Origin of the sequence: Mycobacterium interjectum, from assembly GCF_900078675.2 — a bacterium.
In the GTDB taxonomy this organism is placed as follows: domain Bacteria; phylum Actinomycetota; class Actinomycetes; order Mycobacteriales; family Mycobacteriaceae; genus Mycobacterium; species Mycobacterium interjectum.
On record NZ_LT546237.1, the window covers coordinates 630,675 to 688,345 of the forward strand.

44 protein-coding genes and 7 pseudogenes (1 of these 51 only partly in view) are annotated in these 57,671 nt (G+C 66.2%); 25 read left to right on the plus strand and 26 right to left on the minus strand.

All coding sequences use genetic code 11. The annotated features are described in order from the left end of the window. On the plus strand, nucleotides 1-715 hold a 715-nt coding region (locus tag BN4348_RS37575), incomplete at its 5' end, for an RluA family pseudouridine synthase (RefSeq protein ID WP_066910858.1). Here the strand turns inward: BN4348_RS37575 and BN4348_RS37580 are convergent. Beyond that, complete coding sequence (locus BN4348_RS37580; protein ID WP_066910861.1) at nucleotides 716-1,474, minus strand: class I SAM-dependent methyltransferase; 759 nt, start codon at nucleotides 1,472-1,474, stop codon at nucleotides 716-718. A 54-nt stretch (nucleotides 1,475-1,528) separates the two neighbouring features. Then, complete coding sequence (locus BN4348_RS37585) at nucleotides 1,529-1,933, minus strand: group I truncated hemoglobin (protein ID WP_066910864.1); 405 nt, start codon at nucleotides 1,931-1,933, stop codon at nucleotides 1,529-1,531. Between the two features lie 223 nt (nucleotides 1,934-2,156). Here BN4348_RS37585 and BN4348_RS37590 point away from each other — a divergent pair, with 223 nt between their 5' ends. From BN4348_RS37590 to BN4348_RS37600, 3 genes are all read left to right on the plus strand, one after another. After that, entirely contained in the window at nucleotides 2,157-3,176 is a 1,020-nt protein-coding gene (locus BN4348_RS37590) for an SDR family NAD(P)-dependent oxidoreductase (RefSeq protein WP_066911046.1), read from the plus strand. 22 nt (nucleotides 3,177-3,198) lie between these two features. Next, entirely contained in the window at nucleotides 3,199-4,002 is an 804-nt protein-coding gene (locus BN4348_RS37595) for an SDR family NAD(P)-dependent oxidoreductase (protein WP_066910867.1), read from the plus strand. 132 nt (nucleotides 4,003-4,134) lie between these two features. Further along, nucleotides 4,135-4,566, plus strand: coding sequence for a type II toxin-antitoxin system Rv0910 family toxin (locus tag BN4348_RS37600; protein WP_066910870.1), 432 nt, complete (start codon nucleotides 4,135-4,137; stop codon nucleotides 4,564-4,566). Here BN4348_RS37600 and BN4348_RS37605 read toward each other — a convergent pair. The 3 genes from BN4348_RS37605 to BN4348_RS37615 form a co-directional block, all read right to left on the minus strand. Further along, the gene (locus BN4348_RS37605; protein WP_066910873.1) at nucleotides 4,538-7,450 is read right to left on the minus strand and encodes an MMPL/RND family transporter; all 2,913 of its coding nucleotides are present in this window, start codon (nucleotides 7,448-7,450) and stop codon (nucleotides 4,538-4,540) included. The two genes, BN4348_RS37600 and BN4348_RS37605, sit on opposite strands and share 29 nt — an antisense overlap. Continuing rightward, the gene (locus BN4348_RS37610; RefSeq protein WP_211145694.1) at nucleotides 7,447-7,893 is read right to left on the minus strand and encodes an MmpS family transport accessory protein; all 447 of its coding nucleotides are present in this window, start codon (nucleotides 7,891-7,893) and stop codon (nucleotides 7,447-7,449) included. Before BN4348_RS37610 ends, BN4348_RS37605 begins: the two co-directional genes overlap by 4 nt. 127 nt (nucleotides 7,894-8,020) lie before the next feature. Continuing rightward, nucleotides 8,021-8,629 carry a TetR/AcrR family transcriptional regulator gene (locus BN4348_RS37615; RefSeq protein ID WP_066910876.1) on the minus strand — a complete coding sequence of 203 codons (609 nt, stop codon included), beginning with the start codon at nucleotides 8,627-8,629 and terminating at the stop codon, nucleotides 8,021-8,023. Between the two features lie 100 nt (nucleotides 8,630-8,729). Between BN4348_RS37615 and dnaE the strand changes: the two genes are divergently transcribed. Then, a complete protein-coding gene (dnaE, locus tag BN4348_RS37620) occupies nucleotides 8,730-12,305 on the plus strand; it encodes a DNA polymerase III subunit alpha (RefSeq protein WP_066910879.1) in 3,576 nt (1,191 codons plus the stop codon). Nucleotides 12,306-12,388: 83 nt separating this feature from the next. On the opposite strand, the gene BN4348_RS37625 is transcribed toward dnaE, so the two are convergent. After that, entirely contained in the window at nucleotides 12,389-13,162 is a 774-nt protein-coding gene (locus BN4348_RS37625; RefSeq protein WP_235852674.1) for an MBL fold metallo-hydrolase, read from the minus strand. A gap of 179 nt (nucleotides 13,163-13,341) precedes the next feature. Then, a pseudogene (locus BN4348_RS37630) lies at nucleotides 13,342-13,779 on the minus strand (PPOX class F420-dependent oxidoreductase); the annotation flags it as partial. 59 nt (nucleotides 13,780-13,838) lie between these two features. Here BN4348_RS37630 and BN4348_RS37635 point away from each other — a divergent pair. From BN4348_RS37635 to BN4348_RS37650, 4 genes and pseudogenes are all read left to right on the plus strand, one after another. Then, on the plus strand, nucleotides 13,839-14,228 hold the full coding sequence (locus BN4348_RS37635) for a MerR family transcriptional regulator (RefSeq protein ID WP_066910885.1): 390 nt from the start codon (nucleotides 13,839-13,841) through the stop codon (nucleotides 14,226-14,228). A 14-nt stretch (nucleotides 14,229-14,242) separates the two neighbouring features. Beyond that, nucleotides 14,243-14,719 carry a VOC family protein gene (locus tag BN4348_RS37640; RefSeq protein ID WP_084454041.1) on the plus strand — a complete coding sequence of 159 codons (477 nt, stop codon included), beginning with the start codon at nucleotides 14,243-14,245 and terminating at the stop codon, nucleotides 14,717-14,719. A gap of 85 nt (nucleotides 14,720-14,804) precedes the next feature. Continuing rightward, nucleotides 14,805-16,719 (plus strand): annotated as a pseudogene (gene fadD11, locus BN4348_RS37645) (fatty acid--CoA ligase FadD11). After that, nucleotides 16,716-18,611 (plus strand): lysophospholipid acyltransferase, encoded by a 1,896-nt coding sequence (locus tag BN4348_RS37650; RefSeq protein ID WP_066910888.1) that lies wholly within the window; start codon nucleotides 16,716-16,718, stop codon nucleotides 18,609-18,611. Before fadD11 ends, BN4348_RS37650 begins: the two are co-directional and overlap by 4 nt. Here the strand turns inward: BN4348_RS37650 and BN4348_RS37655 are convergent, their stop codons facing one another. Beyond that, on the minus strand, nucleotides 18,612-19,184 hold the full coding sequence (locus BN4348_RS37655; protein WP_066910891.1) for a TetR/AcrR family transcriptional regulator: 573 nt from the start codon (nucleotides 19,182-19,184) through the stop codon (nucleotides 18,612-18,614). Between the two features lie 88 nt (nucleotides 19,185-19,272). On the opposite strand from BN4348_RS37655, the gene BN4348_RS37660 reads away from it, so the two are divergent. The 3 genes from BN4348_RS37660 (at nucleotide 19,273) to ilvA (ending at nucleotide 22,031) form a co-directional block, all read left to right on the plus strand. Beyond that, a complete protein-coding gene (locus tag BN4348_RS37660) occupies nucleotides 19,273-20,154 on the plus strand; it encodes an SDR family oxidoreductase (protein ID WP_066910894.1) in 882 nt (293 codons plus the stop codon). A 30-nt stretch (nucleotides 20,155-20,184) separates the two neighbouring features. Next, nucleotides 20,185-20,622 carry a nitroreductase family deazaflavin-dependent oxidoreductase gene (locus BN4348_RS37665; protein ID WP_066910897.1) on the plus strand — a complete coding sequence of 146 codons (438 nt, stop codon included), beginning with the start codon at nucleotides 20,185-20,187 and terminating at the stop codon, nucleotides 20,620-20,622. A gap of 110 nt (nucleotides 20,623-20,732) precedes the next feature. Then, entirely contained in the window at nucleotides 20,733-22,031 is a 1,299-nt protein-coding gene (gene ilvA, locus BN4348_RS37670; RefSeq protein WP_066910900.1) for a threonine ammonia-lyase, read from the plus strand. 81 nt (nucleotides 22,032-22,112) lie between these two features. Here ilvA and BN4348_RS37675 read toward each other — a convergent pair. Next, nucleotides 22,113-22,403: pseudogene (locus BN4348_RS37675) on the minus strand (pyridoxamine 5'-phosphate oxidase family protein); the annotation flags it as partial. Between the two features lie 2 nt (nucleotides 22,404-22,405). On the opposite strand from BN4348_RS37675, the pseudogene BN4348_RS37680 reads away from it, so the two are divergent. Beyond that, a pseudogene (locus BN4348_RS37680) lies at nucleotides 22,406-22,950 on the plus strand (aminotransferase class I/II-fold pyridoxal phosphate-dependent enzyme); the annotation flags it as partial. Here BN4348_RS37680 and BN4348_RS37685 read toward each other — a convergent pair. From BN4348_RS37685 to BN4348_RS37700, 4 genes and pseudogenes are all read right to left on the minus strand, one after another. Continuing rightward, on the minus strand, nucleotides 22,928-23,509 hold the full coding sequence (locus BN4348_RS37685; RefSeq protein ID WP_066910903.1) for a mismatch-specific DNA-glycosylase: 582 nt from the start codon (nucleotides 23,507-23,509) through the stop codon (nucleotides 22,928-22,930). The pseudogene BN4348_RS37680 and the gene BN4348_RS37685 overlap by 23 nt on opposite strands. 16 nt (nucleotides 23,510-23,525) lie before the next feature. Continuing rightward, a complete protein-coding gene (locus tag BN4348_RS37690) occupies nucleotides 23,526-24,428 on the minus strand; it encodes a class I SAM-dependent methyltransferase (RefSeq protein WP_066910906.1) in 903 nt (300 codons plus the stop codon). A 57-nt stretch (nucleotides 24,429-24,485) separates the two neighbouring features. Beyond that, complete coding sequence (treZ, locus tag BN4348_RS37695; RefSeq protein ID WP_084454043.1) at nucleotides 24,486-26,183, minus strand: malto-oligosyltrehalose trehalohydrolase; 1,698 nt, start codon at nucleotides 26,181-26,183, stop codon at nucleotides 24,486-24,488. Continuing rightward, a pseudogene (locus BN4348_RS37700) lies at nucleotides 26,098-26,337 on the minus strand (pyridoxamine 5'-phosphate oxidase family protein); the annotation flags it as partial. The pseudogene BN4348_RS37700 and the gene treZ, both read right to left, overlap by 86 nt. Before the next feature lie 40 nt (nucleotides 26,338-26,377). Between BN4348_RS37700 and BN4348_RS37705 the strand changes: the two are divergent. Beyond that, nucleotides 26,378-26,581, plus strand: a pseudogene (locus BN4348_RS37705) (GntR family transcriptional regulator); the annotation flags it as partial. Here BN4348_RS37705 and BN4348_RS62745 read toward each other — a convergent pair. From BN4348_RS62745 to BN4348_RS37730, 6 genes and pseudogenes are all read right to left on the minus strand, one after another. Beyond that, nucleotides 26,577-26,663, minus strand: a pseudogene (locus BN4348_RS62745) (hypothetical protein); the annotation flags it as partial. The pseudogenes BN4348_RS37705 and BN4348_RS62745 sit on opposite strands and share 5 nt — an antisense overlap. Beyond that, complete coding sequence (gene treY, locus BN4348_RS37710) at nucleotides 26,656-28,956, minus strand: malto-oligosyltrehalose synthase (RefSeq protein WP_066910909.1); 2,301 nt, start codon at nucleotides 28,954-28,956, stop codon at nucleotides 26,656-26,658. The gene treY and the pseudogene BN4348_RS62745, both read right to left, overlap by 8 nt. Nucleotides 28,957-28,959: 3 nt before the next feature. Further along, nucleotides 28,960-31,155 (minus strand): glycogen debranching protein GlgX, encoded by a 2,196-nt coding sequence (gene glgX, locus BN4348_RS37715; RefSeq protein ID WP_066910912.1) that lies wholly within the window; start codon nucleotides 31,153-31,155, stop codon nucleotides 28,960-28,962. Between the two features lie 37 nt (nucleotides 31,156-31,192). Next, nucleotides 31,193-33,349 carry an acyltransferase family protein gene (locus tag BN4348_RS37720; protein ID WP_066910915.1) on the minus strand — a complete coding sequence of 719 codons (2,157 nt, stop codon included), beginning with the start codon at nucleotides 33,347-33,349 and terminating at the stop codon, nucleotides 31,193-31,195. Nucleotides 33,350-33,441: 92 nt separating this feature from the next. Continuing rightward, the gene (gene ripD, locus BN4348_RS37725; protein ID WP_066910918.1) at nucleotides 33,442-34,251 is read right to left on the minus strand and encodes an NlpC/P60 family peptidoglycan-binding protein RipD; all 810 of its coding nucleotides are present in this window, start codon (nucleotides 34,249-34,251) and stop codon (nucleotides 33,442-33,444) included. Between the two features lie 297 nt (nucleotides 34,252-34,548). Then, nucleotides 34,549-34,971: a hypothetical protein gene (locus BN4348_RS37730; protein WP_066910921.1), complete on the minus strand. Its 423-nt coding sequence runs from the start codon at nucleotides 34,969-34,971 to the stop codon at nucleotides 34,549-34,551. A 62-nt stretch (nucleotides 34,972-35,033) separates the two neighbouring features. On the opposite strand from BN4348_RS37730, the gene BN4348_RS37735 reads away from it, so the two are divergent. From BN4348_RS37735 to BN4348_RS62395, 3 genes are all read left to right on the plus strand, one after another. Next, nucleotides 35,034-36,200: an adenosylmethionine--8-amino-7-oxononanoate transaminase gene (locus BN4348_RS37735; RefSeq protein WP_066910924.1), complete on the plus strand. Its 1,167-nt coding sequence runs from the start codon at nucleotides 35,034-35,036 to the stop codon at nucleotides 36,198-36,200. Between the two features lie 97 nt (nucleotides 36,201-36,297). Next, on the plus strand, nucleotides 36,298-36,768 hold the full coding sequence (locus BN4348_RS37740) for a hypothetical protein (protein WP_066910927.1): 471 nt from the start codon (nucleotides 36,298-36,300) through the stop codon (nucleotides 36,766-36,768). Nucleotides 36,769-37,113: 345 nt separating this feature from the next. Further along, nucleotides 37,114-37,647 (plus strand): PE family protein, encoded by a 534-nt coding sequence (locus BN4348_RS62395; RefSeq protein ID WP_066910930.1) that lies wholly within the window; start codon nucleotides 37,114-37,116, stop codon nucleotides 37,645-37,647. A 97-nt stretch (nucleotides 37,648-37,744) separates the two neighbouring features. Here the strand turns inward: BN4348_RS62395 and BN4348_RS37750 are convergent, their stop codons facing one another. The 4 genes from BN4348_RS37750 to BN4348_RS61230 all read right to left on the minus strand — a co-directional run bounded on the left by BN4348_RS37750 (nucleotide 37,745) and on the right by BN4348_RS61230 (nucleotide 44,260). Further along, nucleotides 37,745-40,663, minus strand: a complete 2,919-nt coding sequence (locus tag BN4348_RS37750; RefSeq protein ID WP_066910933.1) for an MMPL/RND family transporter — start codon at nucleotides 40,661-40,663, stop codon at nucleotides 37,745-37,747. Between the two features lie 143 nt (nucleotides 40,664-40,806). Beyond that, nucleotides 40,807-43,695 carry an MMPL/RND family transporter gene (locus tag BN4348_RS37755; RefSeq protein WP_066910936.1) on the minus strand — a complete coding sequence of 963 codons (2,889 nt, stop codon included), beginning with the start codon at nucleotides 43,693-43,695 and terminating at the stop codon, nucleotides 40,807-40,809. Then, nucleotides 43,692-44,108 carry an MmpS family transport accessory protein gene (locus BN4348_RS37760; protein WP_066911055.1) on the minus strand — a complete coding sequence of 139 codons (417 nt, stop codon included), beginning with the start codon at nucleotides 44,106-44,108 and terminating at the stop codon, nucleotides 43,692-43,694. Before BN4348_RS37760 ends, BN4348_RS37755 begins: the two co-directional genes overlap by 4 nt. Continuing rightward, a complete protein-coding gene (locus BN4348_RS61230; RefSeq protein ID WP_160040346.1) occupies nucleotides 44,105-44,260 on the minus strand; it encodes a hypothetical protein in 156 nt (51 codons plus the stop codon). Before BN4348_RS61230 ends, BN4348_RS37760 begins: the two co-directional genes overlap by 4 nt. A 323-nt stretch (nucleotides 44,261-44,583) precedes the next feature. Between BN4348_RS61230 and BN4348_RS37765 the strand changes: the two genes are divergently transcribed. Further along, nucleotides 44,584-45,864: a glycosyltransferase gene (locus tag BN4348_RS37765; protein WP_066911058.1), complete on the plus strand. Its 1,281-nt coding sequence runs from the start codon at nucleotides 44,584-44,586 to the stop codon at nucleotides 45,862-45,864. A gap of 32 nt (nucleotides 45,865-45,896) precedes the next feature. On the opposite strand, the gene BN4348_RS37770 is transcribed toward BN4348_RS37765, so the two are convergent. After that, the gene (locus BN4348_RS37770; RefSeq protein ID WP_066910939.1) at nucleotides 45,897-47,546 is read right to left on the minus strand and encodes a GMC oxidoreductase; all 1,650 of its coding nucleotides are present in this window, start codon (nucleotides 47,544-47,546) and stop codon (nucleotides 45,897-45,899) included. Between the two features lie 753 nt (nucleotides 47,547-48,299). Between BN4348_RS37770 and BN4348_RS37780 the strand changes: the two genes are divergently transcribed. From BN4348_RS37780 to BN4348_RS37790, 4 genes are read left to right on the plus strand one after another with little or no spacing between them, the layout of a single operon-like run. After that, on the plus strand, nucleotides 48,300-49,229 hold the full coding sequence (locus BN4348_RS37780; RefSeq protein ID WP_066910945.1) for a daunorubicin/doxorubicin resistance ABC transporter ATP-binding protein DrrA: 930 nt from the start codon (nucleotides 48,300-48,302) through the stop codon (nucleotides 49,227-49,229). Further along, complete coding sequence (locus tag BN4348_RS61235; protein WP_066910948.1) at nucleotides 49,226-49,987, plus strand: ABC-2 transporter permease; 762 nt, start codon at nucleotides 49,226-49,228, stop codon at nucleotides 49,985-49,987. Before BN4348_RS37780 ends, BN4348_RS61235 begins: the two co-directional genes overlap by 4 nt. Beyond that, nucleotides 49,984-50,775 carry an ABC transporter permease gene (locus BN4348_RS61240; protein ID WP_066910951.1) on the plus strand — a complete coding sequence of 264 codons (792 nt, stop codon included), beginning with the start codon at nucleotides 49,984-49,986 and terminating at the stop codon, nucleotides 50,773-50,775. The genes BN4348_RS61235 and BN4348_RS61240 overlap by 4 nt, the downstream gene beginning before the upstream one ends. Nucleotides 50,776-50,833: 58 nt before the next feature. After that, nucleotides 50,834-52,081 (plus strand): glycosyltransferase, encoded by a 1,248-nt coding sequence (locus BN4348_RS37790; protein WP_066910954.1) that lies wholly within the window; start codon nucleotides 50,834-50,836, stop codon nucleotides 52,079-52,081. A gap of 236 nt (nucleotides 52,082-52,317) precedes the next feature. On the opposite strand, the gene BN4348_RS59405 is transcribed toward BN4348_RS37790, so the two are convergent. Further along, nucleotides 52,318-52,506, minus strand: coding sequence for a hypothetical protein (locus BN4348_RS59405; protein ID WP_142308656.1), 189 nt, complete (start codon nucleotides 52,504-52,506; stop codon nucleotides 52,318-52,320). A gap of 161 nt (nucleotides 52,507-52,667) precedes the next feature. Between BN4348_RS59405 and BN4348_RS37795 the strand changes: the two genes are divergently transcribed. Further along, on the plus strand, nucleotides 52,668-53,630 hold the full coding sequence (locus BN4348_RS37795) for a sulfotransferase family protein (protein ID WP_142308790.1): 963 nt from the start codon (nucleotides 52,668-52,670) through the stop codon (nucleotides 53,628-53,630). Nucleotides 53,631-53,950: 320 nt separating this feature from the next. Further along, nucleotides 53,951-55,240, plus strand: a complete 1,290-nt coding sequence (locus tag BN4348_RS37800; protein ID WP_066910960.1) for a glycosyltransferase — start codon at nucleotides 53,951-53,953, stop codon at nucleotides 55,238-55,240. A gap of 93 nt (nucleotides 55,241-55,333) precedes the next feature. Here the strand turns inward: BN4348_RS37800 and BN4348_RS37805 are convergent, their stop codons facing one another. Continuing rightward, entirely contained in the window at nucleotides 55,334-56,491 is a 1,158-nt protein-coding gene (locus tag BN4348_RS37805) for a glycosyltransferase family 4 protein (RefSeq protein WP_160040349.1), read from the minus strand. Nucleotides 56,492-56,838: 347 nt separating this feature from the next. Between BN4348_RS37805 and BN4348_RS37810 the strand changes: the two genes are divergently transcribed. Continuing rightward, nucleotides 56,839-57,671, plus strand: the 5' portion of a protein-coding gene (locus BN4348_RS37810) for a Gfo/Idh/MocA family protein (RefSeq protein WP_066910966.1). Its footprint extends 166 nt past the window's final position; 833 of the gene's 999 nt are visible here — the first part of the coding sequence; its start codon is at nucleotides 56,839-56,841; the stop codon falls past the right edge of the window.

Consider the following 57,671-nt stretch of genomic DNA (forward strand, 5'->3'; position numbering starts at 1 on the left):
GGAGAACACGCCCGTCGACATCGAGGGCATGACGATCCTGTATTCCGACGACGACATCGTCGCCGTCGACAAGCCCGCCGCGGTGGCCGCCCACGCGTCGGTGGGCTGGACCGGTCCCACGGTGCTCGGCGGGTTGGCCGCCGCCGGTTACCGGATCACCACCTCCGGCGTGCCCGAGCGGCAGGGCATCGTCCATCGCCTCGACGTCGGCACCTCGGGGGTGATGGTGGTGGCGCTGTCCGAGCGCGCCTACACGGTGCTCAAGCGGGCGTTCAAGCAGCGCACCGTCGACAAGCGTTACCACGCGCTGGTGCAGGGACATCCGGATCCGTCCAGCGGGACGATCGACGCGCCGATCGGACGCCACCGCGGCGGCGAGTGGAAGTTCGCCGTCACCAAGGACGGCCGGCACAGCCTCACCCACTACGACACCGTTGAGGCCTTCGTCGCGGCGAGCCTGCTCGACGTGCACCTGGAAACCGGTCGCACCCACCAGATCCGGGTGCACTTCTCCGCGCTGCACCATCCGTGTTGCGGTGACCTTGTCTATGGAGCCGACCCGGTGCTAGCGAAAAGGCTTGGGCTGGAACGGCAATGGCTGCACGCGCGTTCGCTGTCCTTCGCCCATCCGGCCGACGGCCGGCGGATGGAGATCGTCAGCCCCTACCCGCCCGATCTGCAGCACGCGCTGGACGTGTTGGGCGCGGAGGGCTGATCACCCCGCCTTGCGGGCCTCGACCAGGACGCGCGTCGGGTGCGCGACGAACGGTCCGTCGGCCTCGATCTGTTGGTGAAGTTGGCGCAGCCGGTCCCGGTAGCGCTCCACGGTGAAGTCCGGCACCGTCCACACCACCTTGCGCAGGAAGTAGACGACGGCGCCGATGTCGAAGAATTCGGCCCGGAGCCGCTCCGCGCGCAAATCCACCACCTGCAGGCCCGCGGCCTCCACCTGGGCGCGCACGGCGTCCGGGTGAAACTCGGCCCATTTCTCCGGCTGCGGCCCGATGAAGTACTCGACCAGCTCGCCCATGGTGGCGGGCCCGATGTGCTGTGCAAAGTAGGTGCCCCCCGACCGCAGCACGCGACGGATCTCGGCCCACCACACGGAGATCGGATGACGGGTCGTCACCAGGTCGAACGCCTCGTCGGCGAACGGCAGCGGCGGCTCGTCCGGGGTGGCCACGAGCACCACGCCGAGCGGATGCAGGCGTTTGGTCGCCAGCGCCGCGTTCGGGGGCCACGTCTCGATGGCCGCCATAGTGGGCGGGAAGGGCCCCGCGCCCGCCAGCACCTCGCCGCCCCCGGTGTGAATGTCCAGCGCGGCTGACACCGTCGCCAGGCGACCGCTCAACTGCCGCTGGAAGCCCCAGGACGGCCGCTCCTCGGTCGCGCGGCCGTCGAGCCAGGAGAAGTCCCAGCCGTCGACGGATACGGAATCGGCTTCGGCGACCAGGTCTTCGAATGTGCGGGACATGCATTGCATTGTCTCCGAAGCAGCGAGATCGCCGCCACGGTCGCGGCCGGCGGGTCAGACCGTGCTGGGTTCGGGCGACGCGATCTCGGGGGCCAGCGGCGCGATGGCGCTGAGTATGTCGGTGACGGTCGCGGAGGACACCCCGGCGGCGGCGAGCGCGTTGGCCAGGTGCCCGGCAACCAGGCTGAAGTGGTGCATGGTGATGCCGCGCCCCTGGTGCACCTGTTTCAGCGGCGCGCCCGTGTACGGCTCGGGCGCGCCGAGCGCGGCCGCGAAGAACTCGACCTGCCTGCCCTTGAGGCGGTTCATGTTCGTGCCGGTGAAAAAGCCGGACAGGTGATTATCGGCAAGCACGCGAACGTAGAAGTCCTCGACGACGACCTCGAGGGCCTCGTGCCCGCCGATCCGCTCGTAGATCGTGGCCGGCTCGGGGTTGCGGAAGCGCGCCAGAATTTTCATAAAACCGATTGGAACATCGCGGCGTTGCCCGCCAGTTAGTGCGCGATCACACCCGGATTACCCTCTGTAACAGCGGGATTGCCCCCAAATGGCCCTGACTTGGGCCGCGGTGTGACCCGCGGAGTCGCCGTTCACATGGCGGCAATCTTGCCTCCGACCGCCAAGGGATGCCCTAGGTTGGTCCTATGACCCACGTCACATTGCCCGTCAGGAGCAAATGCCGATGAATCTCCTTGGAGACTTGACCAACCTGATGGAAAAGCCTTTCGCGGCGATGTCGAACATCGTCAACACCCCCAACTCGGCCGGGCGATATCGACCGTTCTATCTGCGAAATGTGCTGGACGCGGTGCAGGGCCGCACGCTCGAGGATGCCGTGCAGGGCAGGATCGTCCTCATCACCGGGGGCTCGTCGGGCATCGGCGAGGCCGCCGCCAAGAAGATCGCGGAGGCGGGCGGGGTGGTGGTGCTGGTCGCCCGCACCCGGGAGAACCTCGAGAAGGTCGCCTCTGAAATCGAAAGCAACGGCGGAACCGCACACGTCTACCCGTGCGATCTGTCCGACGTGGACGCCATCGCCGCGATGGCCGACCAGGTGATCGACGACCTCGGCGGCGTGGACATCCTGATCAACAACGCCGGGCGGTCTATTCGGCGCTCGCTGAAGCTGTCCTACGACCGCATCCACGACTACCAGCGGACCATGCAACTGAACTACCTCGGCGCCGTCCAGCTCATCCTCAAGTTCATCCCCGGGATGCGGGAACGCGGCTTCGGGCAGATCATCAACGTCTCCTCGGTCGGCGTGCAGACCCGCGCGCCGCGCTTCGGCGCCTACATCGCCAGCAAGGCCGCCCTCGACAGCCTGTGCGACGCCCTGCAGGCCGAGGTGGTGAACGACGACGTCAAGTTCACCACCGTCCACATGGCGCTGGTGCGCACGCCGATGATCAGCCCGACCACGATGTACGACAAGTTCCCCGCGCTGACACCGGACCAGGCGGCCGGCGTGATCACGGACGCGATCGTGCACCGGCCCAGGCGGGCGAGCTCGCCGTTCGGGCAGTTCGCCGCCGTCGCCGACGCCGTCAACCCGGCGGTGATGGACCGGGTGCGCAACCGCGCATTCGCCATGTTCAGAGACTCCGACGCGGCCAAGGGCGGCGAATCGTCCAGTGATGCAGAGCCTTTCGACAAGCGGAGCGAGACATTTGTCCGGGCGACCCGAGGGATACATTGGTGACACGGGGAAGATTGGTAATACGATGAGCCTTCCGAAACCTGACACCGACACCACCGTCGTCATCACCGGTGCCTCCTCTGGCATCGGCGCCGAACTGGCTCGCGGCCTGGCCCGCCGTGGGTTCCCCCTGCTGCTGGTCGCGCGGCGCCGGGAGCGCCTCGACGAACTCGCCAACGAGGTGGGCCAGGAATACTCGGTGGCGGTCGAGGTGCTGCCGCTGGACCTCAGCGATGCCAAGAGCCGCGTGAAGTTGGCGGACCGGCTGCGCACCGAACCGATCGCCGGGCTGTGCAACAGCGCCGGCTTCGGCACCAGCGGGGTCTTCTACGAGCTGCCGCTCGAACGCGAAAGCGAAGAGGTCACGCTCAACGCGCTGGCATTGATGGAACTGACCCACGCGGTCTTGCCCGGCATGGTCGAGCGCGGCGCCGGCGCGGTGATGAACATCGCCTCGATCGCCGGGTTCCAGCCGTTGCCCTACATGGCGGTGTATTCGGCCACCAAGGCGTTCGTGCAGACGTTCTCCGAAGCCATCCACGAGGAGCTGCACGGGACCGGGGTGTCGGTGACGGTCCTGTGCCCGGGCCCGGTCCCCACGGAATGGGCCGAGATCGCCAACGCCGAACGGTTTTCCATCCCGGTGGCGCAGGTTTCGCCGCACGACGTGGCCGAGGCGGCCATCGGCGGGATGCTGGCCGGCAAGCGCAGCGTGGTTCCGGGCATCGTGCCCAAGGTCGTCAGCACCGGCGGCAGGTTCGTGCCGCGCACCCTGCTGCTGCCCGGGCTGCGGATCGGCAACCGATTCCGCGGCGGGCCTAATCGCTAGCGCCGCCGCATCGTCCCAGTGGTCACTCCCGACTCTGCGCCGGGGGATCGACGTGGGCAAGAAGAAGCACCCTCCCGCGACGTAGGCCATTGTGGCGGAAGTGACGGAGCGGCGGCGGTTTAGGCTCGAGCAATGGCCGCCGTGGAGATGACCGCCGACATGCCGATGACCCCGCAGGACATGTGGGACCACGTGTCGGACCTGTCGGATTTGGGCGAATGGCTGGTGATGCACGAGGGCTGGCGCAGCGAGCTGCCCGACGAGATCACCGAGGGCACCGAGATCGTCGGCGTGGCGCGGTCCAAGGGGCTGCGCAACCGGGTCACGTGGACGGTGACGAGGTGGGAGCCGCCGCACGAGGTCGCGATGAAGGGGTCCGGCAAGGGCGGGGCGAAGTACGCCGTCACGCTCACCGTACGGGCCACCGGGGACGGGTCCACCCTCGGCCTGCGCCTGGAGCTGGGCGGGCGTCCGTTGTTCGGTCCGGTGGGTTCGGCCGCGGCCCGCGCGGTCAAAGGGGACGTGGAGAAGTCGCTCAGGCAGTTTGTGGAGCTTTACGGCTAGGCAGCACGGCCGGGTCATCGTCCTCCCACAGCAGCAACTGCCGCACCGACGCGCGCGAGCCGTAGGGCTGCAGCATCTGGCTGGCCGGCCGCGGGCGCACCCGCTGCGGCCACCAGAACCAGCGCCCGAGAAGCGTTGCGACGGAAGGCGTCATGAAGGACCGCACGATCAGCGTGTCGAACAACAGCCCCAAGCCGATGGTGGTCCCGATCTGGCCCAGCACTTGGAAACCACTGAACACGAACGCGCACATGGTGACCGCGAAGACCAGGCCGGCGGAGGTCACCACGGAGCCGGAGCCGGCCATCGAGCGGATGATGCCGGTCTTCAGGCCGGCATGGATTTCCTCTTTGAATCGCGAGATCAATAACAGGTTGTAATCGGACCCCACCGCCAACAGCAGGATCACCGCCAGCGCCAGCACGACCCAATACAGTTTGATGCCGAACATGTACTGCCACACCAGCACCGACAGCCCGAAGGAGGCGCCGAGCGAAAGGGCCACCGTGCCCACGATGACCAGCGCCGCGACCAGGCTTCGCGTGATGATCATCATGATGAGCAGGATCAGGGCCAGCGCGGCGAGCCCGACGATCAGCAGGTCGTACTTCGCGCCGTCCTGGATGTCCTTGTAGGTCGCCGCGGTGCCGCCGATGTAGATCTGGGCGTCGGCCATCGGCGTGCCCTTCAGCGCCTCGTGCGCGGCGGTGACGATCGGGTCGATATGCGAAATGCCTTGCGGTGTTGCGGGATCGCCGTCATGGGTGACGATCATCCGGGCGGCCTTCCCGTCGGGCGACAGGAAGAGTTTCAGCCCGCGCTTGAAGTCGGGGTTGTTGAACACCTCCGGCGGCAGGTAGAAGCTGTCGTCGTTCTTCGCGGTGTCGAAGGCCCGCCCCAGCGCCGTCGCATTGTCGATCGCGGCCTGCGTCTGGGCGTTGATGCCGGCCTGGGTGGCGTGGCTTGCCAGCGCCAGTTGGCGGTTGGTCTCCTGGCTGTCGATCTGGGGTGGGATCAGCGCGACGAGTTTCGGCTGCAGCGCGTCGAGCTTGTCCAGGGTGGCCGTGAGGTTTTCGAATTTTTCGGTGAGCTGATCGACGCCGTCGAGGGCGTCGAGAACGGACCGGATCGCCCAGCAGGCGGGGATGTCAAAGCAGTGTCGCTCCCAATAGAAATAGCTGCGGATGGGCCGGAAGAAGTCATCGAAATTCGCGATCTTGTCCCGCAGGTCCCTGATCGTGTCGACCGTGTCGTGAAAGCTCTGAGTTTCGGCGTGGGTGGCCGCGGCGAGTTGCTGCTGCAGGGCGTACTGCTGCTTGAGGATGTTGATGGTCTTCGCCAATTCACCGGCCTGCGTGAGCAGGTCATCCGCCCGATCCCGTTGGTACGTCAGGTTTTCCTGCTGGGCGGCGCTCTGGTTGCTGATCACAAAGGCGAGCGAGCTGTGGTCGAGCGGGGTTCCCAGCGGCCGGGTGATGGTCTGCACCTGCGCGACGCCGTGCACATGAAACACCGCCTTGGCCACCCGGTCCAGGATGAGCATGTCGGCCGGGTTGCGCATGTCGTGATCCGTTTCGACCATGAGCAATTCGGGCTCCAGCCGGGCGCGCGAGAAGTGCTTCTCGGCGGCGGTGTATCCGATGTTGGCCGGGGCGCTGGCGGGCATGTAGGGGCGGGTGTCATAGCTGGTCTTGTATCCGGGCAACGCGAGCAGGCCGACCAGGGCCAGGGCGCACGCCGCCGTCAGGATGGGGGCCGGCCAGCGGACGATCGCCGTGCCGATTCGTCGCCAACCGCGGGTTCGCATCGCGCGTTTCGGGTCGAACACGCCCAGGGCGGCGCCCAGGGTGAGCACCGCCGGGCCCAGCGTGAGCGAGGCGAAAAGCGCCACGAGGATGCCGAGAGCGGCGGGGATGCCCAGGCTTTGGAAATAGGGCAGCCGGGTGAAGGTCAGACAGAAGACGGCGCCGGCCACGGTCAGGCCCGAGCCCAGGACGATGTGGGCCGTACCGTGATACATGGTGTAGTAAGCGGTTTCCTTGTCCTCGCCGGCCCCGCGCGCCTCCTGGTAGCGGCCGACGAAAAAGATCGCATAGTCCGTTCCGGCGGCGATCACCAGCAACGTGAGGAGGTTGGTCGCGTACGTCGACAAGCCGATGATCCCGGCGTTGCCCAGAAAGGCGACGATCCCCCGGGCGGCGGACATTTCGATGAGGACCGTGACGAGCACGAGCAGCATCGTGAAGAGGGAACGGTAGACGAACAGCAACATGAGTGCGATCACCCCGACGGTGATCGCGGTGACCTTCGCGGTGCCCTTGCTGCCGACGTCGAACTGGTCGGAGATGAGCGGCGCAGCCCCGGTGACATACACCTTCACGCCGGGCGGGGGTTGCATGTGCTCCACGATGTCGCGGACGGCGCCGACGCCCTCGTTGGCCAGCGCCGAGCCCTGATTGCCCGCGAGGAACAGCTGGACGTAAGCCGCCTTGCCGTCGCTGCTCTGCGACCCCGCCGCGGTGAGGGTGTCTCCCCAGAAGTCCTGGACGTGCTCGACGTGCTTGCGGTCCTGCTCGAGCTTGCGGACCATCGCGTCGTAAAACCGGTGCGCGTCCGCGCCCAGCGGCTTGTCGCCTTCCAGCACGATCATGGCCGAGCTGTCGGTGTCGAACTCTCCGAACGCCTGACCGATGCGCTTGATCGCCTTCAGCGACGGCGCGTCGGGGGAGTTCAGCGCCACGTTGTGGGTTTTTCCCACCTCTTCCAGCTGCGGCACCGCGATGTTCGTGATGGCGGCCAGCGCCACCCAGAACAGCAGGATCGGCAGCGAGAGCCGGCGGATGGTGTGCGGCAGGCGGGGCCGCGTCTGTTGATCGTTGCTCATCCCGACTTATCCAGACAGAAGGTGTAGGCGTCGACTTCGTTCACGGTGCGTTCGTCCTTGACCTCGCCGTTGACGGTGATCCGGCAGCCGAGGGTGCCGCCGGTGCCCTGCGCCACCACGTTGCCGACGACCGCGGGCTGCGTGGTGGTGATGGTGTATGACCAGGGCAGGGGTGCGTTTTTGACTTGCTGTGGCTGGGCGTTGACGTCCAGGTAGTTGATGGTCGCCACGGCGCCCGGCGCGCCGAAGACCTCGAGAACCACCTGTTTGGGGTTGAACGGCACGATCTCGTTGGACAGGCTGCCGTTGGCCGAGACGTTGGAATGGGAGCCGAAGATCCCGTGCAGGCGATAGATGGCGAATCCCGTGAGCGCGACGACGAGCACCGCGACCAGCGGTATCCACCCTCGCCTGATGACAGACGCTATCGAAATCCCCTTCACCCGTTGGCCTTTCGATGCTCGGGCGACGCCATCACGCTGCCGTGGTGAGCGCGATCGCTGGGTATGACCCTACGGTACTGATCAGTACTGCACAAGAGACGGGACCGTACACTTTGCGGATCATCTATCAACTGGCCTGATATCCGCTGGAACGGGTGAGTCCGGGCATGATGAAGCCGTCGACCAGGGCTTGCACCGTGCGCGGCGTGGGCGGCTCGCCGGGGATGATCGAGCGGAAGATCAGGTAGCCGGGCAGCAGGTCCCAGAGTTCTTCGGCGATGGCGGCCTCGTCGATCTCGCCGCGGTCGGCGGCCTGCCGCAGGATGTGCTGGATCGTGGCCCTGCGCTGGTCGAGGAATTGGTGCTGCAGTGCGTCCCGGAGGGCGGGGTCGCGCGACACCTCGACGAGCACCGCGCGGATGGTGCCGGCGTTGAGCCGGCCCTGCTGGCAGATAGTCTCGCCGATCTGGAGCAGATCGCCGCGCAACGTGCCGGTTTCCGGCGGGATCGCGACCTGGCAGATGCCCTCGATGAAGGCGGCCAGCACCAGTTCGGCTTTCGAGGGCCAGCTCCGGTACACCGTGGCCTTGCTGGCCCGGGCTTCGCTGGCCACCGCGTCCACCGTCAACCCGTCGTAGCCGTGCTCCTGCAGCAGCCGCAACGTCACCGCGAGCAACTCGGCCTCGCGCGGCGACCACGGCGATGGCCCCGCGCACCGATCGGCTGTCTGGGGCATAGCGCCCACCTTAGATCCGCGGGGCCCGAGCGCGTGAGTTAAAGACACACTCGCGACACGCCGGGGATGCGTCGGTGGTCGGTCATAGACTGGCGTGCCTATGACCGGTTCGTTGCCTCCTCACGCGAGCGTTCGTCGCGAGTCGTCGTTCGTGCACCTGCATAACCACACCGAGTACTCGATGCTGGACGGGGCCGCGAAGATCACGCCGATGCTCGACGAGGTGCAGCGGCTGGGGATGCCCGCGGTGGGGATGACCGATCACGGGAACATGTTCGGGGCCAGCGAGTTTTACAACGCGGCCGCGAAGGCGGGGATCAAGCCGATCATCGGGGTGGAGGCGTACATCGCCCCGGGCTCGCGCTTCGACACCCGGCGCGTCACCTGGGGAGATCCCAGCCAGAAGGCCGACGACGTCTCCGGCAGCGGTTCCTACACGCACCTGACGATGGTGGCCGAGAACGCCACCGGCCTGCGCAACCTGTTCAAGCTGTCCTCGCTGGCCTCCTTCGAGGGCCAGCTGAGTAAGTGGTCGCGGATGGACGCCGAGCTCATCGCCGAACACGCCGAGGGCATCATCATCACCACCGGCTGCCCGTCCGGGGAGGTGCAGACCCGGCTGCGCCTGGGCCACGACCGGGAGGCGCTGGAGTCGGCCGCCAAGTGGCGCGAGATCGTCGGGCCGGACAACTACTTCCTCGAGCTGATGGATCACGGCCTGTCCATCGAACGGCGGGTCCGTGAGGGATTGCTCGAGATCGGCCGCAAGCTCGGGATCCCGCCGCTGGCCACCAACGACTGCCACTACGTCACCCGCGACGCCGCCCACAACCACGAGGCGCTGCTGTGCGTGCAGACCGGCAAGACGCTGTCGGACCCCAACCGGTTCAAGTTCGACGGCGACGGCTACTACCTGAAGTCGGCCGCCGAGATGCGCCAGATCTGGGACGACGAGGTGCCCGGCGCCTGCGACTCGACACTGCTGATCGCCGAGCGCGTCCAGCCCTACGACGAGGTGTGGGCGCCCCGCGACCGGATGCCGGTCTTCCCGGTGCCCGAGGGGCACGACCAGGCGTCGTGGCTGCGGCACGAGGTGGACGCCGGGCTGCGCCGGCGGTTTCCCGACGGCGCGCCGGACGGTTACGCCGCGCGCGCGGAGTACGAGATCGACGTCATCTGCGGCAAGGGCTTCCCGTCCTACTTCCTGATCGTCGCGGACCTGATCAATTACGCCCGCTCGGTGGGCATCCGCGTCGGGCCGGGCCGGGGCTCGGCCGCCGGGTCGCTGGTCGCCTACGCCCTGGGCATCACCGACATCGACCCGATTCCGCACGGGCTGCTGTTCGAGCGGTTCCTCAACCCCGAGCGCACGTCGATGCCCGACATCGACATCGACTTCGACGACCGTCGCCGCGGCGAGATGGTGCGCTACGCCGCCGACAAGTGGGGCTCCGACCGGGTGGCCCAGGTCATCACCTTCGGCACCATCAAAACCAAAGCGGCGCTCAAGGACTCGGCGCGCATCCACTACGGCCAGCCCGGTTTCGCGATCGCCGACCGGATCACCAAGGCGTTGCCGCCGCCGATCATGGCCAAGGACATCCCGCTGTCGGGCATCACCGACCCGAACCACGAGCGCTACAAGGAGGCCGCCGAGGTCCGCGGCCTGATCGAGACCGACCCGGACGTGCGCACCATCTACCAAACCGCGCGCGGCCTGGAGGGCCTGATCCGCAACGCCGGCGTGCACGCCTGCGCGGTGATCATGAGCAGCGAGCCGCTCACCGAGGCGATCCCGCTGTGGAAGCGCCCGCAGGACGGGGCCATCATCACCGGCTGGGATTACCCGTCGTGCGAGGCCATCGGCCTGTTGAAGATGGACTTCCTGGGTCTGCGCAACCTCACGATCATCGGTGACGCGATCGAGAACATCAAGGCCAACAAGGGAATTGACCTCGATCTGGAGGCCGTGCCGCTGGACGACAAGGCCACCTACGAACTGCTCGGGCGCGGCGACACGCTGGGGGTGTTCCAGCTCGACGGCGGGCCCATGCGCGACCTGCTGCGCCGCATGCAGCCGACCGGGTTCGAGGACATCGTCGCGGTGCTCGCGCTGTACCGGCCCGGCCCGATGGGCATGAACGCCCACAACGACTACGCCGACCGCAAGAACGGGCGCCAGGCGATCAAGCCGATCCATCCCGAGCTCGAGGAACCGCTGCGCGAGATCCTGGCCGAGACCTACGGATTGATCGTCTACCAAGAGCAGATCATGCGCATCGCGCAGAAGGTGGCCAGCTACTCGCTGGCCCGAGCAGACATTCTGCGCAAGGCGATGGGCAAGAAGAAACGGGAAGTGCTGGAAAAGGAGTTCGAGGGCTTCTCCGACGGCATGAAGGCCAACGGCTTTTCGGCCGGCGCCATCAAGGCGTTGTGGGACACCATCCTTCCGTTCGCCGACTACGCGTTCAACAAGTCGCACGCCGCGGGCTACGGCCTGGTCTCCTACTGGACCGCCTACCTCAAGGCCAACTACGCGGCCGAATACATGGCCGGGTTGCTGACCTCCGTCGGCGACGACAAGGACAAGGCCGCGGTCTACCTCGCAGACTGCCGCAAGCTGGGCATCACGGTGCTGCCGCCGGACGTCAACGAGTCCGGACTGAACTTCGCCTCGGTCGGGGCCGACATCCGCTACGGCCTGGGCGCGGTGCGCAACGTCGGCGCCAACGTGGTGAGCTCGTTGATCGGCACCCGCGGCGAGAAGGGCAAGTTCACCGACTTCTCGGACTACCTGAACAAGATCGACATCTCGGCCTGCAACAAGAAGGTCACCGAGTCGCTGATCAAGGCGGGGGCTTTTGATTCGCTCGGGCACGCGCGCAAGGGCCTGTTCCTGGTGCACACCGACGCCGTCGACTCGGTGCTGGGCACCAAGAAGGCCGAGGCGATGGGGCAATTCGACCTCTTCGGCGGCTCCGGGGAGGCCGGCGACGCTGGAGACCCTGTGTTCACCATCAAGGTGCCCGAGGACGAGTGGGAGGACAAGCACAAGCTGGCCCTGGAGCGAGAGATGCTGGGGCTGTACGTGTCGGGGCATCCGCTCAACCGGGTGGCGCACCTGCTCACCGCCCAGGTCGACACCGCGATCCCGGCGATCCTGGACGGCGACGTCCCCAACGACACGCAGGTGCGGGTGGGCGGCATCCTGGCCTCGGTGAACCGACGGGTCAACAAGAACGGGATGCCTTGGGCGTCGGCGCAATTGGAAGACCTCACCGGTGGCATCGAGGTGATGTTCTTCCCGCACGCATACTCGACTTTCGGCGCCGACATCGTCGACGACGCGGTGGTGCTGATCAACGCCAAGGTGGCGATCCGCGACGACCGGATCACGCTGATCGCCAACGACCTTGTGGTGCCGGACTTTTCCAGCGCCCAGGCGGACCGGCCGCTGGCGGTGAGCCTGCCGACGCGGCAGTGCACCTTCGACAAGGTCAGCGCGCTCAAGCAGGTGCTGGCCCGCCATCCCGGCACCTCCCAGGTGCACCTGCGCCTGGTCAGCGGGGACCGCATCACCACCCTCGAGCTGGACGCCTCGCTGCGGGTCACGCCGTCGCCGGCACTGATGGGCGACCTCAAGGAGTTACTCGGCCCGGGCTGCCTGGGCGGTTGACGCCTGTCCGCGAGGGTGCGCAGATGTACGCGATTCTCGGAGTGTCGCCGTACAAACACGCACCCTCGCCGGGGGGAATGGGCCTAGGCGGGTAACTGCAGGGCCGCGTGGTGGTCGTGGGTGGGGATGATCCGCACCGCACGCCGTGCCGCGTGCAGGCGGTGCAGCGTCCGGAAGGTTTCGTCGCGATCCTCGTCCACCAAAGCGCCTGGGTAGCTTGACTTTTGCCGGACCTTCTCGATCTGCAGCGCGTGCCACGCCGCGTCGCCGGCGATCAGGATCCAGCCCCGCGACGTGTGCAGCAGCACCCCGACACTGCCGGGCGTGTGCCCGGCCAGGTCCACCAGGACGACGGTGCCGTCACCGAAGAGATCGTGGCTCCTGGCGAAGGTCAGCACCGGCGGTCCGTCCAGGTCGTATTCGACGACGGGCCGGCCGCGCAGCGAATCGCGGACGCCGCCGACGGGTGCCACGCCTGCGGCGCCGATCCACTCGTTTTCGGTGCGGTGCAGGTGCACCGCAAGACCGGGCAAGTCCAGCAGGCCCGACACGTGATCCCAGTGCGCGTGGGTGGGCAGTGCGAAGTCCAACCGCGGCGATTCGGGCAGCCCGTTCAGCGCCGTGATCGTCGGGATGGTCGCGGCGGGCGGCCGGACCGCGAAGCGCAACACCGCGGGCAACTGGGCGATCACCCGCTGCTCGACGTCCGTGCACACCGCGGGGTCGACGATGAACGTGGCCGCCGGATGCCGGACGACGAACGACGTCAGCGAATTCTGCACGCGCGCAGGGGCGAATGTGCCCTCGACGATCGCGGCGGTCGGCACCGGGCGCGGCACCTGGGGCAGCGCGGTCACCGCGACCGTGTGGCCGGGATCCGGCAGCCCTGCGTCGGCGATGCTGCGCAGGAACCGCCGGTCGGGCCGCCTCGGCCGCAGCAGGCCGTGGGCGAGTCCGGCTGCGGCGGTGCAGCATTGGAGGACGGTGGGGGAGCGGACGAGATCGGGCACGGGAGTGGCGGGCCGGGGCATGGCAGCTCCACCCGCACGATCGCGCTGTCGGGCCAGACGCGACGGTCACGCGCGCGCTGCAGCTTCTCGCGGACGCACAGGTCCCGGTGGACGTTGGTCACGCCCGGGACCTTGATCAGCGGCACGACGTTCCACTGCCAGCCGTAGCGCCGGCGCAGCACGCGGTTGGCCCGCTCGGCGTCGGCGCCCGACAGGATGGTGGCGCGGCCGGCCACCGTCGCGGCCCCGGCCGGGACCTGGCCCCGATAGTCGCAGGCGGCGAGTTCGAGGTCGCGCCGCGCCGCCAGCCGCCTGGTCTTGGGGCCCACCTTGGTCCGGAACAGCAACGCGTCGCCGTCCAGCCCGAACCAGATGGGGGTGTCGACGGGGGTGCCGTCGCGGCGGAAGGAGCGCAGCAGCGCGTATCGGGCGCGGCCCAGCTCATCGAGTGCTTGTTTGTGCATGGACACAGTCAACGACTTAGAGTTAGCTCTAAGTCAAGCATCGAATTCTGGGAGGCCCGATGGCCGCACGCCTGACGATCGGGGAGGTGGCGCGCCAAGCCGGGGTCGCGGCCACGACGCTGCGCTACTACGAGCAGATCGGGCTGGTTTCGGCGCCGGCGCGGCTGGGCGGCCAGCGCCGCTACGACGATTCGGTGCTCACCCGACTCGAGGTGATCCGGCTCTGCAAATCCGCCGGCTTCGCGCTGGAGGAGATTCAGTTGCTGTTCGCCGACGACGCCCCGGGGCGGCCCGCCAGCCGGGCGCTGGCGGAGGCCAAACTCGCCGAGATCGATGCCCAGATGGAGTCGCTGGCCCGGGCGCGTGCCGTCATCGAGTGGGGCATGCGCTGCACGTGCCCCTCGATTGACGCGTGTACCTGTGGGATTCATACCGCGTTACCCGCCTGAACAAAGGAGCAGCAGTGAGCCAGCCGCATTCCCTTGCCGTGCAGAACTTCTCCCACGTCTGCGTCGGTGTCTCGGACATCGAGGCGTCGTGCAAGTTCTACACGGCGGTGCTGGGCATGGACGTCGTGTTCGACGTCGAGCTGGCGGGGGCCGGGTTGAACTCGGTGACCGGCGGGGCCGCGCAGCGGGGCCGCATGATCGGAGGATTGATCGGCGGCGTCATGGTCGAGCTGCTGTCGCTGGGCGCGGTCCCGGAAACCCCGAGCGGGCCGCACCTGGGCTACACCAACATGTCGTTCCGCGTCGACGATCTCGACGCCACCTACGACACCGTTCGTCGGCACCATCCCAGCGTTCGGGCCGAGCCGCCGGTCGACATCGGCGGAGTCCGGATGTTCTTCATCTACGACCCCGACGGCACCCCCATCGAACTCCTGGAGTTGCCCGGCGGCGCGTCGACCACCGTGCAGCTCTGGCGCCCCCAGGGCTGAACAAGCCGGGTGATGTGTTCCGCGCCACCGATCCCGGACGTACGCTCACGAAGGGCAACCTGACCCCGCGCCAAGGAGGACGGCAATGACATCACCCGAACGCCCGGCCACCTTGTGCGAGGCGTTTCAGCGCACCGCGGCGATCGCTCCGCACGCCGTCGCGCTCCGGACGCCCGGAGACGCCCAGACGGTGACGTGGCGGGAGCTTGCGGAGCGGGTGCGGAAGGCCGCCGCGGGCCTGGCGGGCCTGGGAGTGGGGCGGGGCGACACCGGGTCGCTGATGATGGCCAACCGGATCGAGTTCTACCCGGTGGAGATCCGCGCCCAACACCTGGGCGCCACTTCGTTTTCGGTCTACAACACGCTTCCCGCCGAGCAGCTGACTTACCTNCTACCCGGTGGAGATCGGCGCCCAACACCTGGGCGCCACTTCGTTTTCGGTCTACAACACGCTGCCCGCCGAGCAGCTGACTTACCTGTTCGACAACGCCGGCCCCAAGGTCGCGATCTGCGAGGGGCAGTACGTGGACCGGATTCGCGCCAGCGGCGCGCCCATCGAGCACATCGTCTGCATCGACGGTTCGCCGCCCGGCGCCATCTCGATGGACGACCTGTATGCCGCCGCCCGCCAGGATTTCGATTTCGAATCGACCTGGCGCGCGGTGCAACCCGACGACATCGTCACGCTCATCTACACCTCCGGGACCACCGGAAACCCCAAGGGCGTGGAGATGACGCACGCCAATCTGCTGTTCGAAGGGTTCGCCCTCGACGCCGTCCTGCCGATGAAGTTCGGCGACCGCGTGACGTCTTTTTTGCCCACGGCGCACATCGCCGACCGGGTGATGGGGTTGTACGGGCTGGAGGTGTTCGGCAGCCAGGTCACCGTCGTCTCCGACGCGCGCGCCATCGCGGCGGCCCTGCCCGACGTTCGGCCCACGGTGTGGGGCGCGGTGCCGCGGGTGTGGGAAAAGCTTAAGGCCGGAATCGAATTCGCCGTCGGCCACGAGGCGGACGAGACCACGCGACAGGCGTTGCAGTGGGCGATGTCGGTGGCCGCCCGGCGCGCCGACGCCCTGGTGGCCGGCGAACCGATGCCGGAGCAACTGGCCGCCGAGTGGGCCCAGGCCGACGAATTGGTGTTGTCCACGTTGCGGGAGCGGCTCGGGTTCGGCGAGCTCCGCTGGGCGGTGTCCGGGGCGGCGCCGATCCCGAAGGAGACGCTGGCATTCTTCCTCGGCATCGGCGTCCCCATTGCCGAGGTGTGGGGCATGTCGGAGCTGAGTTGCGTTGCCAGCGTGAGCCATCCGCGCGAAGCCCGCCTGGGCACCGTCGGCAAGCTGCTGCCCGGGCTGGAGGGCAGGATCGCTGAGGACGGCGAGTTTTTGGTGCGCGGTCCGCTGGTGATGAAGGGCTACCGCAGGGAACCGGCCAAGACCGCGGAGGCGATCGATGCCGAGGGCTGGTTGCACACGGGCGACATCTTCGAGGTCGACGACGACGGCTATCTCAAGGTGGTCGATCGCAAGAAGGAGCTGATCATCAACGCGGCCGGAAAGAACATGTCGCCGGCCAACATCGAGAACACCATCCTGGCCGCGTGCCCGATGGTGGGCGTGATGATGACGATCGGCGACGGACGGCCGTACAACGCGGCGCTGATGGTCTTCGACGCCGAATCGGTCGGCCCGTACGCCGCCCAGCACGGCCTCGCCGACGGGTCGCCCGCGGCGCTGGCGGCCCACCCGGAGGTCATCGCGCGGATTGCCGCCGGCGTGGCCGAGGGGAACTCGAAACTGTCACGGGTGGAACAGATCAAGCGCTTCCGGATACTGCCGACGGTGTGGGAGCCCGGCGGGGACGAGATCACGCTGACCATGAAGCTCAAGCGCAAGCCGATCATGACGAAGTACGCGAGCGAGATCGAGGATCTCTACGCCGCCGAGCGGCACCCCGAGGTCCACGAGCCCGCCGAAGCCGCCACGGTACAGCCGGCATGAGCGGGGGGCCGGGGGCGACGGCGCGCGACATCGGGCGCGCCGGAGTACGAAAGCTGCTGCAGCGCACCGGGATCGTCGACGAATCCACGGCGCCGTTGCCGACCGATCCCGACGAAGTCGTCCAGCTCCTGGCGGCGCTGTGGTATGACGAGCGGCTGGGCAAACTGGCCGAGGAGCTCGGGCGCGATCACGACGGCGTGCGCGCCGAGGCCGCGGGCTACCTGCGGGAGATGGCGCCGTCGCTGGACGAGCGGGCGGTGCAGGCCTGGCGCAGCTTCAGCAACTGGCTGATGCGGGCCTACGACATCCTGGTCGACGAGGATCAGATCGCCGCGTTGCGCAAGCTGGACCGCAAAGCGACACTGGCGTTTGCGTTTTCGCACCGGTCCTACCTGGACGGCCTGCTGCTGCCCGAGTCGATCCAGGCGAACCGGCTCTCACCCGCGCTCACCTTCGGCGGCGCCAACCTGAACTTCTTCCCGATGGGCGCCTGGGCCAAGCGCACCGGCACGATCTTCATCCGGCGCCAGACCAAGGACATTCCCGTCTACCGCTTCGTGCTGCGCGCGTACGCCGCCCAGCTGGTGCAAAACCACGCCAACCTCACCTGGTCGATCGAGGGCGGCCGGACCCGCACCGGCAAGCTGCGACCCCCGGTGTACGGGATCCTGCGCTACATCAGCGACGCGGTCGACGAAATCGACGGCCCCGAGGTCTATTTGGTGCCGACCTCCATCGTGTACGACCAGCTGCACGAGGTGGAGGCCATGACGACCGAGGCCTACGGCGCGGCCAAGCGGCCGGAGGACTTCCGCTTTTTGATCCGGCTGGCGCGACAGCAGGGGGAGCGACTGGGCCGCGCCTACCTGGATTTCGGCGAGCCGCTGCCGCTGCGCAAGCGCCTCGAGGAGCTGCGGGCCGACGAGCCCGGGACGGGCACCGAGATCGAACGCATCGCGCTGGACGTCGAGCACCGGATCAATCGCGCCACGCCCGTCACCCCGACGGCGGTGGTGAGCCTCGCCCTGCTGGGCGCCGACCGCTCGCTGTCCATCAGCGAGGTGCTGGCCACCGTGCGCCCCCTGGCGAGCTACATCGCGGCGCGCAACTGGACGGTGGCCGGTGCGGCGGACCTGACCAACCGCTCCACGATCCGCTGGACGCTGCATCAACTGGTCGCCTCCGGCGTGGTCAGCGTGTACGACGCCGGCACCGAACCGGTCTGGGGGATCGGCGCCGACCAGCATCTGGTTGCGGCGTTCTACCGCAACACCGCGATCCACATCCTGGTCGATCGCGCCATCGCCGAGACGGCGTTGCTGGCGGCCGTCGAGGACGCCGAGAATTCCGTGGACCGCCAGGTGTTGCCCACCGCCGTGCGCGACGAGGCGCTGAGCTTGCGCGAGTTGCTGAAGTTCGAGTTCTTGTTCTCGGCGCGCGCGCAGTTCGAAAAGGAGCTCGCCGACGAGGTGCGCCTGATCGGGCGGGTCGAGGACACCAGCAAGGCCGCACCCGCGGCCGACGTGCGTGGGCTACTGGAAAAGGCCGACCTGCTGCTGGCGCACCTGGTGTTGCGCCCGTTCCTGGACGCCTACCACATCGTCGCCGACCGGCTGGCCGCCCTCGAGGACGAATCGTTCGACGAGGACGAATTTCTGGGCGAGTGCCTCGAGGTGGGCAAGCAGTGGGAGCTGCAGCGCAGGATCGCCAGCGCCGAGTCGAGGTCGATGGAACTGTTCAAGACCGCGTTGCGGCTGGCGCGGCACCGCGAGCTGGTGGACGCGTTCGAGAGCCCGGAGATCGCCCAGCGACGACGCGACTTCGCCGACGAGATCGCCACGGCGATCAGGCGCGTGAACGCTATCGCGGAAATGGCCCGGGCTCGGTCCTGATCAGCCGAGATCGACGGCGGCCGCGTGCAACTCGCGCAACGCCGCGCACGCGATGGTGCCCAGGTCTTGTTCCTCGCCCGGCTCGGCCCACTGGGCATAGGCGGTTTTGAACGCCACGGCACCGAGTTCCGCGGCCAGCACGGCCGTCGGTGGGGGAATGCCGCGCGCTTGCAGCGCCTCGGCCATTGCCGCCGACAACCCAATCTGCTTGAGCGCGTTGCGTTCTTGGAGCTCGGTGCTGGCGGCGATCGCGGCCTTGAGCCGGGGGGCGAGCTCGCGGTTGAAAGAGGTGAACGCCGCCGCGGCGGACTTCAGGCCGGAGCAGACCACAGCCAGCGGTGTCGCGTCCGCGGGCGCTGCGGCGACGCCCTCTCGAAGTAGTTGCGCGATGGTGTCCTGGCCCGCGGCCAGCAGATCGCGCTTGTCCGGGAAATGACGAAAGAAGGTGCTCTTCGTCAGCCCGGCCCGCGCGGCGATCTGCGCGACCGTCGTCTCGTCGTAGCCGCGCTCGTTGAACAGCTCCAGCGCCGCGGCGACCAGGCGTTCGCGTGCGTCAGGTTGCCAGCGGCCCATGACGCCATCCTAACGTGATGGGACTATTGTCCCATCAGTGCTGTAGGGTGATGGGATCATGGTCGCATCACCCGAAGGGAAGTCTCTCATGCGCGTGTTCGTCACCGGGGCCAGCGGAGGAATCGGCTCGGCCGTCGTCTCGGAGCTCATCGCCGCCGGCCATCGGGTCGTGGGCCTGGCGCGATCCGAGGCCGCGGCCGCGACCGTCAGCCGGCTCGGCGGTGAGCCGCTACGCGGTGACATCGCCGACGTCGAGGTCCTGAAAAAGGCGGCCGGTGACACCGACGGCGTCGTCTACCTGGCGTTCAACCACGACTTCACCGGCGTGGGGGACGCCATCGGCGCCGAAGCCCGCGCGGTCGCCGCGCTGGGCGAAGCGCTCGTCGACACCGGCAAACCGCTGGTGCTGGCCAGCGGCACCCCGCCGGTACCGGGGCGTGCGAGCACCGAAGGCGATCCCTTCGCCAGCGGCGGTCCGATGGCGGGACGCGGCCGCACCGGCCAGGCCGTCGTCGATCTGGCCGAGCGCGGTGTCCGATCATCGGTGGTGCGGCTGCCGCGGTCGGTGCACGACGCCGGCGGGCGGTACGGTTTCGCCGGCATCCTGATCCAGGCCGCACAACGCCGCGGCGTGTCCGCGTACGTCGGGGACGGTGCGCAGCGCTGGCCCGCCGTACATCGAGACGATGCGGCGCGGTTGTTCCGCCTCGCGCTCGAACAGGCGCCGCCCGGCTCGGTGCTGCACGCTGTGGGCGACGAAGGCGATCCGATGCGTGCGATCGCCGAGGTGATCGGTCGGCGGCTCGGTGTTGGTGTCGAGTCGGCCCCGGCCGACAGCTTTGGTCCGCTCGGCGCCATCTTCGCCGTCGACCAGCCCTCCTCGAGCGCGCTGACCCGCGAGCGATTCGGCTGGAACCCCACGGGTCCAAGCCTGCTCGAGGACCTGGAATCGGGGGAGTATGCCCGGTGAGGGGAAATCGGCGCGCCCTAAGGTGGGTGTATGCCGCTTTCAGGTGAATACGCCCCCAGCCCGTGGGACTGGTCCCGCGAACAAGCCGACAAGTACGCCGAATCCGGTGGAACCGAGGCCGCAGACATGAAGGGGAAGCCCATCATCCTGTTGACCACCATCGGGGCCAAGACCGGCAAGCTCCGCAAAACCCCGCTCATGCGCGTCGAGCACGACGGCCAGTACGCGATCGTCGCGTCGCTCGGCGGTGCCCCCAAGCACCCGGTCTGGTACCACAACGTCAAGAAGAACCCGCGCGTCGAGCTGCAGGACGGCAGCGTCACCCGCGACTACGAGGCCCGCGAGGTGTTCGGGGACGAGAAGGCCACCTGGTGGGAGCGCGCCGTCGAAGCGTGGCCCGATTACGCCGACTACCAGAAAAAGACCGACCGCCAGATTCCGGTGTTCGTCCTGAGCCCGGTCGGCTGACTTCCACCAGCAGTCGCAGAATCGCGCGCTCGGGGACCGAATCGTGCGATTCTGCGTCTGCTCGCGACCAGGGCCGAATCCCCAGCTGGGCGGCATGGCACCATTGATCGGTGTCCGCTGAATTGAGCAGTAGCCCGCGGCCCCCAGGAACTCCGCCGCTCTGCGCGGCTGACATCGAGGCCGCGGCGCAGCGGATTGCCCCGGTGGTCGCGCCCACCCCGCTGCAGCTGAGCGATCGGCTGTCGGCGATCACCGGCGCGCAGGTGTACCTCAAGCGCGAAGACCTGCAGGTCGTGCGCTCCTACAAGCTGCGGGGCGCCTACAACCTGCTGGTGCAACTGTCCGGGGAGGAGCTGGCCGCCGGCGTGGTGTGCTCGTCGGCGGGCAACCACGCGCAGGGCTTCGCCTTCGCCTGCCGGGCGCTGGGGGTGCACGGCCGGGTCTACGTGCCGGCCAAGACGCCCAAACAGAAGCGCGACCGGATCCGCTACCACGGCGGGGAGTTCATCGAGCTGATCGTGGGCGGATCGACCTATGACCTCGCCGCCGAGGCCGCGCTCGCCGATGTCGAACGCACCGGCGCCACACTGGTTCCGCCGTACGACGACCTGCGCACCATGGCCGGCCAGGGCACCATCGCCGTCGAGCTGCTCGACGAACTGGATGCCGAGCCCGACCTGGTCGTGGTCCCGGTGGGCGGCGGCGGCTGCATCGCCGGCATCACCACCTACCTGGCCGAACGGACGACCAACACCGCGGTGCTGGGCATCGAGCCGGCCGGCGCCGCGGCGATGATGGCCGCGCTGGCCGCCGGCGAGCCGGTGACGCTGGACCACGTCGACCAGTTCGTCGACGGCGCCGCGGTGAAACGGGCGGGGTCGCTGACCTACGCCGCGCTGGCCGCCGCCGGCGACATGGTGTCGATTACGACGGTCGACGAGGGAGCGGTGTGCACCGCGATGCTGGACCTGTATCAGAACGAGGGCATCATCGCCGAGCCGGCGGGTGCGTTGTCGGTCGCGGGCCTGCTGGAGGCCACTGAAGGGCCAGTCGAGCCCGGTTCCACGGTGGTGTGCCTCATCTCGGGCGGCAACAACGACGTGTCGCGCTATGGCGAGGTGCTGGAGCGCTCGCTGGTGCACCTGGGGCTCAAGCACTACTTCCTGGTCGACTTTCCGCAGGAGCCGGGCGCGCTGCGGCGGTTCCTCGACGAGGTGCTCGGTCCGAACGACGACATCACCCTGTTCGAGTACGTCAAGCGCAACAACCGCGAAACCGGCGAGGCGCTGGTCGGCATCGAGCTGGGATCGGCGGCGGGGCTGGACGGTTTGCTGGCGCGGATGCGCGCCACCGAGATCCACGTCGAGGCCCTGGAGCCCGGTTCGCCGGCCTACCGCTACCTGTTGTAGGCGTAGGGCTTCCGCCCGCGGGCGCGCGCAGTCGTACACGCTTTGCGGCGTGTCGGTGGACAGACGCGCGCGCTCGCGCGGCTAGCGCAGGTAGGCCGGCACAGGGGTGCGCGGATCGAGGTCGGTGGCCGGCACCGGCGGTCCGGGAATCAGGGTGAGCGGCACGACGCCGGCCCAGTGCGGCAGCGCGGCATCTTCCGGATCGTCGACCGGGCCGCCGGTGCGCAGCTTGGCCGAGACCTCGACGAGGTCGAGGGCGAGCACCCCGGTCGCGGCGAGTTCGCGCGCGTTGGGCGTCCGGCAGTCGTCCGCGCGGCCGGGCCGGATGTGGTCGAGCAGGCAGCGCAGCGCGCGCAGCTTCTCCGCGGGATCCNATCATTGCGCGGGGATTTCGGGCGCGTCGCTACGCACCCTGGCCGGTTCGACCGGCCAGTGGGCCTTCGTGCGGTCGGCGTCCAAGGCTTACGGCCCCGACCTGCGCGTCGCCGTGCTCGCCGGGGACCGGCGCACCGTCGAGCGGGTGCAGGGGCGGCTCCGGCTGGGACCGGGGTGGGTGAGCCACCTGCTGCAAGACCTCGCGGTCCGCTTGTGGGCCGACGACGGGGCGTCGCGCCTGATCGCGCAGGCCGAGGAGCAGTACGCCCGCAACCGCACCGGGCTGTGCGAGGCGTTGGTTCGACGCGGCGTGAGCGCCCATGGCCGATCGGGGCTCAACGTCTGGGTGCCGGTGCCGGACGAGACGGTGGCGATCACCCGGCTGCTCGCCTCCGGTTGGGCCGCGGCGCCGGGCACGCGGTTCCGCATTCGCACGGCGCCCGGAATGCGTGTCACCGTGGCCGATTTGAGAGCCGACGAGATCGATCCGCTCGCTGACGCGATCGCCGCCGCCGTGCTGGCTACCGGCCGTCCAAGCGTGTAGGGATGCCGGCCGCGCGGGCGACCTCGCCGTAGGCGGCGGCCAGGCCGGACAGCGACGCGTGGGCATTGCGGCCACTGGGATTGGGGACCACCCACAGCTCCGTTGCGGGATAAGGCGACTCCTGCTTGCCCGCGTTTGCGCCACGCTCGCCGAAGGCGTCTCGAAAGGCGGTGATCCCCAGGACGGCGACCACCGCCGGGGAGTACTTCCGGACCGTTCGGTCCAGCTTCCGGCGGCCCTTGACCAGCTCTGCGACCGTGAGTTCGTCGGCGCCCGCGCTCGCCCGCTCGACCAGGTTCGTGATGCCGATTCCGCGATTCAGCAAGTACTCCCGGTCGGTGGGGGTAAACCCGGAGGAGGCGTCGATGAGATGATCGGTGATGCCGGCGCGGTAGAGCGCCGGCCAGAACCGATTGCCGCGGGGAGCGAAATGGGCCTGCACCGCAACGGTTCTCAGCCCCGGATTGATTCCCACGAACAATAGTCGGACCTCGTCCGAGATGAGGTCGGGCAGGGTCTGACCACTGAACCGCCTCAGCTGCTCGCGGGTGAACCGCACCGCATCCGCCGGTCACCTAGTCCAACGTCGCCGTCAGGTAGCCGGAGTCGCCGCCGAACGCGGCCATCTCGTCGTTGGGCAAATCGAACCCGTGGGCGGCGTAGCACTGCTCGGTGGTTCGGATGTTCACCCGCCAGCCGTGGCCCGTGAGGTACTCGGCGGCGGTGTTGCGCTCGCCCGTGTAGAACAACTCGGCCAGGTTGATGTTGGAGCCGATGCGCCGGGACCGGTCGGTCAGCCGTTGCGCCCAGTCCGAGGGGACGTTGCGCAGGTCCAGGTGTTCGGTCGCGATCCGGCTGCCGGGCGCCGAGAGCGCGACGACGTTGTCGAACAGGCGATCCTGCGCGTCGGGCGGCAGATACGGGAGGAGGCCCTCGGCGCTCCAGGCCGTCGGCTGCCCGGTGTCGAAGCCGGCCGCCACCAACGCCGCAGGCCAATCCTCGCGCAGGTCGATCGCGACCGTGCGGCGCTGTGCGGTCGGCTCGGCGCCCAGGCCCGCCAGCGTCCGCGTTTTGAAGTCGATGACCGCCGGTTGATCGATCTCGTACACCACCGTGCCGGCCGGCCACGCCAGCCGGTAGGCCCGGGTGTCCAGGCCCGACGCCAGGATGACGGCCTGCCTGATGCCCGAGCCGGTCGCCTGCGTGAAGAAATCGTCGAAAAAGCGGGTGCGCACGGTGATCTGCTCGTTCATGGTCCGGCGGTTCAGCACCGGATCGTCGTCGCTCGGCCCGATCTCGCCATCGATCAGCTTGACGAAGGTGTCGATGCCCACCGCCCGCACCAGCGGGTCCGCCCACGGGTCGGCCAGCAGGGGATCGGGACCCTGCGACGCCATCGCGCGCGACGCGGCGACGGCCGTGGCGGTCGCGCCCACGCTGGACGCCAGGTCCCAGGTGTCGTTCTCGGTGCGGGTCATCCGCGAACTCCTTTTCCACGCAGCCGTGCGTTACTTAGGTCATATAAGGGTTATCACCTACTGTACGCGCAGAATGGCGAACGAATGCCCGTCCAGCACGGTGCCGTCGGTGCCGACCTTCGGCTCGCCCCACGCGAGGACCACGTCGCCCACCGCGGGCACCGTCGCCGGCTCGGCGCCCAGGTTGCACGCGATGCTCAATTTGCCGCGGCGAATGCTGATCCAGCGTTGCTCTTCGTCATAGTCGACCGTGAGGTGCTCCAGCCATGGGTCGGCCAGGTCGGCTTCGTTGTGCCGCAGCGCGATCAGCTCCCGGTACACGCGCCGCACGCGGGCGTGCTCGCCGGAGTCGACCTCGTCCCAATTCAGCTTGGAACGCAGAAATGTCTGCGGATCCTGGGGATCGGGAATCTCGTCGGCGTCCCAGCCGTGCTCGGCGAATTCGGCCTTGCGGCCCTCGGCGGTGGCACGCGCCAGCTCGGGCTCGGGATGCGAGCTGAAGAACTGAAAAGGGCTCGACGCCGCCCATTCCTCGCCCATGAAAAGCATTGCGGTGTAGGGCGACCCGAGTGCGAGCGCGGCCTTGACCGCGAGCTGGCCGCCGGTCAGGTTCTGCGACGGGCGATCACCGAGCGCCCGGTTGCCGACCTGATCGTGGGTGCAGGTGTAGGCGACCAGCCGGGTGGCCGGGACAGCACCCGTGTCCAGCGGACGCCCGTGCCGACGGCGCCGGAACGACGAATAGGTGCCGGCATGGAAGTAGCCGTGCCGCAGCGTTTCCGCCAGGGTGGCAAGCGAGCCGAAGTCCGCGTAGTAGCCCTGGCGCTCGCCGGACACCGCGGTGTGAATGGCGTGGTGGATGTCGTCGGCCCACTGCGCGGTCAGCCCGTAGCCGTTGCGCTCGCGCGGGGTGATCAGCCGCGGGTCGTTGAGGTCGCTTTCGGCGATCAGCGACAGGGGGCGGCCCAGCTGGCTTGCCAGCCAGTCGGTTTCGGTCGCGAGCTCCTCGAGGATGTGGATGGCCGTGGTGTCCACCAGCGCGTGCACCGCGTCCAGGCGCAGCCCGTCGGCGTGGAAGTCGCGCATCCAGTGCAGCGCGCAGCCGATGATGTAGCGCCGCACCTCGTCGGAGTCGGCGTCGGCGATGTTGATGCCCTCGCCCCACGGGTTGCTCGCCGATGACAGGTAGGGCCCGAAGCGCGGCAGGTAGTTCCCCGACGGGCCGAGGTGGTTGAACACCGCGTCGATCAGCACGCCCAGGCCGTGCGCGTGGCACGCGTCGACGAACCGCACCAGGCCGTCGGGGCCGCCGTAGGGTTCGTGCACGCTGTACCACAGCACGCCGTCGTAGCCCCAGCCGTGGGTGCCGGCGAAGGAATTGACCGGCATCAGCTCGACGAAGTCGATGCCGAGATCGACCAGGTAGTCCAGTTTTTCGGCGGCGGCGTCGAAAGTGCCCGCCGGCGTGAAGGTCCCGACGTGCAGCTCGTAGATCACCGCGCCGCCTTCCAACGACCGGCCCGGCCAATCGCGGTCGGTCCACCGCGCGCCGGCCGGGTCCCACAGCTGCGACCGCGCGTGCACGCCGTCGGGCTGGCGGGCCGNTGGCCGCGCGGGCCAGCACCAGCCCGTCCACCAGGGTGACGGTGACGCAGACCGGCAGACCCGAGCCGGACGCTGTGGCCGCCTTGGCCGCCAGCATCGGGCCGCCGCCGGTCGAGCCGTGCAGGTAGAGGGTTTCGCCAAGGCGCGCATGTGTCGTCGGCAGGACCACCGGCCGCCCGTCGTTGACGTAGCCCAGGTGGCAGACGAGGGCCTCGTCGAGGATCTGGTGCGCGGTCGCGCGGTGGTAGTCGGCGCGCTCCCGGTAGCGGGTGGGCGTGGTTCGGGCAGTGGGAAGGTAGCTCAACGGATTGCCTTCACTATTGTTCTAGTACATAATACACCTCGTGCCAGTACAATATACGGGGAAGGGCGCGGAATCCATAGCGGCCAGCGTCGAGGAGGCCATCTCCCACGGCGAGTTGGCGCCCGGGGCGGCGCTGCCGCCGATCCGCGAACTCGCCGGCCGGCTTCGTGTCAACGCGAACACCGTGGCCGCGGCGTACCGCCTGCTGCGCGATCGCGGGTCCGTCGAGGCGGCCGGGCGGCGCGNCGGGTCATCGGGTACCCCGCGCCCTCGACGTCAAGGCGCACCAGCGACGGCCTGGGTGCCCACACCCGGAACTCAGTCATGTCGGCGTTCCAGCAGCACCACGGGCAGGTCCGAGAACAACTGGGCGGCCGACGTCGCCCCGCTGGCCACGGCGCCGGACAGCGCGTCGGTCCAGGTGCCCTCCGGCAGCGGCAACACGGTGTTGCCCCAGCCCTTTTCGGCCAGCCGCACGGTCCAGCGGGTCACCGCGACCAGCACGTCGTCACCTCGGCGAAACGCCACGACGTGGTCGCTGGCCTCGCCGTCGGCGAGCACCGGAACGTAGGCGCCGTGCAGGAACGTGCCCGGGCGCGAACGCCGCACCCGGAGCGCCGTGGTGACAACGCGAATCTTCGGGTGGTGCAAATCTTTCAGGGCGGACCGCCGGGCGGCGTAGTCGACGGCGCGACGGTTGTCGGGGTCGACCAGGCTGTCGTCCCATAGCTCGGTGCCCTGGTAGACGTCGGGTATCCCCGGCACCGTCAGCGCGAGCAACTTCTGGCCCAGCGCGTCGCTGGCCGCGTGCGAATTGAGTTGCCCCACCAGTTCGGTCAGCTGGCCGGCCACCGGGCCGTCCAGGACGGTGTCCAGCCAGCGGTGCACCGCGTCCTCGAAGTCGGTGTCCGGGTCGTTCCACGACGTGTGCCAGGCCGCCTCGCGGATGGCTTTCTCGGCGTAGGCGTGCAGCCGGGCGCGCAGCTCCGGCGTCACCTGGCCGCCCACCGGCCAGACCCCGAAGATGTTCTGCCACAGGAACTGTCCGGTCGCCCGATCGGGGGAGGGGGCCTTGACCTCCCAGCGGGCGAGGAACTCGGTCCACAGCGACGGCACCTGGGACAGCACGCCGATCCGCGCTCGCACGTCCTCGCCGCGCTTGGTGTCGTGGGTGGTCAGCGTCGTCATCGTGTGCGGCCACAACCGGGCGCGCGTCGCGGCGCTGTGGTGGAACTCGGCCAGCCCGACGCCGAAACGATGCGGTTCGCCGCCCACCTCGTTGAGCGACACCAGCCGGGCGTCGCGGTAGAACAGGCAGTCCTCGACGGCCTTGGCGGTCACGGCGCCGCACAGCTGCTGCAGCCGGGTGGCGGGTTCGCCGCCCCGGGCCAGCGCCGCCGCGAGCACCTCCAGCGCGGGCCCCAAGTGTGGTGACTGCGCCTGGGTTTCGGCCAGCGCGGTGGGCAGCAGCGCGACCAGGCCCGGGTAATCGCTGCGGTAGACGCCGATGTGGGTGAGCAGGGCGGCGACCGCCTCGGACAGCAGCGGGTGATCGGCGCCGGCCGCGGCCACGATGGCCCGTCGCAGCCGGGCCAGCTCGCTCGCCAACGTCACCGTCGCCGCGCGGATCTTGAGCTCGGCGAGCAGCTTCGGCATCGCGAAATAATCCACCCCGGCCGACGCGACCAGTGCGGTCAGCGCCTCCTCGCCGGCCGGGTCGACGAAAACCCCACCGACCTGGCGGAGCACGTCGTAGCCGGTGGTTCCCGCCACCGGCAGGGTGGGTTCGAGCGCCTCGTCGACGGCCAGGATCTTCTCGATGACGATCCAGGCGTCCGGGCCGACCAGCTCGCGCAACCGCGCCAGATAGCCGCAGGGGTCGGACAAACCGTCGGGGTGGTCGATGCGGACGCCGTCCACCAGTCCCTCGCCGAACCAGCGTGCGACCTCGGCGTGGCTGGCGTCGAACACCGCGCGATCCTCCTGCCGCAGGCCGGCCAGCGAGGTGATCGAGAAGAACCGGCGGTAGCCGCAGACCCCGTTGCGCCAGCCCACCAGCCGGTAGTGCTGGCGGTCGTGCACTTGGGGTCCGCGGCCTTCTGCGGTGCCGGGCGCGATCGGCAGCGCCAGGTCGCCCAGCCGCAGCAGGTCCCCGTCGACCTTCGCCTCGGCCGCATCGTCGTCAGAACCCAGGATCGGCAACACGATTCGGCCGTCCTCGTCGAGGTCCCAGTCGATGTCGAAGAACGCCGCGTACCGCGAGCCCCGGCCGTGCCGCAACACGTCCCACCACCACGCGTTCTGCTGCGGGTCGTCGATCCCGACGTGGTTGGGCACCACGTCGATGATCAGGCCCATGCCGCGCGCCCGGGCCGCCGCGGACAACCGCGCCAGGCCGTCAGGACCACCCAGTTCCTCGGAGACTGTGGTCGGGTCGGTGACGTCGTACCCGTGGTTGGACCCGCGTGCCGCGGTCAGGACCGGGGACAGGTACAGGTGGGTCACCCCGAGGTCGTCCAGGTAATCCAGCAGGTTTTCGGCGTCGGCGAACGTGAACGCGAACCCGCTGGATTCACCTCGCAGCTGGAGCCGGTAGGTGGACAGGACTGGTAAGGCCATGCGTCACAAGGTCTTACGAAGGACCAGCAGCGAACGCGAGGCCAGCGAGACCTTCTCCTCGGCGTTCATCACCTGATCGGCGTCGCCGGCGGGATGGTTGGTGTTCAGCTCCACGGTCCACTCCTGTGCGTAGTCATCGGGCGGCATCACGAACTCGATCGGTGCGTCGCCGGCGTTGAAGCACAACAGGAACGAGTCGTCGACCACCCGCTCTCCGCGGGCGTTCGGCGCGGTGATCGCGTCGCCGTTGAGGAACACCGCCACGCACTTGTGGATGCTCTCGCCCCAGTCCTCGTGCGTCATCTCGCGACTACTCGGATTGAGCCAGGCGATATCGCGGACCTCGTCGCCGCTTCGGATCGGCTCGCCCTCGAAGAAGCGACGCCGGCGGAACACCGGGTGGTTCTTGCGCAGGGTGGTCACCTTGCGCGCGAACGCCAGCAGGTCCGCGTTCTTGTCGACCAATGACCAGTCCATCCAAGACAATTCGGAGTCCTGGCAGTAGACGTTGTTGTTGCCGTGCTGGGTGCGGCCCAGCTCGTCGCCGTGCGCGATCATCGGCGTCCCCTGGCTGAGCATCAGGGTGGCCCAGAAGTTGCGCATCTGGCGGTTCCGCAGCTCGATGATGTCCGGGTCGTCGGTGGGCCCTTCGACGCCGCAGTTCCACGATCGGTTGTGGCTTTCCCCGTCCCGGTTTTCCTCGCCGTTGGCCAGGTTGTGCTTTTCGTTGTAGGAGACCAGGTCGTTGAGCGTGAACCCGTCGTGGGCGGTGACGAAGTTGATGCTGGCGCTGGGCCGCCGACCGGTCGCCTCATAGAGGTCCGACGACCCGGTCAGCCGGGAAGCGAACTCGCCCAGGGTTGCGGGCTCGCCCCGCCAGTAGTCACGCACAGTATCGCGATACTTCCCGTTCCACTCGGTCCACAAACCCGGGAAATTCCCGACCTGATAGCCGCCCTCGCCGACGTCCCACGGCTCGGCGATCAATTTCACCTGGCTGACCACCGGATCCTGCTGCACCAGATCGAAAAACGCACTCAGCCTGTCGACGTCGTGCAGCTCGCGGGCCAGCGTGGCCGCCAGGTCGAAGCGGAACCCGTCGACGTGCATCTCGGTCACCCAGTAGCGCAGCGAGTCCATGATCAGCTGCAGCACGTGTGGGTGGCGGGGGTTGAGGCTGTTGCCGGTCCCGGTGTAGTCCCTGTAGAGGCGCAGATCCTCGTCGACGAGTCGGTAGTAGGCGGCGTTGTCGATGCCGCGGAAGTTGATCGTCGGGCCGAGGTGGTTGCCTTCGGCGGTGTGGTTGTAGACCACGTCGAGGATCACCTCGATGCCGGCCTCGTGAAAGCTGCGCACCATGGACTTGAACTCGGCGACGCTGGCCTTGCGGTTGGCCGCGTACTGGTTGTGCGGGGCGAAGAAGCCAAACGTGTTGTAGCCCCAGTAGTTTCGCAGCCCCAGGTCGAGCAGCCGCGAGTCGTGCATGAACTGGTGAACCGGCATGAGCTCGATGGCGGTGACGCTGAGCGACTTGAGGTGATCGATCACCACCGGGTGGGCCAGTCCGGCGTAGGTGCCCCGTAGCTCCTCGGGGACGCCGGGGTGGGTTTGCGTCATGCCCTTGACGTGGGCCTCGTAGATGACGGTCTCGTGGTACGGGGTGAGTGGGGCGCGGTCGGACCCCCAGTCGAAGAACGGGTTGCTCACCACGCTGGTCATGGTGTGTCCGAGCGAGTCGACCATCGGCGGGTTGCCGGGGTCGGCCCCGTCGGCGTTGGGGCCATCAGGGGTGACGGCCTTGAGGTCGTAGGAATACAGGGCCTGGCCGAAGGTGAAGTCGCCGTGAAACGCCTTGCCGTACGGATCCAGCAGCAGCTTGCTCGGATCGCATCGGTGGCCGGCGGCCGGATCCCACGGCCCGTGGACCCGAAAGCCGTAGCGTTGGCCCGGGGTGATGTTCGGCAGGTAGGCGTGCCAGACGTATCCGTCGACCTCGTCAAGGGGGATCCGCGACTCTTCGCCGTTGTCCTCGATCAAGCACAATTCGACCTGCTCTGCGATCTCGGAGAACAGCGAAAAGTTGGTTCCCGCGCCGTCATAGGAAGCGCCGAGGGGGTATGGGGTGCCCGGCCAAACGGTGGCCAGCGTGGGCCGTTGGTTACCAGCGCCTGTTGCTGAAGCGGGTTTGTCGGTCGGCATCACTTGACCTTATCGGCGCCCGCGGTGCGGCGGCTGGTTACCACCAACCGGTGCTGGCCCCGATCTGCCGGCCCAGCTCGGTCGTCATGGTCCGCACGTAGGTGGGCGACAGGTGGTGGGCGCCGTGGTAGATCAGCACGTTTCCCTCCACGGGGCGGCAGACGTCGGTGCGGCAGATCGCGTCCGACATGTCGAGGACCTTCAGCAGCGGGAACTGCGCGACGAAGTCGAGGGTCTGATTGTGATCGGACAGCACGTCGGAGCGCTTGACGGCGCAGGACTGCGGGCTGCCGCCCTTCTTGGCCAGGCAGTCCGCGGGGTCGAACGGTTTGCCGTCCTTGACCAGCCACGGGGTGTCGCGCATGCCGAGGATCGGAATGTTGTTGTCGGACAACGTTTGCCAGATGCCGATGTAGGTCGCCGGCATCACGTCGCCGGCCTTGATGTTCCACGGCCGGGTCGTCGTGGTGAACACGTAATCCGGCCGGTCGTCGATCAGCTTGTTCATCGTCCGCTGCACCCACTCGCGGCACTGCATGTATGGGGCGTTGTTGCCCATGATCAGCGGCACTTCCTCGGTGGACAGCGGGCAGCCCATCTTGAGATACGTCACCACTTTGAAGTGATGCATGCGGCCGAGCAGGTCGAGCGCGGGCAGCCAGTGCTCGGCGTGCGACCCGCCGGCCAGGGCGATGGTCCGCGCCGCGGCGACGTCGCCGTAGGCGCAGTTGACGACGGACGGGTTGACGAAGTCGCTGATGCAGCCGTCCCGGGTGGAGACGGGAAGGTCGTCCTTGATCTCGAGGACGCTGGGGCGCATCGGCAGCGCCGGCACCCGCGCGTGTTCGGTCAGGGCGCGCGCGCCGGGGTAGTCCTGCGGGTTGAGGACGCTGAGTTCCCTGCCCGCCGCGCGCAACACCGTGACGTGCTGACGCCAGGTGAACGACGTCGCGGTGAGCGTGACGCCGAGCAGCACCACCATCGATCCCAGCGCCATCGTTGGGCGGCGCAGGCGCAGCCACCAGGGGACCGTCAGGACCGACGCGACCGGCGCGGCGCCGGCGGGTGCCCGGTACCGGAGCGGGTCCTCGATGAGCCGCGTGGTCAGGTAGGCCAGCACCCCGGACACCAGCAGCAGCACCGTGCCGTCGACGAAGCCCGCGTGCTTGTGGCCGCTATAGGACAGCCAGAAGATGAGCAGCGGCCAGTGCCAGAGGTACAGCGAGTAGGCCATCGCGCCGAGAGCCACCACGGGCCCGGCGGCCAGCATCCGGTTCGGCAGCGGCATCCGGTCGTCCGCGCCGGCCCTCAGGTTGGCCCCGGCGAGGATCATCAGCATGGTGGCCCCGACGGGGACCAGCGCCCACGGGCCCGGGAATTCCTTGACGCCGTCGATCAGTGCCCCGCACGACACGATCGCGGCCAGCCCGGCGGTGGCGACGGCGGTGCGCAGCCACGTCGGCCAGCGGACGTAGGGCACCAGGGCACCGACGAGCGCGCCCAGCAGCAACTCCCAGGCCCGGGCGAAACTGTCGTAGTAGGCGATCGCCTGATCGTCCTGGTGCGCGACGATGGCGTAGCCGAACGAGGCCACCGTCAGCGCGCCGAGCAGGATAAGGAAGAGGGTCCGCGGCCCGGGGCCCGGCAGGCGCCGGAACAGGTACGCGCAGCCGGCGACCAGCAGCAAGAAGGCGATGTAGAACTGCCCCTGCACCGACATCGACCAGATGTGCTGCAGCGGCGTGACGGCTTCGCCGGCCCGCAGGTAATCGGACGCGCTGTTGGCCAGCTCCCAGTTCTGGTAGTAGCCGAGGCTGGCCAGGCTCTGATCGGCGAAGGTCTCCCAGCGCGTCTCCGGCTGCACCAGGATCGTCAGCAGCCCGCACGCGGCCAACACCACGACCAGGGCCGGGAGCAGGCGGCGGACCAGCCGGACCACCTCGGCGAGCGGCGACAGCCGGAGGTCCGGGTTGAGCGCGGCGCGCAGGATTTTTCCGCCGAAAAAGAAGCCGGACAGCGCCAGGAAGACGTCCACCCCGCCGGAAACGCGGCCGAACCAGATGTGGAACATGGCAACCAGCGCGATCGCGATGCCGCGCAGGCCGTCGAGGTCGTAGCGATAGAAGCCCGCGGCGCGCGCAGCCACCGGTTTCGCAGGGGTAACCGGTGGGCGGGGCGGTGACAGGCTCTGCATGGTCGACCGCTAATTTACCGAAAACCGCCACCCGCGCCCGAGTGGAGCGAGTGGCGGGTGTTCGGCGCGGCCGGAGGTGCCTCGCGAGGGACTTACCGCGTGATGCCGTACGGAGCCGGCTGCACCGGCGCCTGCTGCGTCGGCGACTGCAGCAGCGGGAGCTGCTGCAGGGGCGCCTGCTGTGCGGGAACCTGCTGGACCGGGGCCTGTTGCGTGGGCACCTGCTGGACCGGGGCCTGTTGCGTGGGAACCTGCTGCAGCGGGGCCTGTTGCGTGGGCACCTGCTGGACCGGGGCCTGTTGCGTGGGCACCTGCTGCGCGGGCGCCTGTTGCGTGGGCACCTGCTGCGCGGGCGCCTGTTGCGCGGGCAGCTGCTGAACCGGCGCCTGCTGGTAGGGCACCTGCTGGACGCCGAGCACCCGGACCAGGTAGGGCGTCATGCCGTTGGCGCGCACGGGCGACACCTGCACGACGTCGCCCACCTCCAGCATCTGGTTGTTGCCGAGGTACATCGCGACGCTTTGGGTGCCATCGGGACCGTAGAAGATCAGGTCGCCGCGGCGCGCTTGCTGCGGCAGGACCTTCTGGCCGAGGCGGTACATCTCACCGGAGGACCGCGGCAGCTTGATGCCCGCGCCCGCGTAGGCGTACTGCATCAGGCCCGAAGCGTCGAACCCGACGGTCATGGCGCCGGTGCCCTTGCCACGCGAGGGGCCGGTGATGCCGCCGCCGGCCCAGGAGAACGGCACCCCGCGCTGCGAAAGGCCGCGCATGACGACGACGTCGGTGGCCTGCTGATAGTCCATCGACCTGGTGCCCGGGTCAGCCGCCGCGATGCTGGCGGTGACCACCGGGGCCACCAGCATCGCGACTCCGATCGCGAAAGCGTAGATGCGTTTCATTGGGATCCCTACCTTCTTGGGTCCTGGGCCTCCGTCGCGGTGACTTCGCGCGGCGGCCGCTAGTGCAGGCGGCGAAGGCCTCCCCGTCGGGGCCGGACGCCGCTGCATGACGCTTGGCGCGAACCCGCCGGCTAGCCGGCTGAATTCACACCAGTCACTACAGACACTTTTACAACAGAAGTCGCGGCCGGAAAATAGCTGGTGAGGTCCCCGCGGGATTATTTGTCGTAACGTGACCGGACGGTGACTGGCGGACCCAATCCGGCCCGCGCAGTTGTGATTTGGGTCTCAGCCCGCTCAGAGCCAGTAGCGCGCGCTGAACGTGGTCAGGATCGAACCGGCCACCGAGGCGACCATGAGGAGGGCGAGGGACAGGACGGGCCAGAAGGACATGTACCAGCCCTTCAGGAGCGAAACGAACGGGCCGATCCCGGCCGCGGCGATGGCGGCGCCGATGCCGCCCCACACCAGCGGGCGGATGTAGAAGTCGACCCCGAACGGCACCGACCCGCACGTGTCGCCCTCGCAGACGTTCGCGAGGAAGCCGAAAAGCCGCGCCGGCCAGGTGGTCGCCGTCGCGAGGACCACCAGCAGCGCCAGCAGCGCTACTGTGCAGACGACGTCCCAGGGGACTATCCGCAGGCGCAGCACCCGGGGGGCCTGGTGCGGCTGGTCGGGCGCCGGCGGGGCGGCGATGCGGTCACCCTGATTGGGGTTCATGGGCTTAGATGGTCCCCGATGGCCGCGATTTGTGCGAGCCGGCTGCTTTACGCTCGGTCTCTATGCCTGCGGCGAGGGCCGGGTTGACGCCCGAGCAAATCAGCGCGATCGACGCGGCGCACCTGTGGCACCCCTACAGCACCATCGGCGGCGAGGCGGTGGCGCCCGTGGTGGCCGTCGCGGCCCGCGGCGCCCGGCTGACGCTGATCCGGGACGGTCGGCCCATCGAGGCGCTCGACGCGATGAGCTCCTGGTGGACCGCCATCCACGGCCACGGCCACCCGGAGCTGGACGCGGCGCTGTCCGCGCAGCTGGCCACGATGAACCACGTCATGTTCGGCGGGCTGACTCACGAGCCCGCGGCCCGGCTGGCGCAGCTGCTGGTCGAAATCACACCGGCTGGCTTGGACACGGTTTTCTTCAGCGACTCCGGATCGGTGTCGGTGGAGGTCGCGGTGAAGATGGCTCTGCAGTACTGGCGCAGCCGGGGCCGGCCCGGCAAGCACCGGCTGATGACCTGGCGGGGCGGGTACCACGGCGACACCTTCACCCCGATGAGCGTCTGCGACCCGGACGGAGGCATGCACTCGCTGTGGACCGACATCCTGGCCCGCCAGGTTTTCGCCGCCCAGGTGCCGCGCGAGTACGACCCCGCCTACATCGCGGCGTTCGAGGCGCAACTGGCGCAACACGCCGCCGAACTGGCGGCCGTCATCGTCGAGCCCGTCGTGCAGGGGGCCGGCGGGATGCGTTTCCACGATCCTGCCTACCTGCGCGACCTGCGCGAACTGTGCCGCCGGCACGACGTGCTGCTCGTCTTTGACGAGATCGCGACCGGGTTCGGGCGCACCGGGGAGCTTTTCGCCGCCGATCACGCCGGGGTGAGTCCGGACATCATGTGCGTGGGCAAGGCGCTGACCGGCGGATACCTCAGCCTGGCCGCCACGCTGTGCACGACCGGCATCGCGCAGGCCATCAGCTCGGGGGAGGCCGGCGCGCTGATGCACGGGCCCACCTTCATGGCCAATCCGCTGGCCTGCGCGGTGTCGGTGGCCAGCGTCGAACTGCTGCTCGGCCAGGACTGGCGGGCGCGGGGGGGGCCGGGGACGCTCTTCTTCACACATCGTGNTCGCAGCCTGGTCTACGCGATGCCGCCGTACGTCTGCTCGGGCGACGAGATCGCGCGGATCGCGTCCGCGATGGTCGAGGTCGCGCGGCTCGCCGGCTAAACGGCCGAGATCACTCAGCGAACTCTCAGTAGATTCTTCGACGCCGGCTAGCTTGGCTCAAAGGGTTCTCAAAGTCGCTGGCCTCAGACTTCTAGCTATGACAACTGGGTCGCTCTGCACGAACCTGATCGAACGCTATCTGGCCACGTCCGGGCTGCGGTTCCTCAGGGGTGAACACGATGGCGAATACTTCTGTGTCGTCGACGCCCGTGCCGGGCGGCTCCATGTCCACCTAGAGGTTTCCCCCTCGTTCGACGACATGTTGAGCGTTAGCGTGAGCCCTGGGCGGTTCTTCTCCGGTGCCGATCGCGCGTGGCTCACGCAATTTGCCGACACGTGGAACCAGAAGAACCGCGGTGTAACTGCAATTGTGCGCGGTTCCGCTGATTCGGAGCGCATTGGCCTTGTGGCCCGCCGATCCCAGTGGATCGCTGAAGGCATCGCCTTTGAGCGTTTCGCTTCGTTCGTCGACCGCACCATCGCCGAGGCCGTCGATCTGTTTGCTGAGGCGGCCGTGGTTGTCGAGTTGGCCGCGACGACGCAGCCCGTGCTGCGCGACGCGAGCTGAGATTACGGCGGGAGGGCCGGCAGCCACGTGGAGGCCCGGAGAGCCGGACCGTCGATGATGAAGTTGCGGCGTATCCAAGCCAACCGGGAGGGTTTCGGGGCCAGCTCCATCCGCACAGCCCGGTAGAGCCGCACCGAACCCGGAGGACTGCACGCTTTTGGGGCGTTTTCGACCAGGTCGGCAGCGGCACTCGCAGCCGGTTTGCACTGCCGCCAGTTTTTGTTTAATGCGTTCAGCCGAAGCTGCCCCACGCAGTTGTACTTGTGTGTAATCTCCGTGACGGGCGTGCCCAGTCGTGCTTGTCGCTTTGCCGCTGGGTCACCAGTGACCGGCTGGAGGATAGATATGTCGTACGTGAGCACGGCGCCGGAGATGATGGCGGCGGCGGCCGCTGAAGTGGCTGCGATCGGTTCGACGGTCAACGCGGCCCACCTGGCGGCGGCGGTCCCGACCGTCGCGGTGCTGCCTGCCGCCGCCGATGAGGTGTCGGCGGGTATTGCGCAGTTTTTCTCCGGGGTAGCCCAGGAGTTTCACGGGCTGCTTGGGAAGGCCACGGCGTTCGGTGAGCAGTTCGCGCAGCAGCTGCACGCGGGTGCAGGCTCGTACGCGGCCGCCGAGGCCGTCAATGCCGCGTCGTTGATGCCGAGCGCGCAATCAATCGTTGATATCGTTAATGGCCTGGCCGCGCCATACATCAATCAGATTACAAGCTTGATGAGTACTGTAAATTACGTCATGCAAAAACTCGTGAGCGCAATTACACTCGCCTTTCTTGTGCCATATGAGGCCTTGGTATTGGCATATTTGACGCTCGCTCTATTGATCGGCGCGATACAACTGCTGGAGGGCTTCCTCGGCATATCGATTCCGGTTCCATAATTAGTTAGCACATTTCGGGCCCACTCCAGATCGAATCAGTACCATACGCTTGGTCGCCAGGCCACCGACGGCGCGGCGCTGCACGTACAACACCGACCTAGACGGAGAGCCTCGGTAGTGCGACCGTGACCGCGTCGTCGCCGGCGGGGGGGTCCTCCCTCAGCAGCAGGGATCGCACCAACGGACGCGGCCCTACATCCCGAAGCATGTAGCTGGCCGGGCGTGGCCGCACGGTCTGTGGCCACCAGAACCACCGTCCGAGCAGCGCGGCGATGGATGGTGTCATGAACGAGCGCACGACCAGGGTGTCGAACATCAGGCCCAGGCCGATGGTGGTGCCGACCTGGCCGATGATGCGCAAATCGCTGAACACCATCGAGGCCATGGTGAAGGCGAACACCAGGCCCGCGTTCGTCACCACTTTCCCGGTTCCGCCCATGGCGCGGATGATGCCGGTGTTGATGCCGGCCGCTATTTCCTCTTTCATGCGGGATACCAAAAGCAGGTTGTAGTCGGATCCGACGGCCAAAAGGACGATCACGGACATCGGAAGCACCATCCAGTGCAATTTGATGCCGAGGATGTATTGCCATACGAGCACGGACAGTCCAAAGGATGCACCCAACGAAAGCAGCACGGTCCCGACGATAACCAAGGCGGCCACAAAACTGCGCGTGAGGACGAGCATGATGACGAAAATAAGACAAAGCGCGCCAACAAGGGCGATCCACAGATCGTATTTCGAACCATCGCGGAAGTCTTTGTAGGTCGATGCCGTGCCGGCGATCGAGATCTTGGCGCCCTCCAGAGGGGTCGTCTTGAGTGCCTCCTCGGCCGCCGACCGGATCCGATCGATCCGCGCGATGCCTTCGGGCGTCGCGGGATCGCCGCGATGCGAAATGATGAACCGGGCGGCCTTCCCGTCGGGAGAGACGAAGGAGGTCATGGCGCGCTGAAAGTCCGCGTTCTGGAAGACGTCTGGAGGCAGATAAAAGGAATCATCGTTGTGGGCGGCGTCGAACGCCTGACCCATAGCGGTGGCGTTCTGGCTCGTGTCGTCCATCTGGCCCAAGAACCCGGACGTGGTGCTGTGGTTCGTCAGCAGCATGGCACGGGTGGCCTCCAAGATCGCGATCATTGGCGGGATCTGCGCGAGTATCTGCGGCAACAGCTCGTCGACCTTCTCCGCATCTTCCAGGATATGGTGGGTTTTTTCGGCAAGCAGGTCGAGACCGTCGAGCGAATCGAATATGCTTCTCAGCGCAAAACAAGCAGGAATGTCATAACAGTGCTTTTCCCAGTAGAAGTAACTTCGAATTGGCCTAAAGAAATCCTCGAAATCCGAGAAATGAACCTCCGTGTCATCGATGATGGCAACCATTTCCTTGGTGAGGCCGATCGTGTGATGAGCAATCGCGGTGAGGCGCTCCTGCAATCCGTAGAGGCGCTTCATCACCGCAATCTGTTCCGCCAGGATGTCGGCCTGCTTGAGGAGGTCATCCATAGTTTTTCTAATGAACGTTACGTTTTGCAGCATGGCTGCGTTTTGCATGCTGATCAAAAAGGGTATAGAAGTGTGCTCGATCGGTGTCCCCTCAGGACGGGTTATGCCTTGGACCCGAGAAATGCCTGGGACCCGAAAGATCGCCTTGGCTAGTTTGTGCAACACGAGAAAATCGGCCGGGTTGCGCATATCGTGATCCGCCTGGATCATCAGGATATCGGGCATCATGCGCGATTGGGAGAAATGGCGATTGGCGGCCGTATACCCCAGGTTAGCCGGAAGGTCTTGGGGTAGATAGGACCGGTCGTCGTAGCTCGTCTTGTAGCCCGGAAGTGTTATCAGTCCAATCAGCGCGACCGCCAATGTCGCGGCGAGAATGGGCGCGGGCCAGCGGACGATCGCGGTGCCGACCCCTCGCCATCGTTGCTGCGCGATCCTGCGCTTGGGGTCGCATAGCCCGAAGCGACTTCCGGCGGTCAGAATGGCCGGAACCAGCGTGACCGCGATCGCGACCGCGACGAGCATGCCCACGGCGCACGGCGCGCCTATGGTCTGGAAGATGGGCATCCGGGTGAAGCCCAGGCACAACATCGCCCCGGCGATAGTCAATCCGGAACCCAAGACGACGGGAGTGACCCCGCGGTAGGTGGTGTAATAGGCCGTTTCGCGGTCTTCGCCGGCCTGACGGGCCTCTTGATAGCGGCCGAAAAAGAATATGCCGTAGTCGGTTCCGGCCGCCATCGACAGCGTCACCAGCAAATTGATGGCGAATGTCGAGAGCACGACAACGTTGTTGTCGGCGAGAAACGCGATGATTCCTCTGGCGCAGCCGACTTCGATTCCGACCCCGATCGACACCAGGACCGCGGTGGTGATCGAACGGTAGACGACCAGCAGTACCGCGAAGATGATCACGGCGCCTATCAGGGCCATCTTCAGGAGTGATGCGTCGCCGCTGCGCTGCATGTCCGGAATCAGCGCTGCCGGGCCGGTCAGATGCACTTCGACGCCAGGGGGAGGCGGCGTCTGCTTCACGATGTTCCGGACCGCCGCCACGGATTCCTTCGCCAAGGTGGTGCCTTGGTTGCCGGCCAGATTCAGCTGCACGTATGCGGCCTTGCCGTCGGGGCTTTGCACGCCCGCCGCCGTGAGTCGATCTTCCCACAAATCCTGGACGTGTTCGACATGCGCTGGGTCGCTTCGTAATTCGCGGACCAATTTTCGGTAGTAGGCGTGAGCGTCGTCCCCGAGCGGTCGCTGCCCTTCGAGGACGATCATCGCAAAACTGTCGGAATCGGACTCTTTGAAGGCCTTGCCCATGTTCGTCATCGCCTGCACCGACGGCGCGTCTCGAGGGGCCAGTGGGACGGAATGTTCTTCGCCGACCTGCTCCAACGGCGGAACCGCAAAAGTCACGATGAGCGTCAACGCGATCCACGCCAGAATGACGAATGGCGACAGCCTGCGAATCGTTCGCGCTACCAAGGGCGGACGAGGGTGTTCGGTGCTCATGCGGCCCTCAATGGGCAGGGGGTAACGGCGCCCGTGCCGTGCATGTCGAAGCGGTAGCCGCTGCTTGCGCTAACGCCCTGTGCCACGGTGCTCTCCACGGTTGCCGGTCTTGTCCTGAACTCGAAATCCGCCACTGGCTGCAGCTATCTCAGCAACAGGGCGCGTACCAACGGACGGGGCCCGGTGGGCCGAAGTAAGGAACTGGCGGGGCGGGGACGCACTTTTTGCGGCCACCAGAACCAGCGCCCGAGCAGCGCGGCGATGGACGGCGTCATGAACGCCCGCACGACCAGCGTGTCGAACAGCAAACCGAGACCGATCGTCGTGCCCACCTGACCGATGACGCGCAAGTCGCTGACCAGCATGGACCCCATGGTGAACGCGAACACCAGCCCCGCGTTCGTCACGACTTTGCCGGTTCCGCCCATGGCGCGGATGATGCCGGTGTTTATGCCGGCCGCTATTTCCTCTTTTATCCGGGCGACCAGCAGCAAATTATAGTCGGATCCCACCGCCAAAAGGACGATCACCGACATCACGAGCACCGACCAATGAATTTGTGTGCCGAGCAAATCCTGCCAGGCGAATACGGAGAGCCCGAAGGACGCGCCCAGCGAGAGCAATACCGTACCGACGATGACCAGGGCGGCAACAAAACTTCGGGTCATGATCAACATGACGATGAAAATAAGGCAGAGTGCCGCGACCCCGGCGATCATCAGGTCGTATGTAGAGCCTCGGACCACGTCGCGCACACCCGCTGCGGTGCCTGCGAGGTAGATCTTCGATGCTTCCAGCGGAGTTCCCTTGAGCGCTTCCTCGGCCGCGTTTTTAATCGGATCGACGCGGGAAATTCCCTCCGGCGACGCGGGATCGCCTTTCTGCAAAATGAGCATCCGGACGGCCTTCCCGTCCGGTGACAAGAATATCTTGATGATTCGTTGGAAGTCCTTGTTCTGGAAAGCTTCCGGCGGCAGGTAAAACGAATCGTCGTTTTGAGCGGTGTCGAATGCCCTCCCCATGGCGCTCCCATTACCGCTATCGTCGCTCATGTTTCCGAGGACCCCGGACATGGTGCTGTGCATGGTGAGCAGCATGGTCCGCGAGCTCTCCATGATCGCGATCATCTCGGGAAACTGGGCGAGTATCTGGGGCAGGAGCAGATCGATCTTATCGAGGTCTTTGACCACCTCGCCGAGCTGGTCGGTAACCGCGTCAACACCGTCGAGAGCGTCGAATACGCTTCTCAGCGAAAAGCAAACGGGAATGTCGTAGCAGTGCTTTTCCCAGTAGAAGTAACTGCGGATCGGCCTGAGGAAGTCCTCAAAATCCGAAATATGAACCCGCAGGTCGTTCGTGAGGTCCTGTATGTCATGCGTTGTGGCGACCATGTCGTGCGTTGTGGCGACCATTTGCTGCGTCAGGCTATAAAGGTGCCGCGTGATGTTGATCGCCTCGGCCAGCATGTCGGCCTGCTTGAGCATGTCTTTAAGACGCTCTTTCTGAAAAAACAGGAATTGCTGCTGGCCGGCGACTTGCATGCTGAGCATGTACGGTATCGACGTGTGCCTCATCGGCGTCCCCTCGGGCCGGGTTGCGGCCTGCACCGTCGAAATGCCCGGCACGGCGAGGACGGCCTTGGCCAGTTTTTCCAACACCAAAAAATCGGCCGGATTGCGAAGATCGTGATCGGTCTCGACCAACAGGATCTCGGGTGCCATCATTGCCGACGGCGGGAAATGTCGCGCCGCGGCCTCATATCCCAAATTGCCGGGGATATTCTTGGGGATGTACTTCTGGTCGTTGTAGCTGGGTTTGTAGCCCGGCAGCGTCAACAGCCCGACGAGCGTGACCGCTAGGCTGGCGACGAGAATGGGCGCGGGCCACCGGACGATCGCCGTGCCCACCCGTCGCCATGCGCGCGGGTTGATTTTCCGCCGGGGCTCGAACAGACCGAAACGGCTCCCGACGGTGAGAACCGCCGGGATCAGCGTGACCGCGACCGCGACCGCGACCAATACGCCCACCGCACACGGGACGGCCAGCACGTAGAAAGACGGCAGCCGCGTAAAGATCAGGCAGAAAAGCGCCCCGGCGATCGTCAAACCCGAGGCCACGACGACCTTGGCGACCCCGTGGTATGTGGTGTAGTACGCCGTTTCCCTGTCCGCGCCGGCCTGACGCGCCTCCTGGTACCGGCCGACGAAAAATATCCCATAGTCGGTTCCAGCCGCGATCACGAGGGATACCAGCAGATTGACGGCGAAGGTGGTGAGACCGATGACCCCGTAGTGGCCCATAAAGGCAACAATTCCCCGCGCCACTTGCAATTCGATCCCGACCACCAGCAACAGCAGAATTGCGGTGATCACCGAACGGTAGACGAGGAGCAGCGTAATGAAGATCACCGCGATGCTCACTGCCGTGATCGTGGCAACCGTCCTGTCGCCGCTGTGGCTCATATCCGCATTGATCGCCGCAGGCCCGGTGACATACGCCTTGACTCCCGGCGGGGCCTGCGTCCGCGCGACGATGCGCTGGACGGCTTCGATCGATTCGTTGCCCACGGTCTGGCTCGAGTTACCGGAGAGCAGCACCTGTACGTATGCGGCCTTGCCATCGACGCTTTGCGCGGCGTGTCTGGTTAGTTCGTCGCCCCAGAAATCCTGGACGTATGCAACATGCTTCGGATCGTCCTTTAACTGCGAGATCAAACGGTCGTAGTACTTGTGGGCATCGTCGCCGAGGGGTTGCTGACCCTCCAAAACGATCATCGCCACCGGGCCGGTATCTGACCGGCCAGTTTGGTCGGACGCCTTGAAGTCCTCGTTCATCCGCTGCGCCGCCGTGACGGACGGCGCATCTACGGGATTCAGGGATACTGAATGCTCGCTCTCAACCTGCTCCAGGGAGGGGACGAACATAATTAAGCATCCGATGATCCCCAGCCACGCCAGGATGATGAGCACCGAAAATCGGTGGATCGTCCGCGCTACCAATGGTCGACTGGTGGGTGGCTGATGGTTGCTCATGCGGCGTTCAGCGAGCAGGACGTAAAGGCGCTTACTTCGTGTGTGGTCTTCTCGGCTTTGACCACGCCGTCCAGCATGATGCGGCAGCCGATACTGTCACTGTCGCCCTGTGCCGCGACACTTCTCATGCCCGTTGCCGCGGTGATCGCGAACTCGTATGACCACGGCAGGCTCGCCGCCTCGACATGTTGCGGCTCACCATTGGCGCCGAAAAAGCTGATCAAGGCCACGGTCCCCGGTGGTCCGAAGACCTCGTACCTCAGATGCTGGGGATTGTAAGGTTTGTTGTCGACCCTGGTATCGGCATACGAGAGCCTCTTCTCAGAGCCGAAGAGGCCGTGCAGTCGCGACACCGTCAATCCTCCGACGGCGATCACCATCAGAACGACCACCGGGATCCACAGCCGCCTCAGCAGCTGAAGAACCACAGATCCCGGATTTCGGCGATTCTTTCGAGATCGAACTGGTGCTTGGGGCGCAGCTGACGGTTGGCGAGCACGGCGCATAAAAACGCGTCGGGGACCGGGCCGCGGGTCAGCGTCTCGGCCGCTCTCGATGGGAACATCGGGCCACGCCGGCTCAACATCGCGCACACTGCCCCAGACCACTGCACCACCCTAGCTGACACGAGTTTAATTACGGCTCCAAACCATACTGGTGGCCCACAGCGTCCGACCAGGATTTAAGGAACTTCTCAGGGTGCTCTCCCAAAGGGCGCTCCTTCACCGCCTCAGCATTCGGCGCGGCGCTGGTTTGGAGTGGATGACTTCGTCATGGTTGCGGATGTCGCCGCTGTTGGGGCTATGCTGCTGGGCGGCTGAGCCGGGACGCCGTCTGCCGCTTTCATTTCGCAGAACGCGCACGGAAGTGAAGGGCCGGGACCACCCGATGAAATTTGTGCTGGCGTTCTATGGAACTCGCGGCGATGTGGAGCCCGGCATCGCTGTCGGTCGTGAGTTGCGGCGCCGCGGGCACGAGGTGTGCATGGCCGTCCCGCCCGACCTGGTCAGCTTCGCCGAATCGGTTGGACTCGCGGCGATCGCCTACGGGCCGGACATGCAGGCGTGGCTGGAATCGACGCGCAACTTCTGGGCGCGATTCTTCCGCAACTTCTGGAATATCCAGGAGGCGAAGAAGTTGCTGCGCGAAGCGCGGGAGCCCGGTACCCGGCGCTGGGCCGAGATGAGCACCACGCTGACCGCGCTGGCCGATGGGGCCGACGCGTTACTCACCGGCATGAGTTATCAGGAGCTCGCGCTCAACGTCGCGGAGTATCGCGATATTCCATTGGCCACGCTGCTGTGGTTCCCGATACGGGTCAACGGCCAACTCTTTCCGGGTCTGCCGGCTCCATTGATCCGCTCGGCGATGGCGGCCTACGAGTGGTTGGTATGGCGGGGAGTGAAGAAGGTCCAAGACGCGCAGCGTCGGCAACTGAGCCTTCCGGATGTGAAACGTCCTGCGCCACAACGCATCGCGGAACGAGGCGCGCTGGAAATCCAGGCCTACGACGAGGTGTGCTTTCCCGGGCTGGCGGCCGAATGGGCGAATTGGAATGCGCGGAAGCCGCCGCAGCGGCCCTTTGTCGGCACGCTGACGATGGAGTTGGCGACGGGCGCCGATGACGACGTCGCTTCGTGGATCGCCGCGGGTACGCCGCCGATTTGCTTCGGGTTCGGCAGCATACCGGTCGAATCTCCGGCCGATACGCTTTCCATGATCAGCGCCGCGTGTGCGCAACTAGGCGAGCGAGCACTGGTCTGCGCCGGTTGGACCGATTTCGGCAACGCCGCCCACTCCGACCACGTCAAAGTGGTCGGCGCGGTGAATTACGCGGCGATCTTTCCCGCCTGCCGCGCCGTCGTCCACCACGGCGGCGCGGGCACCACGGCCGCGGGGCTGCGCGCCGGCGTTCCCACGTTGATCCTTTGGATGGCAGACGTTCAGCTGATCTGGGGAGTCGCGATCAAACGGCTGAAAGTAGGTACCGCACGCCGCTTTTCGAGCGCCACACAGAAATCGCTGGTCGCCGATCTGCGTCGGATCCTGGCCCCACAATATGCCGCCCGAGCCCGCGAAATCGCCACGCGGATGGGCAGACCCGCCGAGAGCGTTGCGGCCGCCGCTGATCTTGTGGAAAGTTTCGCCCGCCTCGAGCGTGCTGGCTGATACACGCTCGGAACTGTCGACGCCCCAACCCCTCAGGTGGGGAAATGCACCTGGTTGACGTGCTCGGCTACCCGCAGGGCGTTGGCCGCCACCGTCAAGCTGGGGTTCAAACCGGCGCTCGAAGGAAAGAACGAGGCGTCGACGGCGTAGAGGTTGTCGACTTCATGCGCCCGGTTTTGTGGGTCGAGGACGCTGGTTGTGGGATCGCTGCCAAAGCGGCACGTGCCGCAGACATGACCCAGGGTTGAGTTGTTCGCACCGGTCCGCAGTGTGAGCGTGCGGAATGGTTTCAACACCTCTTTTATCTGCCGGATAAACACCGCGCGGCGGTCGATCTCATTGGGGTGTAGACGATACTGAAGTCGCAGCCGTTGGCGGTCGTCCGCGCCGGGTCGCTCACCGGGCAGGACGCGGTTGTCCAGATATGGCAGGTCTTCCATGATCGGTGCCAGCAGCAGTCCACCGTTGAAGAAGCGATCGTAGATCGGCCGCACTGCGGGGCTGATCAGGCGCAGCGCCGTCGCTTGCCAGCCGGGGTGGTTGGTGAACATGTCCAAGGATGCCAAGTTGGCCATCGCGCCGGCCGACTGTAACGTGCCGTATTTCTGTCCGTCCAAGAAATAGAAGTCGTTGAGCCCGATTTCCTTGTTTTCGGCCGTGATGTTGCAGCCGGGTTCTGTCCAGACCTCGATCCAATCCATCAGGTGGCGCATCAGGTTGCGGCCCACGTGGTCTGAGCTGTTGGCCAAGCCGTTCGGCCAGTCACCCGAGCGGGAGTTGAGGAGCAGTACCGGGGTGGCCAGCGCGCCGGCGGCCAGCACCACCACCTTGGCTTTGAGGGCCAGCATGTCGGAGTGCTGCTGGGCGATCACCTGCTGCACGTGGGTGCGGTCGGCCTCCAGGCGCAGCACCCGGCATTCGGTCAGTAGGTGGGCGCCGTGCTCGGCCACCGCGGGTTGTACGCCGTTGCGGGCGGCGTCGTTCTTGCACGACTGCGGGCAAAGATGGCCCTGGCAGGTGGGACACCCGTCGGTGTAGTCGCAGGCCATCGGCAGGTGGTAGGGGTGCAGTCCGCGCTCCGCCAGGTGATTGACCAGCGGCTGGTTATCGGTCGAAAACGGTGGCGCCGGGGGGAGGTTGACGGCGGCGGCTTCGGGGCGCAGGGGGTCGGCTGCGCCGCGTACCCCGAGCAGTTTTTCGGCCTGGGCGTACCAGGGGCTGAGCTGGTCGTAGGTGATCGGCCAGGCCTCGGGCACGGTGGATTCGCCGGGGTCGCGGAAGTTTTGCCGGGGGGTGAAGTCTTGGGCGAAGAACCGTTCGCACACCATGCCGTACAAAGCTGAGGACCCGCCCGTGCCGCTGCCGATGTACGGCACGAACCGCTTGGAGAAGCGCCCGCTGATGTCTTTGATCTCGTCGGTAGTGCGCCCGGCGCGGGCCAAGACATCGTGGTAGGTCTTTGCGGAGCGGGCAGCCAGTGGTTCGGCCAGTTCGGGCATGGCCGCGCGGATGGTTCCCGGTGTTCCGGGCAGAGTCGAGCGGCCTTTTTCGACGAACAGCACCCGCCGGCCCGAGCGGGCCAGCGAGTAGCCCAGCATGCCACCGCCCATGCCGGTGCCCACAACGATCACGTCCCACACCACGCGTTCGGCCTCGCGCGCACTCACAACACCGTCAGCCAATCGAACTCCTTGGTGCAGGATCGGCCCGAGGCGCGACCGGCCTGGGCGAATCGGGATCGTAGCATCCGGCACGACGGACAGATGGGGTGAATTACCCGCCCAGTCGAGCGCACCGTCGCACGTCGATCGGCCCCGAATCGCCCGAAGCTTGCGGTTTGGTGGGCCGCCAGTTGCACCGTGGGACAGACCGATATGGCTCATCCCCAGACCGCCCCCCTTTCCACCGCGGCTTATTTCGGCCTAGAAGTATTCAAGTAAGGCAAATTGGTAGAGATCAGTATTGGACAGGTGTAGGGTAAGGCCGCTGCTTCAAGAGGACGTTGAAGACACGTCGCGCCTGCAATCGGAGCCACCCATGTCTCCCTATGTGATCGCAACGCCGGATCTGTTGGCCGCGGCGTCGTCCGACTNCTTTTCCGCGATCTCAGTGACCGATCCGCATCACGATTGCATCGACCGCATTGAACGGTCCGTGCCACACCGGCCACCACAACGCATGGCTGGGAATTACGTGAACACTGGCGTATGGCATTGCATCACGCAGTCGAGCGGGTGGCGTATCAGGTTGCGCCCCAACTTGTCTGAGTCGGTGGCCAGTCCGCGCGGCCACTGTCCGGAGCGGGAATTGAGTAGCCGCACCGGGGTGGCCACGCCGCTGGCGCCGACGGGCCCGCGAACCGAGGAGGCCATCGCGAAACCGAAGGAGTCGGTTTCTGCTCAACACGTGTTTAGCAACAGGTATCGTTTGTCTTCGTGATCGAACTGGATGGCGTAACCAAAACGTTCGACGGGACGATACAGGCCTTGCACGATGTGAGCTTTTTCGTTCCGACCGGGTCGGTATGCGCTCTGCTCGGTCATAACGGTGCTGGTAAGACGACAGCGATCAAGATCCTGTCCACGTTGCTGCGGCCCACTTCCGGCCAAGCAGTTGTGGCTGGATGCGACGTCGTCAGGGAACCGGCAAAGGTACGGGCAAGCATCGGGAGCATCGGACAATTCGCGGCGCTCGATTTTGAGCTCACCGGCCGCGAGAACATGGTGTTGTTCGGCCGGTTGCGCGGAATGCGGCGCAAACAAGCGCGGCTGCGGGCCGACGCTTTGATTGATCAGTTCGACATGTCGCACGCCGCCGACCGGCAGGTGCGAACCTACTCGGGTGGCATGTTGCGCCGCATCGATATCGCCGCCGGACTGATGGTCACGCCGAAGGTGATTTTCCTCGACGAGCCGACAACCGGGTTGGACCCGCGCAGTCGCCGCAACGTGTGGGGCCTGGTGTCGTCGCTGGCAGCTGAGGGCGTCACAATCCTGCTCACGACGCAGTATCTCGAAGAAGCCGACGTGCTCAGCGATTCGATCGTCCTTTTGAGCAATGGTCGTATTGTCGCTGACGGGACCGCCGAAGACCTCAAGCGGCGCGTGGGGCCGGGCTACTGCACGGTGAGTCCGGTAAACCCGGCCGACCTCTCCAAGATCTTCGCCGCGGTCGCCGAGCTCGACGGTGCCGAAGCCGATTATGAGGCGAACACCGTATCGGTGCTCGCCCCCGATGGTGTCGCGACGCTCGGCGAGGTGTTTCGCCGGGTGGACCGGCTCGGCGTAGAGCTGGTCGACATAGCGCTGCGCAAGCCTTCCTTGGACGAAGCGTTCCTGCACCTCACGGAGAGCGTCACCACGTGACCGCGCTTGCTGCTCTCACCGAGCGCATGGTCCGCAACGCAATGCGCGACGATTTGCCGTTCGCGGTCCTGTCGCCCGGCGCCAACTTCGTCGTCTTCAACTTCATGCTGGGGAATTTGATCGACACCGGGGGAATGAGCTACCCCCAGTACGTCCTACCGATTGTGGTCATCCAGGTGATCTTCCTCGGCGCGCTGACGACCGTTGACCGTGCCGCCCAAGACGAGCGAACCGACTTCGCGGATCGGCTCCGCACGCTTCCCATGTCCACGTTGATACCGCTGATGGCTCGCATGTCGTATTGCCTCATCCGCGGCACTCTCGGCCTGCTTGCCGCGATCGCAGTCGGGTACGCGTTCGGCTTCCGATTGTTCGGCGGTTTCGCCTATGCCGCGGGTTTCGCCGTTCTGGTTCTCATGTTGACGCTGGCACTCTCGCTCGCTGCCGATGCAGCCGGGGTTCTTTCCGTGGCTTGGCGAGGTGGGATTGCAAGCAACGGAGCGCTCACTCAGTTGCTCCTGGTTCCCCAATTGCTGCTGGTCATGCTGTCCACCGGGATGGCGCCCGTCGATTCGTTTCCCAGCTGGCTGCATCCGTTCGTCCGCCACCAGCCTGTTTCGCAGGTGACGCAAACCCTGCGTGGGTTCGCCTCCGGCCACGTCGTGGTCAGCAACCTGGCGGCCAGTTTGGCGTGGTGTCTTGGGCTGCTGGTGGTGTTCGGTGCACTCTCCGTGCGGATACAGAGGGGGCCGCAATGAGCGCTGACCCACCGCTGCGGAGCTCACTGGCCGCCGAAAGTCTGGTGTTCGCAAGCCAGATGTTCGCCCGGTGGTGGCGCGAGCCGGCGGTGCTGATCCAGGCCCTTGTCTTCCCGACGTTTCTGCTGATCGCCTACAAACTGCTGGCGGGCAAGTCGATACTCAGGGTCACCGGCACGGACAGTCTCTACGGCCTGGTGCCGATGTGTGCTGTGGCCGGTGCGATGTTCGGAGCGATTGCAGCCAGCCGCGGCCTGTCCTTCGAGCGCGACAGCGGTCTGATCGGCCGACTGTGGGTGTTTCCCGTGCACCGGGCTAGCGCCCTGACCGGGCGGCTGCTTGCCGAAGCCGCCCGGACGCTGGTGAGTTCCGCGTTGATCGCAGCTGTCGGCGTTGGGCTCGGACTTCGCTTCGAAGGCGGCTGGCTGACCGTGATCCCGTTCATACTGGTGCCGGTGCTGGTGGTTGTCCCCTTTTCGATGGCGGTGATAGCAATCGCCGTGCGGGCCAAGAGCGGTGCCGTGCTCGTCTGGCTAGCGGTTCCGGCGACCGGCTCGGTCTTTTCCAGCTCGGGCGTTGTACCACTTCAGACGCTGCCATCGTGGATGCGGCAACAAATGCATCTGCAGCCGATGTGGCCGACGATTGAGTCCATGCGGGCACTTGCCCAGGGCAATCCCGCGTGGTGGCCGCTTTTGCTGACTGTGGTGTGGGCTCTGGGTCTGGCCGCAGTGATTGGACCGCTGGCCGTCCGTGGCTACCGCGCGGCAGCAGAATCCCCGCACTGACACTTCCGCTAAGCGCCATCATCCAGGGCGCAGACGACAACCGAAAGGCTGTTTCGCGATGAAAGTTGTGCTGGCGTGTTATGGGACTCGCGGCGATGTCGAGCCCTGTGTTGCACTCGGCCGTGAGCTGCTGCGCAGAGGACACGATGTTCGCATAGCCGTCACTCCCGATCTGGTTGGCTTCGCCGAGGCGGCTGGGCTTGCGGCGGTCGCTTTCGGACCGGATTTCGAATCCTTCAACGACACGCAACGCAAGCTGTTGCCCGCGAAGGATTTCCGCATCCTCTTGAACATCCCGCGCCTTATCAGGTTATCGTTCCAAGCTCAGGCGCTCCTTACGCAGACCTGGAGACAGACGAGCGCGACGCTAACACCCCTAGTGGAGGGGGCCGACGTACTAGTCAACCATCAGCATCTCGAGGAATCCGCTCTCAACATTGCGGAGTATTACGGGATTCCGTTGGCCACGGTGCATGTCACCCCGAGGCGGGCCAACCGCCAGGTGCGCTCCGCCACTGCGTTAAACGAGTGGCGACATTACCGAGGAATGTTTAAGAAGATCGACAATGCGCAGCGCCGTGAACTTGGCTTACCGAAGGCAACAACTCCGTCGGGGTGGCGGATCACAAAACGCGGCTCGCTGGAAATCCAGGCTTACGATGAAGCGGGCTTTCCCGGGCTGGCAGCCGAATGGGCGAAATTCGCTGGCCAACGGCCCTTTGTCGGCACCCTGACGCTGGCGTTGGCGACGGAGGCCGATGACGCGGTCGCTAAATGGATTGCCGGGGGGACACCGCCGATTTACTTCGGGTTTGGTGGTACACCGGTGCAATCGCCGGCCGGCACGATCGCCATGATCGCCGCGGCCTGCAAGCAGTTAGGCGAGCGGGCGCTGATATGCGCCGCGGCATCTGACTTCAGCAACGTCCCCCAGTTCGATCACGTCAAGGTGGTGAGCGAGATGAGTTTCGAAGCCATCTTTCCCCTCTGCCGCGCGCTCGTCCACCAGGGCGGCTCGAGCACCACGCCCATCGGCCTACGCGCCGGGGTTCCCACATTGATCCTTTGGACGTGGTCCGATCAGGCCCTTTGGGGAACTCAGATCACCCGACTCAAGGCAGGCGCCGCCCAGCCCTTTTCGACCGCCACCGCGGAATCGCTGGTCGCGGACCTGCGCCAGATCCTTGCCCCGGAATACGCCGCCCGGGCCCGTGAGCTCTCCACGCGGATGACGAAACCGACTGAAAGCGTTGCCAACGCCGCCGATCTATTGGAAAAGTACGTGGGTTCAAAATGTTCCATTTAGTTGTCGGAGGGGGCCGATCGGGACGATCGGCCCCGCGCGTACGAGTCGATCTTCTTCAGATCCATGATGTCAGCCATGTTGCACCGCAATGCTTTCGCAATTGTAGCGGGCGAAGCGCTACACGTGGGCCGGCGGTGTTTGTGCGCACCAGATTAGCTGCGTCAAAAGTTGAGGAAAATTTGGCACGACCTGGCTTACCGTTCGTCGCGATGAGTTTTGCTAGTGACGGTATTTTTTCAGTGCCCCTCCGGCATGCTGTTGCCATGGACAACACTCGACGTATCGCCGCAATGCGTGCCTGTGGACCCGGTCGCTTCCGTTCGGTAGCGGCGCAGATCGATCCATACCGTGCCGCCAACCGCGTCGAGGGCCCGGTATTCAGTGCCGCAACAGCTACCCAGAATCTTGAAACCGATTTCGAGCACCGAGGCCGACAGTCCCGAGTTAGCCTGCCGCCGGACCATCTTGTGGCGCAGCAGCGCGTGCCGGTACTACAGGCCGCATCGAGGTCAAAGTAGTGGCCGAGAACGTACCCGTCCCGGAGGGCGGAACTGCGGACCGCCCCATCGTTTTGTTCGTTTTGGGCATGCAGCGGTCCGGAACGTCGGCGCTTACGCGAGTTCTCTCGCTGTGCGGTGGGACGCTCCCGGCCGCGCTGTTGGGCGCCAACGCCAACAATCGGCCTGGGTTTTGGGAGCCGCGCGCAGCCTTGGACATCGACGAGGCAATCCTGCGTCGCAAGGGCAGCGGCCCCTATGACCCGTCGCTGCGCTTGCAGGAGGAAGGTGCGTTCGAAGCGGAAGAAAAGGCCACCTGCGTCGCTGAAATCGGTGAGTTTTTCGCCACGCTGCCGGCGGCGCAGCTCGTAATCATTAAGGAACCGAGGATAACGACCCTTTTCGACATGTGGTGCGAGGCGGCGCGTCTTGCCGGATTCGACGTAGTGGCTGTGATTGCAGTGCGCCATCCCCAGGAGGTCGCCGCATCGCTTGCGGCGGTCAATCAAGCCTCAGCGGAGCTGGCGAGTGCCTTGTGGCTGAAATACAATCTGTTGGCCGAAAAAGACTCGCGCGGCGTGCCGCGCGTATTCGTCGACTATGCCAATCTCCTTGACGACTGGCGCCGCGAAATAAAGCGAATCTCTTCCGCGCTCGCAATCGATCTGGACGTCCAGGACGAGGAGGCGATCGACGAGTTCCTATCAGAGGACTCTCGGCATCATCGACATTGCGGCCCAGCGACAGACCTCTTCGGCACAGACTGGATATCCACAGTTTATGCAGCGCTTCGCGGGGCCGCTCGTGACGAGCCTTGGGATAAGGCTGTGGTGGAACGCGTGTTCGATGCATATCGGGTCAGTGAACGTGTTTTCCGGACGGCATTCGAGAATTTCCGAGAGGACTTCCGTGAAAACGTGCTCCCTCCTCGCGGCGTGCTCCTACATATCTTCCGACGTATTGCGCTTAGAGTCGAAATCCACCGCCGCAGCCGTCTCATGCTGAGCGTTGAGGTGCGCCGCCTCGGCCCATCGCTGACATCGCGCGCTTAAATGCGGGCAATCCGTTTGCTATTGGGGTCGCAAAGCCTTGCCCGACAGAGCTGGCTCGATTGCCGACGAACATGGCGATCGGCTGGCTATACCGCGGCGGGATCCCGTTGTTGCGACCCATCTTGCGTAGTAACACAGCTCGGCCGCGTAGCGGAGTCCCGCGCTTTCGGGGCCGGTCGGTTTCGACGAACGCCGCGGCGGGAGGGAACCAACGATGACCGATCAGCCAATCCAATGGTCCAACGCCGCGCCGATAATGGAGAACCGGTAATAATGATCGGTGCCTGTGCCCACGACAACTGAGAGGGTAAAAGCCGGCGATGAAATTTGTGGTCGCATGCTATGGAAGTCGCGGTGATGTCGAGCCCTCCGTCGCTGTCGGTCGTGAGCTGCAGCGGCGAGGGCACGACGTGCATATGGCCGTTTCGCCCAACCTGGTCGCCTTCACCGAGGAGGCGGGGCTCACGGCGGTCGCCTACGGCCTGGACACGCAGGCCCTCTTGGACGCTCAGCGCAACTACTGGACATGTCGCTTCCGCACTCCCTGGAATATCAAAGAGCTGAACAGGTTGCAGCGCGAAAATCTGGAGATCAGTGCCCAATGCTGGCGGGAGATGGGCACGACACTCACCTCGCTGGCGGACGGGGCCGACCTGTTGTTCACCGGCCTGACCTTCGAGCAGCCCGCCGCCAACGTCGCCGAGTACTACGACATTCCGCTGGCCACGTTGGATTACTACCCGATCCGGGCCAATGGGCAGCTCCTGCCGTTCTTGCCGTCGCCGTTGATCCGCCGCGCATGGATGATCGGCGAATGGATGAACTGGCGCGCGATGAAGAAGACCGAGGACGCCCAGCGCCGGGAACTGGGCCTACCGAAGGCCACGCGTCCGACGTCGCGACGGATCACCGAACGCGGTTCACTGCAAATTCAGGCCTACGACGAGTTGTGGTTTCCCGGACTCGCCGCCGAGTGGGCGAAATTCGATGGCCAGAGGCCCTTCGTGGGCACCCTGACGATGGAGTCGCCGACGGATGCCGACGAGGATGTCGCGTCGTGGATCGCCGCCGGCACACCGCCGATCTTTTTTGGTTTTGGCACCATCCCCATCGCATCTCCGGCCGAAACGCTTGCCATGATCGGCGCCGCCTGCGCGGAGGTAGGCGAGCGGGCGCTGGTCTGCGCCGGGTCGAGTGACTTCAGCGACGCCCCCGGTTTCGAGCACGTCAAGGTGGTGAGCACTGTCAATTACGCGACGACCTTCCCCGCCTGCCGCGCGGTCGTGCACCACGGTGGCGCGGGTACCTTGGCCGCGGGACTGCGCGCCGGAGTCCCGACGTTAATCCTCTGGACGCTGCCCGATCAGATTATTTGGGGAGCTCAGCTCAAACGACTCAAGGTTGGCTCCGCGCGGCGTTTTTCGTCCATTACCCGCAAATCGCTGGTCGCAGAACTCCGCACCATCCTGGCCCCCCAATACCTCACTCGGGCCCGCGAGATCGCCACTCGGATGAGCAGACCCGCCGAAAGCGCTGCAGCCGCAGCCGATTTCCTCGAAAAATTTGCCCGCCAACCAACCGTCAGCCGATCGGTGAAGCCAGGTTATTGAGCTGAAGGCCATTTCCGTTCTGCCGCAACGCCTATCCGCCTCTGCTGGACGACGCTGTCATCATTGATGACAGAGCCATCTGAGGCACGCGCTTCAACGAAGGCCAAGGACAGTCGCGAGTTCATTGTCGTGACGGTTGCGTTCGAAGCGCTGCGCGGTTTCCACCGCACCAACAGCGAGGCGTCGCCGCAGGTCCTCGTCCGACTCGAGCAACATCAGGTTGGCCGCAAGCGCTTTCGCGTCCCGGGCCGCGCTCAGCAGCCCGTTGACGCCTGGGTCGATGATCTCCAGCGTGCCCCCCGCGTTCGTCCCGCACACCGGCAATCCTGCTCTCATCGCCTCCACGGTGACGCGTCCGAAAGCCTCGCAGTCGCTGCACATGAGGCCGACATGGGCAGCGGCCCAGTAAGATCCGACGTCGTCGGTGGGTCCGTAAATGTTCACCAGGTCGGCGATGCCCAGAGTTCGTGCAAGCTTTCGCACTGGTTCAGGATCGCCCGGGCCGACTAGCGTCAACTCGAGCTCGACACCGGCCTTTCGGGCAATGGCAACAGCCTCGACTGCAACGTGTTGCCCCTTGGACTGAAAGAAATGACCGACAAGCACCACTCGCATGCGCTCGCCCGGGTGCCGCTCCGGTGGCGTGCCGAGCGGGGTGTCGACGACCGGGTAGATTACGTGTGTCTTCATGTGTGGATCTTGCGCGAGCAGAGCCCTTTCCACTGCCTGCGAATTGCAGATCACCGCTTCTGACAGCCGGCCAATCAGGCGGATGGTTCGACGGTCGCCGAACAGGAACCGAAACCAATGGTCGTCTCGGCCGAACTCGTGGACCATCCAGTAGTGCGGGATGCCGAGCAGCTTGGCAGCGACAGCGTGCGAAGGGATAACCATCGTGTTGCTGAGCACCATCTTCGGCCGCAGTCGAACAAGTAGCAGCAATGCTCGCAGGATCCCTGGAACGAGAAGCGCGGCAACCACCACGTCGGCGAGTGGTACGAGAAGCGCGCCGACGAGCGCCTCTGCGAGTGGCGAGCTGATGCGTTCTCGCCACTGTTCGAGATAAGCCCACGAGGGTACCCAGGCAGTCTCGGTCCGGATACCGTATCCAGCGCACTCCGCTGCGAGGCTTCCCTTTCGCGGGTAAACGCCGACAAGATCAAGGTCGGGCTGCTGTTTCTGGAGCGCCAGGACGAAGTCACAAAAAGAGAGCGCGCCGCCGCCGCCCAAATCAGCTACGTTTGAGACCACCAACGCTCGGGGGACTGTGCGCCCTCTGCGTAGAGCTTGGATTGCCCGAAGCCGGGATCCCGCGCGGCGCAAGGGTTCAGCAGCAACCATTGCCAGAGTGTATGCCCACAGTAGTGCCGACACACGAAGCATCGGACCGATTCCCATTCGACGTTCTTACCGGAGAGTCGATTAATCGTGCCAGCCGGAGGACATACCGGCCGCTCGATCCAGGTGTGAAGTCCAGAACCGAACCGTTTTCGACGAACTGCAAAGCGGAGTGCAATGTTTACTTGACGGACTGAGGCATTGTGACAGTCGGTTCAATTGCTCGATCTCTGCGAGTGATGCTGGAATGAGGTGCTAGCATCCGATCCGTGCCTGAAAGCAGCGGCTCGGTGCGGATCGGCATCCTGGGAGCAGCGAGCATCGCACCTGCGGCGCTCATTAAACCAGCAAAGGAAAACGACGAGGTCGTGGTCGCTGCGGTGGCCGCGCGCGATGTGTCCAATGCTGAAGTTTTTGCCGCCAAAAACGGTATTCCGCGAGTGCACGACAGCTATGAGGCGCTGTTGGACGATCCGGACCTGGACGCGATATACAACCCGCTGCCAACCGCGTTGCATGGCAGGTGGACTCGGGCTGCGCTTGACGCGGGCAAGCACGTGTTGTGCGAAAAGCCGTTGACTGCCAATGCCGCCGAGGCCCGAGAGGTCGCCGAACTGGCCGCCAAGGCAGACCGGGTGGTGATGGAGGCATTTCATTACCGCTACCACCCTTTTGCTTCGCGCGTCGAGGAAATAATTGCCTCGGGGGAGTTGGGCAAGTTGCAGCGGGTGGAGGCGAACTGGTGCTTCTGGATGCCCAAGTTCTCCACTAACCGCTACAACTACGCCCTTGGCGGTGGCGCGTTGATGGATCTGGGATGTTATGCGGTCGACATGGTCCGAACGTTCGGGGGTTCGACCCCAGAAGTTATTTCGGCGCGTGCGAAGCTGCGTGGTCTTGAGATCGACCGGGCCATGACGGCCGACTTGCGGTTCGCGGGCGGGCACACCGGCCGAGTGCGCTGCTCGATATGGTCGTCGGCTCCACCGCGGTTTACGGCCAGGGTGGTTGGCGATCGCGGGGAACTGCGGCTCAACCCGCTTATACCTTTCCAGCGATTCTCGGTCCGATCAACTGACGGAAAGCGTGTGGA

Coding starts and splice junctions, on each gene's coding strand:
- BN4348_RS37595 (WP_066910867.1), top strand. CDS start 3,199: ATGAGCCTTCCGAAACCTGACACCGACACCACCGTCGTCATCACCGGT.
- BN4348_RS61240 (WP_066910951.1), top strand. CDS start 49,984: ATGAGCGCTGACCCACCGCTGCGGAGCTCACTGGCCGCCGAAAGTCTG.
- BN4348_RS37740 (WP_066910927.1), top strand. CDS start 36,298: ATGACAACTGGGTCGCTCTGCACGAACCTGATCGAACGCTATCTGGCC.
- BN4348_RS37755 (WP_066910936.1), bottom strand. CDS start 43,695: ATGAGCAACCATCAGCCACCCACCAGTCGACCATTGGTAGCGCGGACG.
- BN4348_RS37655 (WP_066910891.1), bottom strand. CDS start 19,184: ATGGGCCGCTGGCAACCTGACGCACGCGAACGCCTGGTCGCCGCGGCG.
- BN4348_RS37800 (WP_066910960.1), top strand. CDS start 53,951: ATGAAATTTGTGGTCGCATGCTATGGAAGTCGCGGTGATGTCGAGCCC.
- glgX (WP_066910912.1), bottom strand. CDS start 31,155: ATGCCGACCGACAAACCCGCTTCAGCAACAGGCGCTGGTAACCAACGG.
- dnaE (WP_066910879.1), top strand. CDS start 8,730: ATGACCGGTTCGTTGCCTCCTCACGCGAGCGTTCGTCGCGAGTCGTCG.
- BN4348_RS37795 (WP_142308790.1), top strand. CDS start 52,668: ATGCAGCGGTCCGGAACGTCGGCGCTTACGCGAGTTCTCTCGCTGTGC.
- BN4348_RS37590 (WP_066911046.1), top strand. CDS start 2,157: ATGAATCTCCTTGGAGACTTGACCAACCTGATGGAAAAGCCTTTCGCG.
- BN4348_RS37615 (WP_066910876.1), bottom strand. CDS start 8,629: ATGCCCCAGACAGCCGATCGGTGCGCGGGGCCATCGCCGTGGTCGCCG.
- BN4348_RS37600 (WP_066910870.1), top strand. CDS start 4,135: ATGGCCGCCGTGGAGATGACCGCCGACATGCCGATGACCCCGCAGGAC.
- BN4348_RS37765 (WP_066911058.1), top strand. CDS start 44,584: ATGAAATTTGTGCTGGCGTTCTATGGAACTCGCGGCGATGTGGAGCCC.
- BN4348_RS37790 (WP_066910954.1), top strand. CDS start 50,834: ATGAAAGTTGTGCTGGCGTGTTATGGGACTCGCGGCGATGTCGAGCCC.
- BN4348_RS37720 (WP_066910915.1), bottom strand. CDS start 33,349: ATGCAGAGCCTGTCACCGCCCCGCCCACCGGTTACCCCTGCGAAACCG.
- BN4348_RS62395 (WP_066910930.1), top strand. CDS start 37,114: ATGTCGTACGTGAGCACGGCGCCGGAGATGATGGCGGCGGCGGCCGCT.
- BN4348_RS37585 (WP_066910864.1), bottom strand. CDS start 1,933: ATGAAAATTCTGGCGCGCTTCCGCAACCCCGAGCCGGCCACGATCTAC.
- BN4348_RS37580 (WP_066910861.1), bottom strand. CDS start 1,474: ATGTCCCGCACATTCGAAGACCTGGTCGCCGAAGCCGATTCCGTATCC.
- BN4348_RS61230 (WP_160040346.1), bottom strand. CDS start 44,260: ATGTTCCCATCGAGAGCGGCCGAGACGCTGACCCGCGGCCCGGTCCCC.
- ripD (WP_066910918.1), bottom strand. CDS start 34,251: ATGAAACGCATCTACGCTTTCGCGATCGGAGTCGCGATGCTGGTGGCC.
- BN4348_RS37665 (WP_066910897.1), top strand. CDS start 20,185: ATGCCGCTTTCAGGTGAATACGCCCCCAGCCCGTGGGACTGGTCCCGC.
- BN4348_RS37605 (WP_066910873.1), bottom strand. CDS start 7,450: ATGAGCAACGATCAACAGACGCGGCCCCGCCTGCCGCACACCATCCGC.
- BN4348_RS37750 (WP_066910933.1), bottom strand. CDS start 40,663: ATGAGCACCGAACACCCTCGTCCGCCCTTGGTAGCGCGAACGATTCGC.
- treY (WP_066910909.1), bottom strand. CDS start 28,956: ATGGCCTTACCAGTCCTGTCCACCTACCGGCTCCAGCTGCGAGGTGAA.
- BN4348_RS37690 (WP_066910906.1), bottom strand. CDS start 24,428: ATGACCCGCACCGAGAACGACACCTGGGACCTGGCGTCCAGCGTGGGC.
- BN4348_RS37635 (WP_066910885.1), top strand. CDS start 13,839: ATGGCCGCACGCCTGACGATCGGGGAGGTGGCGCGCCAAGCCGGGGTC.
- BN4348_RS37730 (WP_066910921.1), bottom strand. CDS start 34,971: ATGAACCCCAATCAGGGTGACCGCATCGCCGCCCCGCCGGCGCCCGAC.
- BN4348_RS37660 (WP_066910894.1), top strand. CDS start 19,273: ATGCGCGTGTTCGTCACCGGGGCCAGCGGAGGAATCGGCTCGGCCGTC.
- BN4348_RS37650 (WP_066910888.1), top strand. CDS start 16,716: ATGAGCGGGGGGCCGGGGGCGACGGCGCGCGACATCGGGCGCGCCGGA.